The organism is Streptomyces sp. NPDC050287 (genome assembly GCF_044459385.1).
GTDB lineage: Bacteria > Actinomycetota > Actinomycetes > Streptomycetales > Streptomycetaceae > Streptomyces.
Genome location: NZ_JBITIY010000006.1, coordinates 117,637 through 175,307, shown reverse-complemented (window position 1 = coordinate 175,307; position 57,671 = coordinate 117,637). Strand labels below are relative to the sequence as shown.

44 protein-coding genes and 2 tRNA genes (1 of these 46 running past the window's edge) are annotated in these 57,671 nt (G+C 70.3%); 38 read left to right on the top strand and 8 right to left on the bottom strand.

Going from position 1 to position 57,671, the window contains the following annotated elements:
• The 12 genes from ACIBK3_RS22780 to ACIBK3_RS22725 all read left to right on the top strand — a co-directional run.
• Positions 1 to 502 carry the end of a glucose-1-phosphate thymidylyltransferase gene (locus ACIBK3_RS22780; RefSeq protein ID WP_399368103.1) on the top strand. It extends 566 nt beyond the left edge of the window, so the window shows 502 of its 1,068 coding nt (coding positions 567-1,068); its start codon lies beyond the left edge, outside the window; its stop codon occupies positions 500 to 502.
• On the top strand, positions 499 to 1,506 hold the full coding sequence (rfbB, locus tag ACIBK3_RS22775) for a dTDP-glucose 4,6-dehydratase (protein ID WP_399368102.1): 1,008 nt from the start codon (positions 499 to 501) through the stop codon (positions 1,504 to 1,506). Before ACIBK3_RS22780 ends, rfbB begins: the two co-directional genes overlap by 4 nt.
• Before the next feature lie 154 nt (positions 1,507 to 1,660).
• Complete coding sequence (gene rfbD, locus ACIBK3_RS22770) at positions 1,661 to 2,584, top strand: dTDP-4-dehydrorhamnose reductase (protein WP_399368100.1); 924 nt, start codon at positions 1,661 to 1,663, stop codon at positions 2,582 to 2,584.
• Complete coding sequence (locus ACIBK3_RS22765; protein WP_399368098.1) at positions 2,581 to 4,596, top strand: glycosyltransferase family 2 protein; 2,016 nt, start codon at positions 2,581 to 2,583, stop codon at positions 4,594 to 4,596. The genes rfbD and ACIBK3_RS22765 overlap by 4 nt, the downstream gene beginning before the upstream one ends.
• Before the next feature lie 10 nt (positions 4,597 to 4,606).
• Positions 4,607 to 5,215, top strand: a complete 609-nt coding sequence (gene rfbC / locus ACIBK3_RS22760) for a dTDP-4-dehydrorhamnose 3,5-epimerase (RefSeq protein ID WP_399368096.1) — start codon at positions 4,607 to 4,609, stop codon at positions 5,213 to 5,215.
• A gap of 210 nt (positions 5,216 to 5,425) precedes the next feature.
• Positions 5,426 to 5,746 carry a 50S ribosomal protein L21 gene (rplU, locus tag ACIBK3_RS22755; protein ID WP_030601628.1) on the top strand — a complete coding sequence of 107 codons (321 nt, stop codon included), beginning with the start codon at positions 5,426 to 5,428 and terminating at the stop codon, positions 5,744 to 5,746.
• 14 nt (positions 5,747 to 5,760) lie between these two features.
• Positions 5,761 to 6,015 (top strand): 50S ribosomal protein L27, encoded by a 255-nt coding sequence (gene rpmA / locus ACIBK3_RS22750; RefSeq protein WP_030675396.1) that lies wholly within the window; start codon positions 5,761 to 5,763, stop codon positions 6,013 to 6,015.
• Positions 6,016 to 6,119: 104 nt separating this feature from the next.
• Positions 6,120 to 7,556: a GTPase ObgE gene (gene obgE / locus ACIBK3_RS22745; protein ID WP_399368094.1), complete on the top strand. Its 1,437-nt coding sequence runs from the start codon at positions 6,120 to 6,122 to the stop codon at positions 7,554 to 7,556.
• Between the two features lie 322 nt (positions 7,557 to 7,878).
• Positions 7,879 to 9,429, top strand: coding sequence for an alkaline phosphatase D family protein (locus ACIBK3_RS22740; RefSeq protein WP_399368092.1), 1,551 nt, complete (start codon positions 7,879 to 7,881; stop codon positions 9,427 to 9,429).
• A gap of 294 nt (positions 9,430 to 9,723) precedes the next feature.
• Positions 9,724 to 11,223 carry an SDR family NAD(P)-dependent oxidoreductase gene (locus tag ACIBK3_RS22735; protein ID WP_399368090.1) on the top strand — a complete coding sequence of 500 codons (1,500 nt, stop codon included), beginning with the start codon at positions 9,724 to 9,726 and terminating at the stop codon, positions 11,221 to 11,223.
• A 189-nt stretch (positions 11,224 to 11,412) separates the two neighbouring features.
• Complete coding sequence (locus ACIBK3_RS22730) at positions 11,413 to 13,590, top strand: hypothetical protein (RefSeq protein ID WP_399368908.1); 2,178 nt, start codon at positions 11,413 to 11,415, stop codon at positions 13,588 to 13,590.
• A gap of 223 nt (positions 13,591 to 13,813) precedes the next feature.
• Positions 13,814 to 15,037 carry a glycosyltransferase family 2 protein gene (locus tag ACIBK3_RS22725; protein ID WP_399368088.1) on the top strand — a complete coding sequence of 408 codons (1,224 nt, stop codon included), beginning with the start codon at positions 13,814 to 13,816 and terminating at the stop codon, positions 15,035 to 15,037.
• A 56-nt stretch (positions 15,038 to 15,093) separates the two neighbouring features.
• Here ACIBK3_RS22725 and ACIBK3_RS22720 read toward each other — a convergent pair whose 3' ends face one another.
• Complete coding sequence (locus tag ACIBK3_RS22720; RefSeq protein WP_399368906.1) at positions 15,094 to 17,076, bottom strand: hypothetical protein; 1,983 nt, start codon at positions 17,074 to 17,076, stop codon at positions 15,094 to 15,096.
• 378 nt (positions 17,077 to 17,454) lie between these two features.
• On the opposite strand from ACIBK3_RS22720, the gene proB reads away from it, so the two are divergent.
• The 5 genes from proB (at position 17,455) to ACIBK3_RS22695 (ending at position 22,668) form a co-directional block, all read left to right on the top strand.
• The gene (gene proB, locus ACIBK3_RS22715; RefSeq protein WP_399368086.1) at positions 17,455 to 18,561 is read left to right on the top strand and encodes a glutamate 5-kinase; all 1,107 of its coding nucleotides are present in this window, start codon (positions 17,455 to 17,457) and stop codon (positions 18,559 to 18,561) included.
• Between the two features lie 331 nt (positions 18,562 to 18,892).
• Positions 18,893 to 19,372, top strand: coding sequence for a hypothetical protein (locus ACIBK3_RS22710; protein ID WP_399368905.1), 480 nt, complete (start codon positions 18,893 to 18,895; stop codon positions 19,370 to 19,372).
• 119 nt (positions 19,373 to 19,491) lie between these two features.
• The gene (locus ACIBK3_RS22705) at positions 19,492 to 20,778 is read left to right on the top strand and encodes a glutamate-5-semialdehyde dehydrogenase (RefSeq protein ID WP_399368084.1); all 1,287 of its coding nucleotides are present in this window, start codon (positions 19,492 to 19,494) and stop codon (positions 20,776 to 20,778) included.
• 116 nt (positions 20,779 to 20,894) lie between these two features.
• Complete coding sequence (locus ACIBK3_RS22700) at positions 20,895 to 21,497, top strand: hypothetical protein (RefSeq protein ID WP_399368083.1); 603 nt, start codon at positions 20,895 to 20,897, stop codon at positions 21,495 to 21,497.
• 100 nt (positions 21,498 to 21,597) lie between these two features.
• Positions 21,598 to 22,668, top strand: a complete 1,071-nt coding sequence (locus ACIBK3_RS22695; RefSeq protein WP_399368081.1) for a hypothetical protein — start codon at positions 21,598 to 21,600, stop codon at positions 22,666 to 22,668.
• 138 nt (positions 22,669 to 22,806) lie between these two features.
• Here the strand turns inward: ACIBK3_RS22695 and ACIBK3_RS22690 are convergent, their stop codons facing one another.
• Positions 22,807 to 23,928 (bottom strand): M48 family metallopeptidase, encoded by a 1,122-nt coding sequence (locus ACIBK3_RS22690; RefSeq protein ID WP_399368079.1) that lies wholly within the window; start codon positions 23,926 to 23,928, stop codon positions 22,807 to 22,809.
• 114 nt (positions 23,929 to 24,042) lie between these two features.
• On the opposite strand from ACIBK3_RS22690, the gene ACIBK3_RS22685 reads away from it, so the two are divergent.
• The 7 genes from ACIBK3_RS22685 to ACIBK3_RS22655 all read left to right on the top strand — a co-directional run bounded on the left by ACIBK3_RS22685 (position 24,043) and on the right by ACIBK3_RS22655 (position 28,828).
• Positions 24,043 to 24,204: a hypothetical protein gene (locus ACIBK3_RS22685; RefSeq protein WP_399368077.1), complete on the top strand. Its 162-nt coding sequence runs from the start codon at positions 24,043 to 24,045 to the stop codon at positions 24,202 to 24,204.
• Between the two features lie 317 nt (positions 24,205 to 24,521).
• Positions 24,522 to 24,686 (top strand): hypothetical protein, encoded by a 165-nt coding sequence (locus ACIBK3_RS22680; protein ID WP_399368075.1) that lies wholly within the window; start codon positions 24,522 to 24,524, stop codon positions 24,684 to 24,686.
• Positions 24,687 to 25,032: 346 nt separating this feature from the next.
• Positions 25,033 to 25,599, top strand: coding sequence for a nicotinate-nucleotide adenylyltransferase (nadD, locus tag ACIBK3_RS22675; RefSeq protein WP_399368903.1), 567 nt, complete (start codon positions 25,033 to 25,035; stop codon positions 25,597 to 25,599).
• Positions 25,600 to 25,615: 16 nt separating this feature from the next.
• Positions 25,616 to 27,397 (top strand): LytR C-terminal domain-containing protein, encoded by a 1,782-nt coding sequence (locus ACIBK3_RS22670; protein WP_399368073.1) that lies wholly within the window; start codon positions 25,616 to 25,618, stop codon positions 27,395 to 27,397.
• A 131-nt stretch (positions 27,398 to 27,528) separates the two neighbouring features.
• Positions 27,529 to 27,972 (top strand): ribosome silencing factor, encoded by a 444-nt coding sequence (gene rsfS / locus ACIBK3_RS22665; protein ID WP_399368071.1) that lies wholly within the window; start codon positions 27,529 to 27,531, stop codon positions 27,970 to 27,972.
• On the top strand, positions 27,969 to 28,637 hold the full coding sequence (locus ACIBK3_RS22660; RefSeq protein WP_399368069.1) for a histidine phosphatase family protein: 669 nt from the start codon (positions 27,969 to 27,971) through the stop codon (positions 28,635 to 28,637). Before rsfS ends, ACIBK3_RS22660 begins: the two co-directional genes overlap by 4 nt.
• Before the next feature lie 118 nt (positions 28,638 to 28,755).
• Positions 28,756 to 28,828, top strand: a tRNA-Ala gene (locus ACIBK3_RS22655).
• A gap of 60 nt (positions 28,829 to 28,888) precedes the next feature.
• Here ACIBK3_RS22655 and ACIBK3_RS22650 read toward each other — a convergent pair.
• Positions 28,889 to 29,743, bottom strand: a complete 855-nt coding sequence (locus ACIBK3_RS22650) for a helix-turn-helix transcriptional regulator (protein WP_399368067.1) — start codon at positions 29,741 to 29,743, stop codon at positions 28,889 to 28,891.
• A 214-nt stretch (positions 29,744 to 29,957) separates the two neighbouring features.
• Between ACIBK3_RS22650 and ACIBK3_RS22645 the strand changes: the two genes are divergently transcribed.
• The 3 genes from ACIBK3_RS22645 to ACIBK3_RS22635 all read left to right on the top strand — a co-directional run bounded on the left by ACIBK3_RS22645 (position 29,958) and on the right by ACIBK3_RS22635 (position 32,009).
• Entirely contained in the window at positions 29,958 to 31,325 is a 1,368-nt protein-coding gene (locus ACIBK3_RS22645; RefSeq protein WP_399368902.1) for an MFS transporter, read from the top strand.
• 246 nt (positions 31,326 to 31,571) lie between these two features.
• Positions 31,572 to 31,805, top strand: a complete 234-nt coding sequence (locus tag ACIBK3_RS22640; protein WP_003976229.1) for a hypothetical protein — start codon at positions 31,572 to 31,574, stop codon at positions 31,803 to 31,805.
• 131 nt (positions 31,806 to 31,936) lie between these two features.
• Positions 31,937 to 32,009: transfer RNA gene (locus ACIBK3_RS22635), tRNA-Ala, on the top strand.
• A 158-nt stretch (positions 32,010 to 32,167) separates the two neighbouring features.
• On the opposite strand, the gene ACIBK3_RS22630 is transcribed toward ACIBK3_RS22635, so the two are convergent.
• Both ACIBK3_RS22630 and ACIBK3_RS22625 read right to left on the bottom strand, forming a co-directional pair.
• Positions 32,168 to 33,778 carry an NADH-ubiquinone oxidoreductase-F iron-sulfur binding region domain-containing protein gene (locus tag ACIBK3_RS22630; protein WP_399368065.1) on the bottom strand — a complete coding sequence of 537 codons (1,611 nt, stop codon included), beginning with the start codon at positions 33,776 to 33,778 and terminating at the stop codon, positions 32,168 to 32,170.
• The gene (locus ACIBK3_RS22625) at positions 33,775 to 35,073 is read right to left on the bottom strand and encodes a cytochrome b/b6 domain-containing protein (protein WP_399368063.1); all 1,299 of its coding nucleotides are present in this window, start codon (positions 35,071 to 35,073) and stop codon (positions 33,775 to 33,777) included. Before ACIBK3_RS22625 ends, ACIBK3_RS22630 begins: the two co-directional genes overlap by 4 nt.
• Before the next feature lie 448 nt (positions 35,074 to 35,521).
• On the opposite strand from ACIBK3_RS22625, the gene leuS reads away from it, so the two are divergent.
• From leuS to holA, 9 genes are all read left to right on the top strand, one after another.
• A complete protein-coding gene (gene leuS / locus ACIBK3_RS22620; RefSeq protein ID WP_399368061.1) occupies positions 35,522 to 38,404 on the top strand; it encodes a leucine--tRNA ligase in 2,883 nt (960 codons plus the stop codon).
• Between the two features lie 218 nt (positions 38,405 to 38,622).
• The gene (locus tag ACIBK3_RS22615) at positions 38,623 to 39,357 is read left to right on the top strand and encodes a hypothetical protein (protein WP_399368059.1); all 735 of its coding nucleotides are present in this window, start codon (positions 38,623 to 38,625) and stop codon (positions 39,355 to 39,357) included.
• A 71-nt stretch (positions 39,358 to 39,428) separates the two neighbouring features.
• Positions 39,429 to 40,274: a DegV family protein gene (locus tag ACIBK3_RS22610; protein WP_399368057.1), complete on the top strand. Its 846-nt coding sequence runs from the start codon at positions 39,429 to 39,431 to the stop codon at positions 40,272 to 40,274.
• Between the two features lie 114 nt (positions 40,275 to 40,388).
• Positions 40,389 to 41,672 (top strand): helix-hairpin-helix domain-containing protein, encoded by a 1,284-nt coding sequence (locus ACIBK3_RS22605; protein ID WP_399368055.1) that lies wholly within the window; start codon positions 40,389 to 40,391, stop codon positions 41,670 to 41,672.
• Positions 41,669 to 44,482, top strand: a complete 2,814-nt coding sequence (locus tag ACIBK3_RS22600) for a ComEC/Rec2 family competence protein (RefSeq protein WP_399368053.1) — start codon at positions 41,669 to 41,671, stop codon at positions 44,480 to 44,482. The genes ACIBK3_RS22605 and ACIBK3_RS22600 overlap by 4 nt, the downstream gene beginning before the upstream one ends.
• 4 nt (positions 44,483 to 44,486) lie before the next feature.
• Positions 44,487 to 45,299, top strand: coding sequence for an arylamine N-acetyltransferase (locus ACIBK3_RS22595; RefSeq protein WP_399368051.1), 813 nt, complete (start codon positions 44,487 to 44,489; stop codon positions 45,297 to 45,299).
• A gap of 114 nt (positions 45,300 to 45,413) precedes the next feature.
• Complete coding sequence (locus tag ACIBK3_RS22590; protein WP_399368049.1) at positions 45,414 to 46,295, top strand: YceI family protein; 882 nt, start codon at positions 45,414 to 45,416, stop codon at positions 46,293 to 46,295.
• Between the two features lie 44 nt (positions 46,296 to 46,339).
• The gene (locus ACIBK3_RS22585; protein ID WP_399368047.1) at positions 46,340 to 46,585 is read left to right on the top strand and encodes a hypothetical protein; all 246 of its coding nucleotides are present in this window, start codon (positions 46,340 to 46,342) and stop codon (positions 46,583 to 46,585) included.
• Between the two features lie 224 nt (positions 46,586 to 46,809).
• The gene (gene holA, locus ACIBK3_RS22580; protein WP_399368045.1) at positions 46,810 to 47,799 is read left to right on the top strand and encodes a DNA polymerase III subunit delta; all 990 of its coding nucleotides are present in this window, start codon (positions 46,810 to 46,812) and stop codon (positions 47,797 to 47,799) included.
• 195 nt (positions 47,800 to 47,994) lie between these two features.
• On the opposite strand, the gene rpsT is transcribed toward holA, so the two are convergent.
• Positions 47,995 to 48,261, bottom strand: a complete 267-nt coding sequence (gene rpsT, locus ACIBK3_RS22575; protein ID WP_015660447.1) for a 30S ribosomal protein S20 — start codon at positions 48,259 to 48,261, stop codon at positions 47,995 to 47,997.
• A 231-nt stretch (positions 48,262 to 48,492) separates the two neighbouring features.
• On the opposite strand from rpsT, the gene lepA reads away from it, so the two are divergent.
• On the top strand, positions 48,493 to 50,361 hold the full coding sequence (gene lepA, locus ACIBK3_RS22570; protein ID WP_399368043.1) for a translation elongation factor 4: 1,869 nt from the start codon (positions 48,493 to 48,495) through the stop codon (positions 50,359 to 50,361).
• A gap of 259 nt (positions 50,362 to 50,620) precedes the next feature.
• Positions 50,621 to 52,495, top strand: coding sequence for an AMP-dependent synthetase/ligase (locus ACIBK3_RS22565; RefSeq protein ID WP_399368041.1), 1,875 nt, complete (start codon positions 50,621 to 50,623; stop codon positions 52,493 to 52,495).
• A 27-nt stretch (positions 52,496 to 52,522) separates the two neighbouring features.
• Here the strand turns inward: ACIBK3_RS22565 and ACIBK3_RS22560 are convergent, their stop codons facing one another.
• Both ACIBK3_RS22560 and ACIBK3_RS22555 read right to left on the bottom strand, forming a co-directional pair.
• Positions 52,523 to 53,092 carry a two-component system response regulator gene (locus ACIBK3_RS22560; RefSeq protein WP_399368039.1) on the bottom strand — a complete coding sequence of 190 codons (570 nt, stop codon included), beginning with the start codon at positions 53,090 to 53,092 and terminating at the stop codon, positions 52,523 to 52,525.
• A 14-nt stretch (positions 53,093 to 53,106) separates the two neighbouring features.
• Complete coding sequence (locus ACIBK3_RS22555) at positions 53,107 to 57,273, bottom strand: HAMP domain-containing protein (protein ID WP_399368037.1); 4,167 nt, start codon at positions 57,271 to 57,273, stop codon at positions 53,107 to 53,109.
• Positions 57,274 to 57,671 lie beyond the last annotated feature (398 nt).

The window sequence follows — 57,671 nt, the reverse complement described above, 5'->3', positions numbered from 1 at the left end:
GCGCGGCGAGCTGGAGATCACGCACGCCATCCAGTGGCTGATCGACCAGCAGCGCGACGTCCGCTCCACCACCATCTCCGGCTACTGGAAGGACACCGGCAACGTCACCGACATGCTGGAGGTCAACCGGTCCGTCCTGGAGACCGTTGAGCCGCTGAACGCGGGCACGGTGGACGAGGACAGCGAGATCATCGGCAGGGTGCGCATCGAGGAGGGTGCCCGCGTCAGCGGCAGCCGGATCGTCGGACCCGCGATCATCGGCGCCGGTTCGGTGGTCAACGACGCGTACATCGGTCCCTTCACCTCCGTCTCGGAGGACTGCCGGATCGAGGACAGCGAAATCGAGTACTCCATCGTGCTGCGCGGTTCGTCCGTGACCGGCGTGCGCCGGGTGGAGGCCTCGCTCATCGGGCGTGATGTCGAGGTGACGCCCGCTCCCCGTAACCCGAAGGCCCACCGGCTCGTGCTCGGTGATCACAGCAAGGTTCAGATCTCTTCATGACGGCGCCCTCTTCTCCCCCCACCCGCATCCTCGTGACCGGCGGTGCCGGTTTCATCGGCTCGCACTACGTCCGTACGCTGCTCGGCCCCGAGGGTCCCGGTGATGTCGCGATCACCGTCCTGGACAAGCTGACGTACGCGGGCAACCCGGCCAACCTCGACGAGGTGCGCGCGCACCCCGGGTTCGCCTTCGTGCAGGGCGACATCTGCGACCCCGAGCTGGTCGGCAAGCTGATGGCCGAGCACGACCAAGTGGTGCACTTCGCCGCCGAGTCGCACGTCGACCGCTCCATCGACGGCGGCGCGGAGTTCGTCCGCACCAACGTGGTCGGCACCCACACGCTCATCGACGCGGCGCACCGGGCCGGCATCAAGACCTTCGTGCACATCTCCACCGACGAGGTCTACGGCTCGATCGACGAGGGCTCCTGGCCCGAGACGCACCCGCTGGAGCCCAACTCGCCGTATTCCTCGGCGAAGGCGTCCAGTGACCTGATCGCGCTGTCGTACCACCGCACCCACGGCCTGGACGTCCGCGTCACCCGCTGCTCCAACAACTACGGGCACCACCACTTCCCCGAGAAGGTCATCCCGCTCTTCGTGACCAACCTCCTCGACGGCAAGAAGGTCCCGCTGTACGGCGACGGCGGCAACGTCCGCGACTGGCTGCACATCGACGACCACGTCCAGGGCATCGAACTGGTCCGCACCAAGGGCCGCGCGGGCGAGGTCTACAACATCGGCGGCGGCACCGAGCTCTCCAACAAGGAGCTCACCGGGCTGCTGTTGAAGGCCTGCGGCGCCGACTGGGAGACCAGCGTCGAGTACGTCGAGGACCGCAAGGGCCACGACCGCCGCTACTCCGTCGACTGCACGAAGATCCGCGAGGAACTCGGCTACGAGCCCCGCAAGAGCTTCGAGCAGGGCCTCGCGGAGACCGTCCAGTGGTACCGCGACAACCGCGCCTGGTGGGAACCGCTGAAGGAACGGGCGGCCCTCAGCTGACGCGCCGCCGGCCGTCGCTCCGGGCCCGGGTCCACCCCGGGCCCGTTGCCGCGTCCCGGGCCCGCCCGGGACACCCACGCAGGCCCGTACCGTCCCGCACACCCGGGCCGTCCCGTACCCCCGCGCCACTCCCCACAGAGGACGAAGAAAAGGCATGAATCCGACCCAAGGACGGGCAAGCGCTCCGGCCGGCTGGCTGGTCACCGGAGCGGGCGGCATGCTCGGCCAGGACGTGCTGGCCAGGCTGGCCGCCGAGGGCGAGCAGTCCGTCTCGCTGGACCGCGCCGCGCTGGACCTCACCGACCCCGCGGCCGTCCAGCGGGCGCTGGAGCGCCACCGCCCCGCCGTGGTCGTCAACTGCGCGGCCTGGACGGCCGTCGACGACGCCGAGACCCAGGAGGCCGAGGCGCTGCGCATCAACGGCGACGGCCCCGCCCACCTCGCCGCCGCCTGCGCCGCGACCGGTGCGGTCCTGCTGCACGTCTCCACCGACTACGTCTTCGCCGGCGACGCCACCACCCCGTACGCCGAGGACGCCCCCACCGACCCGCGCAGCGCGTACGGCCGCACCAAGCTCGCCGGTGAGCAGGCCGTCCTGAAGGCCCTCCCGGAGCGCGGCTACGTGGTCCGCACCGCCTGGCTGTACGGCGCGGGCGGCCCCAACTTCGTCCGCACCATGATCCGGCTGGCGGGCCAGCGCGAGACCCTGGACGTCGTGGACGACCAGCGCGGCCAGCCCACCTGGAGCGCCGACCTGGCCGGTCTGCTGCTCGACCTGGGCCGCGGAGCCCTGGCCGGTACCGCACCGGCCGGGATCTACCACGGCACCAGCTCCGGCGAGACCACCTGGTACGGCTTCACCCGGGAGATCTTCCGCCTGCTCGGCACCGACCCGGACCGGGTTCGCCCCACCACCAGCGCGGCGTTCACCCGCCCCGCTCCCCGCCCGGCCTACAGCGTGCTCGGCCACGAGCGCTTCGGGCCGGCCGGTATCGAGCCGCTGCGCGACTGGCGCGCGGCCCTCACCGAGGCGTTCCCGGAGATCCACCGGGTCCACGAGAAGGAGAACCCGGCGTGACACTCAAGGTCAGCGTCGTCATCGCGGTCTACAACCCCGGCAAGTACGTCGAGGACTGCGTCTCGTCCCTGCTGCGGCAGAGCCTCACCCCCGACGAGTTCGAGGTCTTCTTCGTCGACGACGGCTCCACCGACGAAACGCCCGCCCGGCTGGACCGGTTGGCGGCCGAGCACCCCCACTTCCACGTCATCCACCAGGAGTCCTCCGGCTGGTCCGGCCGCCCCCGCAACACCGGCATCGACGCCGCCCGCGGCGAGTACGTGATGTTCGTCGACCACGACGACTGGCTCGGCGACGAGGCCCTGGAGCGGATGTACGACTACGGCAAGGCGAACGACGCCGACGTGGTCGTGGGCAAGATGGCGGGCATCGGCCGCCCGGTCCCGCAGGAGCTGTTCCGGGTCAACCGGCCGCGCGCCACGGTGGAGAACGCGCCGCTGATCGACAGCCTCACCCCGCACAAGATGTTCCGCCGGGAGTTCCTGAACGAGCACTCCATGCGCTTCAAGGAGGGCCGCCGGCGGCTGGAGGACCACGTCTTCGTCGCCGAGGCGTACCTGCGGGCGAAGAGCGTCGCCGTCCTGGGCGACTACCTGTGCTACTACCACATCACCCGGGACGACGGCTCCAACGCCGGCTTCCAGCGCTTCGACCCGGTCGGCTACTTCACCAACCTCCGCGAGGCTCTCGACGTGGTCGAGTCGCTGACCGAGCCCGGCCCGCTGCGCGACAAGCTCTACAGCCGCTGGCTGCGCAACGAGATGGTCGAACGGCTGCGCGGCGCCCGGCTGCTGAAGCTCCCCGAGGACTACGCCGAGGAGCTGTACCGCGAGATCCGCGGTGTGGTCACCGAACGCTTCGGGCCGGGCGTGTTCGCCAGGGTCGCCCCCACCCAGCGGGTGGTGGCCGGACTGATCGCCGCCGACCTCTACCAGGACATCCGGGAACTCGCCCGCTGGGAGGCCGGCATCAAGCCCACCGGCAGCCTGTCCTGTCTGGCCTGGGAGTCAGGCGTGCTGTCCATCGGCTTCGACGCCGAGTACGAGGTCGACGGCGCCCCGATGACCTTCCGCCGGGACGGCGACCGCGACCTTCTCGGCCTGCCGCTCTCAGACAAGGCGCTGGAGGCGCTGACCGGCCAGAACATCAGCCTGGAGGCCCCGGTCGGCAAGAGCGACGTGGACCTGGTGGTCCGCCACCGCGAGGACGCCACCCAGTACTACCTCCCGGTCACCTGCGACCTGCACCGCCTGGAGGCGGGCGAGGGCTCCTTCCGGCAGCGGATCAGCGCACGCGCCGTGCTCGACCCGGAGACCGCGGCCGCGGGCGCGCCCCTGGCCAAGGGCATCTGGGACCTGCACCTGCGCATAAAGTCCTGCGGCTGGAGCAAGGAGACCCGGCTCGGCGCGGTGCGCGGCGAGGACGTGGAGGCCCAGCGGGTGGCCGCGCTCACCGGCGAGCCGCGGCGGCTGGTGCTGCCGTACTGGACCGACGGGCCGGGCAATCTCTCCCTCGACGTCGACCAGCACACCGGCAAGCTGGAACGCGAGGCGGTGGCGCTGATGGACCCGGCCGCGGCCGTGGTCGACGGCTCCACCGTCCGGCTCCCGCTGCCGCTGCACCTCGCGGCGGACGACGGTGACCCGGTGCGGCTCCGTTTCGAGCGCAAGAACGTCGGCAAGTTCCCCGCCGACGCCGTGGCGGACGGCCGTACCGTGAGTGCCCCGCTCCCGCTGGAGCAGCTCACCGGGCGCCGTTGGGCGGTCCGGATCGGTGTGCCGTCGGCCGCCCGCGGTGAGGCACGCTGGACCCGGCTCCCGGTCGACGTGGTGGTGGACGCCGCCGGCGCCGCCCGGGTGATCGACCGGCACACCCCGCCGGCCACGTCCGCGAAGAAGTCCGCCGGGCAGCAGAAGTCCGCCGGGCAGCAGAAGCCCGCCCCGCGTCCGCTGTGGCGGCGGGCCGCCGGGCGCCTCAAGCGCGCCCTGACGAACCAGCACAAGAAGAGCTGAGGACCCTGCGATGCGACCCCTTTCCCTTTCCGGCGCCTGGGTGCACGAGCCGAAGGTCTTCCCCGACGGCCGGGGCAGCTTCCACGAGTGGTTCAAGGCACCCGTCTTCACCGAGGCGGCCGGTCACTCGTTCACCCTGGCCCAGGCCAACATGTCCGTCTCCAGCCGGGGCACCCTGCGCGGCATCCACTTCGCGGACGTGCCGCCCGGCCAGGCCAAGTACGTCAAGTGCGTACGCGGCGCGGTCCTCGACGTGATCGTGGACATCCGGACCGGCTCGCCCACCTTCGGCCAGTGGGAGGCGGTCCGCCTCGACGACCAGGACCACCACGCGGTCTACCTCTCCGAGGGCCTCGGCCACGGCTTCATGGCGCTCACCGAGGACGCCACCGTGGTCTACCTCTGCTCCGAGGGCTACGCCCCCGAGCGTGAGCACGGCATCCACCCGCTCGACCCGGCCCTGGGCATCGAGTGGCCCGCGGACGTCGCCCCGCTGCTCTCCGCCAAGGACGAGCAGGCGCCCACCCTGGCCGAGGCCCGCGAGCAGGGACTGCTGCCGTCCTACGAGGAGTGCGTGGCCTACCGGGAGAGCCTCGCCGCCGGAACAGCCCCGAGCTGACCGGGCCGTGGGTCCGGTGCGGCCCGGCCGCAGCCCCGGTTTGACCCGTTCGGCCGCGGCCCCGTAACCTGGACCGTCGGCGTGTCCACAGACGCGTCACATCCCCGTAAACCTCTTCCTCCAGGGCACTGGGTGCTCAGGAGAGGCTGCTCGTGTGTCGTGCGGCTGGACTGCGGGGGTGCCGTTCCCGAGCGAGAGAGTGAGATCCGCGTGTACGCCATCGTGCGCAGCGGTGGTCGCCAGCACAAGGTTGCTGTCGGCGACATCGTTGAGGTTGACAAGATTTCCACTGCCAAGGTTGGCGACACGGTCGAGCTCTCGACCCTGCTCGTTGTCGACGGCGAAGCTGTGACCAGCGACCCGTGGGTCCTGGCCGGCATCAAGGTGCAGGCCGAGGTCGTGGACCACCACAAGGGTGTGAAGATCGACATCCTTCGCTACAAGAACAAGACCGGCTACCGCCGTCGTCAGGGCCACCGCCAGCAGTACACGGCGATCAAGGTCACTGAGATCCCCGCGGCTGCGAAGTAAGGGACTGAGGAGAGATGGCACACAAGAAGGGCGCATCGTCCACCCGTAACGGTCGTGACTCCAACGCTCAGCGCCTCGGCGTGAAGCGTTTCGGCGGTCAGGTCGTCAACGCGGGCGAGATCCTGGTCCGCCAGCGCGGCACCCACTTCCACCCGGGCGCGGGCGTCGGCCGTGGCGGCGACGACACGCTGTTCGCTCTGCTGCCGGGCGCGGTGGAGTTCGGCACCAGCCGTGGCCGCAAGGTCGTGAACATCGTGCCGGTCGCCTGATCGGAAGCTTTCGCGAGGCGGACCTCACTTCCCTCACGGGAAGCGGGTCCGCCTTTCGCGTGTTGATCGAAGAACAATCCCGTACGTAACTGGAGGCACATCCCATGACCACCTTCGTGGACCGCGTCGAGCTGCATGTCGCCGCGGGTAGCGGAGGCCACGGCTGTGCCTCCGTCCACCGTGAGAAGTTCAAGCCGCTCGGCGGGCCCGACGGCGGCAACGGCGGACGCGGCGGTGACGTCGTCCTCACCGTCGACCAGTCCGTCACCACCCTCCTCGAGTACCACCACTCCCCGCACCGCAAGGCCACCAGCGGCAAGCCCGGCGAGGGCGGCAACCGCTCCGGCAAGGACGGCCAGGACCTGGTGCTGCCGGTGCCGGACGGCACGGTCGTCCTCGACAAGGCGGGCAACGTGCTCGCCGACCTGGTCGGGCACGGGACGTCGTACGTCGCCGCGCAGGGCGGCCGGGGCGGCCTCGGCAACGCGGCGCTGGCCTCCGCCCGCCGCAAGGCGCCCGGGTTCGCGCTGCTCGGTGAGCCGGGGGACCTGCAGGACATCGTCCTGGAGCTGAAGACGGTCGCCGACGTGGCGCTGGTCGGGTACCCGAGCGCCGGCAAGTCCTCGCTGATCTCGGTGCTGAGCGCGGCGAAGCCGAAGATCGCGGACTATCCCTTCACGACCCTGGTGCCGAACCTGGGTGTGGTGACCGCGGGCGAGACCGTGTACACCATCGCCGACGTCCCGGGGCTCATCCCCGGCGCCAGCCAGGGCAAGGGCCTCGGCCTGGAGTTCCTGCGGCACGTCGAGCGGTGCAGTGTGCTGGTGCACGTGCTGGACACGGCCACCCTGGAGTCCGACCGCGACCCGGTCACCGACCTCGACATCATCGAGGCGGAGCTCAAGGAGTACGGCGGCCTCGGCAACCGTCCCCGCATCGTCGTCCTGAACAAGATCGACGTACCGGACGGCAAGGACCTCGCCGAGATGGTGCGGCCGGACCTGGAGGCCCGCGGCTACCGCGTCTTCGAGGTGTCGGCGGTGGCGCACATGGGGCTGAAGGAGCTGTCGTTCGCGCTGGCCGAGCTGGTGGGCAACGCGCGGGCCGCCCGGCCCAAGGAGGAGGCGACCCGGATCGTCATCCGTCCCAAGGCCGTGGACGACGCCGGCTTCACCGTCACCCAGGAGGAGGACGGCCTGTTCCGGGTGCGCGGCGAGAAGCCCGAACGCTGGGTGCGGCAGACCGACTTCTCCAACGACGAGGCCGTCGGCTACCTCGCCGACCGCCTCAACCGCCTCGGCGTGGAAACGGAGTTGATGAAGGCGGGCGCCCGGGCCGGCGACGGTGTCGCGATCGGCCCCGAGGACAACGCGGTCGTGTTCGACTGGGAGCCTTCCATGATGACCGGCGCCGAGATGCTCGGCCGCCGAGGCGAGGACCACCGCTTCGAGGCACCCCGGCCGGCCGCGCAGCGCCGCCGCGACAAGCAGGCGGAACGGGACGAGGCAGCACAGGAGTTCGACGACTTCGAGCCGTTCTAGGCGTCTGGTGCTTCTGGCCGTACTGGCGCTTTCCGTCGTAGCGGCTCTTCCCGCTGTGCTGGTACTTCTGCCCGTACCGGCCCGTCTGTACGGAGAACGGGTGTAACCGCTGGCCTGAACAGCCCTGTTCAGCACGTCAACTGACGACCCGTGAGACCCGTTGTGATCAACTCACGTTCATGGTGTGGTTGCCGTATCGCAACGGGTCCACTGTTGTCTGCCCATCTGTCATGCACGCGATGGCTTGTGTTCAGCGGGCGGACCGACCGGCGGGCGAGCTTCCAAAGGTCCAAGAGACGTGCGAGGCAGGGGAGTTCGCCCGATGACCGGAGCAGTATCGTCCGACCGACGCCGATTCCTGGCCGCGGGTGCCGCCGTACTCGGCGCCGCGTCCTCCGCCCAGCTGTGGCTGCCGGGCACCGCCCGAGCGGCCGCGACCGCACTGCCTGACGGTGTGTTCAGCCTCGGCGTGGCCTCCGGTGACCCGCTGCCGGACGGTGTGGTGATCTGGACGCGACTGGCTCCCGATCCGCTGGCCGGCGGCGGCATGCCGGACGCCACGGTGCCCGTGCAGTGGGAGGTCGCCGAGGACGAGCGGTTCAGAAAGGTCGCCCGCCGGGGCACCGCCCTCGCCCGGCCCATGTACGGGCACAGCGTTCACGTCGATGTACGGGGGCTGCGTGCGGGCCGTACGTACTGGTACCGCTTCCGCACCGCCGGTCAGCTCTCGCGCACCGGCCGCACCCGCACCGCCCCGGCGAGGACCAGCTCCGGCAACGGCCTGCGGGTGGCGCTCGCCTCCTGCCAGAACTGGCAGCAGGGCTACTTCACGCCGTACGCCGACATGCTGGCCCAGGATCCGGACGTGGTCGTGTTCGTCGGCGACTACATCTACGAGTCGGCGCCCTCGGCGACGGCCGTACGGCGGCACGAGGGGACCGGTGAGCCGTACAGCCTCACCCAGTACCGCAACCGGTACGCCCAGTACCGCAGCGACCCCGACCTCGCGGAGATGCACGCGAGCGCCCCCTTCGTGGTCACCTTCGACGACCACGAGGTCGACAACGACTTCGCCGGCGAGATCCCGCAGGACCCGGACAAGCAGCCGCACGACCCGTTCGTGGACCGGCTGACCGCGGCCTACCAGGCGTACTACGAGCACATGCCGGTGCGCGCGACGGCCGTGCCGAACGGGCCGCACATGCAGATGTACCGCCGCCTCGCGTTCGGCCGTCTGGTCCGGCTGAACGTGCTGGACACCCGGCAGTTCCGAAGCGACCAGGCGACCAGCCAGGCCGGTGCCCAGGACCCGGGTCTGACCATGCTCGGTGCCTGGCAGAAGCGGTGGCTCCTCGACGGGCTGCACCGTTCGTCCGCCCGCTGGAACCTGATCGCCTCTCAGATAATGATGGCCGAGACCGACCTGCAGATCGGCGAGGGCAAGCTCTGGTTCTACGACGCCTGGGACGGCTACCAGGCCGAACGCAACGCGCTGCTCGAGGAGTTCAAGAGCGTCCGCAACCCGGTCGTGCTGTCCGGCGACCGTCATCTGACGATGATCAGCGACCTCAAGGAGGACTACGCGAAGCCGGACTCCGCGGTCGTCGGCGCCGAGTTCGTCGGCACCTCCATCTCCAGCAACGGCGACCAGGACCACGCGGCCTTCCACAAGGAGTGGGACCCGCGGATGCCGGACAACCCGCACTGGAAGCTGATCGACGCGCACCGCGGCTACCACCTCTTCGACGTCCACCGTGACCGCATCGACGCGCAGGTCCGGGTCGTCGACTCGGTGCTCAAGCCGACGTCCACGCCCAGCACGCTGGCCAGGCTGCGGGTGGACGCGGGCAGGCCGGGCGTGCGGCTCGTCTGACGCAGCCGAGGCAGACGAGGCCGACAGGGCAGGAAAGCAGGCAGGGCAGGCAGGGCAGGGGACTCCGCCATCGCCGGGCGTCACGCTCAGCGATGGCGGGCGCCTGTGGAGTTACTCACAGCGACGGGTGAGGTGTAGGCTTCCCGGGGCGGTCCGTTCCACCGCTGCCACCAGCGGTGGAAGGTGAATGACAGGTTGCGCGCACATATGCAGTGAACGGCGCTCACCTTGCACTGCGGTAACCAGGAGTGGGACCATTTCCCCGTTCCCTGTCGCCCCAAGGTAGGTCAACCTGTGTCACAGCGCATAGACAAGCCCCGTACCACCGCAGTGATCCTGGCGGGTGGCACCGGCCAGCGCGTGGGTCTGTCGATCCCCAAGCAGCTGCTGAAGATCGCCGGCAAGGCGGTCATCGAGCACACCCTGACCACCTTCGAGCAGGCCGACTCGATCGACGACATCATCGTGCTGATGGCGCCGGGCTATGTGCCCGACATCGAGAAGATCGTCGCCAAGGCCGGGTTCCAGAAGGTCAAGAAGATCATCGAGGGTGGCTCCACCCGGAACGAGACCACCGAGCGCGCCATCGCGGCCCTGGGCGAGGGGCTGGCCGAAGGCGAGGACGTCAACGTCCTGTTCCACGACGCCGTACGCCCCCTGCTGTCGCGGCGCGTCATCGACGACTGCGTCATCGCGCTGGAGCGCTACCAGGCCGTCGACGTCGCCATCCCGTCCGCGGACACCATCATCGTCACGCGCAAGCACGGCGACGACGGCGAGTTCATCACCGAGATCCCGGACCGCTCCCGGCTGCGCCGCGGCCAGACGCCCCAGGCGTTCAAGCTGTCCACGATCCGCCGGGCCTACGAGGTCGCCGCCGGCGACCCCAACTTCCAGGCCACGGACGACTGCTCCGTCGTACTCAAGTACCTGCCGGACGTGCCGATCCACGTCGTGGCGGGCGACGAGTACAACATGAAGGTCACCCAGCCGGTCGACGTCTTCATCGCCGACAAGCTGTTCCAGCTGGCCTCGACGGCCGCGCCGGAGCAGAACGGCGAGGAGGCCTACCGTCAGCTGCTGACCGGCAAAACGGTCGTCGTCTTCGGCGGTTCGTACGGCATCGGCAAGGACATCTCCGAACTCGCCGAGTCCTACGGCGCCAAGGTGTACGCGCTGGGCCGCTCCACCACCGGCACCCACGTCGAGAACCCGGAGGAGGTCGACGACGCCCTGTCCAAGGCGTACGCCGAGACCGGGCGCATCGACTACGTGGTCAACACCGCCGGTGTGCTGCGCATCGGCAAGCTCGCCGAGACCGACAACGCGACCATCGAGGAAGCGCTGAAGGTCAACTACCTCGCCCCGGTGCAGATCGCCCGGTCGTCGTACAAGTACCTGTCCGAGACCAAGGGCCAGCTGCTGCTGTACACCTCCAGCAGCTACACCCGCGGCCGGGCCGAGTACAGCCTCTACTCCTCGACCAAGGCCGCCATGGTGAACCTCACCCAGGCCCTGTCCGACGAGTGGGCCGCTGACGGCATCCGGGTGAACTGCATCAACCCGGAGCGCACCGCCACGCCCATGCGCACCAAGGCCTTCGGGCAGGAGCCCGCGGGCAGCCTGCTGTCCTCCGAGGCGGTGGCCCGCACCTCGCTCGACGTGCTGTTGTCCGAGCTGACCGGGCACGTCATCGACGTCCGCCAGCAGGACCCGACGGCGTCGGCCGGCCAGGCGTCCGGTTTCGACGCGGCCCTGGCCAGTGTCCTGGACCGCCAGGACGGCGTGGCATAATCGCGAGCAAATATTTCTCTGTTCTTCAGGCCTCTGTGGGTGCCCGTTTCCGGTGCATTCACAGGGGCCTGAGTCCGTAAAATTCCAGGAGTCCTCACCATCCGCTTTCCGGACTTTTTCGGTATTCACACCAGGCACCCCTCCCAGAGCAGGTTCTCCGTGATAACCACCGCTATTCGCGTCGCCCGGGTGGGCAGCGCGGCCGAGCTGGCCGCGGCGGTCCTCATGATGCTGGGCTATCCCTGCCTCATGCTGGCCGCGCTCGTCCCGAGCGTTCCCGCCTTCGCGGCCGCGACCGCCGTGACGTACCTGGCGGACCACTATCTGCACCGCAAGGGCAGCTATCTGATCAACCGCCTCAGCAAGGTGCGCGCAGGCCTGTCGATCCGTTTCCTGATCAGACAGCTCCTGCTGATCCTGCTGCTGGCCCGCCTCGCCCTCTCGGACAGCCTGGTCTTCTACGGTGCGACCGCCTGCTTCATCGCGTTCTACGGCCTCCAGGCCCCGCACGGCGCTCTGGTGACCCTGATCCGCAACCGTCGCCGGATGCCGGTCGCCACCCGCAACGTCGACCTGGCCTCCCGCATCCGCATCCCGGACGCCCCGCCGCAGGGACTGCTCAACCGGTCGGCGGAGAAGATGCTCCACATCGACCTCGCGGCCGTGGTCGGCATACTCGTCTCCGCGGAGCTGGACTCCGCCGTGGCCGGCTTCGTCGGTATCGGCGTCACGCTGGTCCTCGGCTCCCTGTACGTCCTCGCGCTGGTGCCGTACGTGCGCGGTGCGAAGATCCCGCCGAACGCCGCGAATGTCCTGACCGCGGTCGACGGCTGGCTGGGCGAGTACAAGCCGGAGACGGTGCTGTACTTCTCCGGGTCCAAGGACTCCGCCTACCAGGTCAACATGTGGCTGGAGACCATGGAGCAGCTGGACTCCAGGCCGCTGGTCATCCTGCGTGAGCGGGTCATACTGCAGAACCTGGCGCCCACCACGGTCCCCGTCATCTGCGTGCCCGGAGGGGTGCACCTGATGAACATGGACCTGTCCACCGTGCGCGTGACGCTGTACGCGGCGAACGTCGGCAAGAACATCCACATGCTGCGCGTGCCGACCATGAAGCACGTCTTCATCGGCCACGGCGACAGCGACAAGCTGGCCAGCGTCAACCCGTTCAGCAAGGTGTACGACGAGGTGTGGACCGCCGGCCGCGCCGGCCGCGACCGCTACGCCATCGCCGACGTCGGTGTCCGCGACGAGGACATCGTCGAGGTCGGCCGCCCGCAGCTGGCGCCCATCCAGACCTGGCAGGGCGTGCCTGAAAAGCACGAGGGTCCCCGCGGCGCAGCCGCTGACGGACGCTGCCCCACGGTGCTGTACGCGCCCACCTGGGAGGGCTGGGACGACAACCCGGGCAACACCTCGATCGTGCTGGCCGGCGAGAACATCGTGAAGAAGCTGGTGAAGGCCGACCCGCCGGTCCGCGTCCTGTACAAGCCGCACCCCTTCACCGGCACCGTCAGCGCCCAGGCCTCCGCCGCTCACCGGCGGATCACCGCCCTGGTGGAGAAGGCCGCCGCCCAGCGTGCCGCCGACCCGCGCTTCACGACCGACGCGGCCGCCCATGAGCAGGCCAAGGCGGACCTGGCCCGGATCGATGCCCGGATCGCCGAGCTGGTCGGCAAGGGCGGCGACAAGGGCGACGAGGCCGAGGCCACCCGGGACGGCGTGGTCGACGTCAAGAAGCACGAGGAGATCGCCCGGCTGCGCGCCGAGTGGAACGACACGTACTGGCGGTCCTTCCCCGCCTGGGAGCACCGGGTCATCACGGGCGCCGAGCCGCGCCTGTACGACTGCTTCAACGTGTCCGACGCGATGGTCTCCGACATCTCCAGCGTGGTCTCCGACTTCATCGCCAGCGGCAAGCCGTACGCGGTCACCGACTCCGCCGAGGTCGGCGCGGAGGAGTTCAAGCGGCAGAACACGGCCGTACGCGCGGCGGTGATCCTCTCCAACAGCGCGGCCGAGCTGGGCGCGCTGCTGGACGCGGTCCGTGATCCGGCGGCCGACCCGCTCGCCGAGGACCGCAAGGAGCTGAAGCAGTACCTGCTGGGCCCGGACGAGCCGCCCTCCATCGAGCAGTTCAACACCGCGGTGGCGAACCTCGCGATCAAGGCCGAGATGCGCAACGCCGGCCAGGAGTCCCGGACGGCGGCCGGAGCACCGGTGGACGCCGGAGAGGTGGACGCCGGAGCGGCCGAGGCGGCCACCGAGGCCGCTGAGGCCCAGGCCGAGCTGATGAACGCGGTGCCCGCGCCGGGCTCGTCGTCGTCGGCGGCGGGCGAGGCGGACGGTGTGACGGCGGGCTGACCCGGCGTTTTCCCCTCAGGGCCCGGTTTTCGAGGAGTGATCCTCGAAAACCGGGCCCTGGTGCGTATGTAGGGGCGTCTGTTCCTACCCGCAACCTGTCGATTCACCATGTGAAGTGGATCACGAGCGCATGGTGAAGAGGCAACCGCTTCCCCTGGCCGGCCGTCTATCAGCTTGCCGAAGAGGCGATACGGGGGAAATTTTTCGTGACAAGGGGAGAAGAGTGACCGTTGCGCAGCCTGATGTGACCGTGATCATCGGGGCGTACGAAGCGATGCCATATCTGGTCGACTGCCTGGCATCCGTCGAGGCACAGACCGTCGACCGCACGCGCATCGAGGTCATCGCCGTCGACGACGGGTCGACGGACGGCACCGGCGAGTACCTCGAGGAGTTCGCGGCCCGCGCCCCCATGCCGGTCACCGTGATCCGCCAGGCCAACTCCGGCGGCCCCAGCGGCCCCCGCAACGTCGGCCTCGGCAAGGCGAGGGGGCGGTACGTCTTCTTCCTCGACGCCGACGACCGGCTCGGCCCCGAGGCACTGCAGCGCATGATCGCCATGGCCGACGAGAACGGCACGGACGTCGTGCTGGGCAAGGTCGAGGGCGTCAACCGCAGCGCGCCGAAGTCGATGTGGGACAAGACGCTGAAACGTACCGACGTCTTCTCCTCCAACATCAAGTTCACCCTGAGCGCGCAGAAACTGTTCCGCCGTGAACTCATCGAGCGGCACGGCATGCGCTTCGACGAGTCCCTGTGGACCGGCGAGGACGCGCTGTTCACGATGGAGGCGTATCTGCGGGCCGACGGCGTGTCCGTGCTCGCCGACCACACCTGCTACTACCTGGTGGGCCGCGAGGACGGCAAGCACGTGACGAGGAGCGGGAGTTACACCTTGCGCTTCGACTCCGCGCGCGCCCTGATGACCCTGATCGCGGACCTGCTTCCGCCGGGCCCGAAGCGGGACGTGCTGATGGTGCGCCCCTTCCTGGTGACGCTGCTCCCGCAGTTCGGGCCGAAGTTCCTCACGGACAGCGAGGAGATCCGCCGGAACAAGTTCGCGCTGGCGAAGCCGCTGATGGAGGCCTACTGGAACGAGGACGTCGCCCGCCGCCTCAAGGTCCACGAGCGGTTGCGGCTGCACCTCGTGGCGGCCGAGCGGCCCGACCTCCTCACGGACGTGGTGGCGTTCGTCAAGTCCAAGAAGGAGGCGCCCGCCGTCCTGGAGAAGAAGGGCCGCCGCCTCTACCTGGCCTATCCCCACTTCCGCGACCGCGCGGCGGACATTCCCGACTCGGTCTACCTCGCCGACGCCCGCGAGGCCCGCGCCTTCCCCGGCTACCGCGAGGACCCCCTCGACGCGTTCCTCCGCGGCGCGGCCCGCAAGGTCCGCCGCACGCTGTTCCCCCGCCCGAACCCGTCGAGTGAACGGACCGCGGCGGCGTAGGACCCTGTCCGTAGGCTGTCTCAGCGCGAAAGGCTGTCTCAGCGCGAAAGGCTGTCTCAGCGCGAAGGGGTGGCGGATTCGGGCGCGGCGACGGATTCCGGCGCGTCCGCGACCTCGTGACGCTGACCGGGAAGCTCCGCCGCCAGTCGCTCCGCCAAGCGGGCCCGGTGCTGCCGGGCCGCCGAACACAGGGCCTGTACGGCGTGTTCGAAGCGGGTCTGGGCGGCCGGCTCGTCCGGGCCCAGCAGGCGTCGCTTCAACTCGGCGCGCTCGACAGCGAGTTCGTCCCGCTCGGGATGCCGTACCGCGTCCAGCAGCTGGGGCACCCCGGCCGCGTCCGGAGTCAGTACCGTCGCCGCGCCGGCGGTCGGGAAGGCCTTGCGGAACGCGTCCGGGGCCAGGCCGCTGGTGTTGGCCACCGCATACGGCTTGCCGCTCGCCAGGAAGTCGCCGACCACGCTCGACACGTCGCTGACCAGCAGGTCGGCGTGGTCGAAACAGGAGTACAGCGCGGGCCGGGCGTCTGTGACGATCTGGTGCTCCCCTTCTGGCAGCGAGGCCCAGTACGCCTCCTCCCAGGCCGCCGTCGCCCGCGCCACCGCCTCCGCACGTCCCGGCACGGGCGTGGACTGCGCCAGCATCCGCTCGACCGTGTCGGCCCCGGCCCGGCAGGACGTCATGGTGAGCCGGTCCAACTCGCGTGCCAGCCGCGCGAGTTCGTCACCCCTCGACGGCCGCTTGCCCGACCGCTCCCGGTTCGCCGCCCGGATCAGCTCCCGGATCCTGAGGTCTGCCGCCCCCGCACGGGGATCCACGGATCCCGTCAGCGGATGCGGCTTGTACAGCAGTCGTACGCCCGGATCCGCCAGCAGTGCCCGGACGAGGTTCTCGCCGGCCTCGATCACCGACGTGTTGCCCGGATTGCCGTCCCAGCCCTCCCAGGTGGGCGCGTACAGAACGGTCGTGTACGGCCCCGTCGGAGGCCCCGCGTACGGTCGTACCGCATCCAGTTGGGGGCGTCCGATCTCCACCACGTCCTTGTCCTCGACGCCCACCTCGGCCCGTGCGTACCGCTCCCGCGCCGCCGGACCGGCCACCCACACCTCGTCGTACGCCTTCGCGTACGGGTTGCAGGACGACAGCTTGTCGCTCTCGCCGTGGTTGACGAAGGCGTGCTTGAGCCTGGGGATGCGCAGGACCTGCGAGGTCTTCCCGGAGTTGGAGGGATGGAGGAGGACCCGGAGCGTGGACTGCTCCAGCCGCAGCAGCGTCGACACCTTCGGCAGACAGACGATCGGCACGTCCGTCGCCGCGATCTTCTGCACCATGAACCGCTCGCGCAGCACGATCAGCGGGCGGCCGTCGAGTTTCGCGAGCGGCTCCAGCCACATGTTCGCCTGGTACGCCGAGGACGCTCCGCCGGAGAAGTACAGGCCCACGGTCGGCCGGTACCTTGCCAGCCACGCGTCGAACCAGTCGAGGACCTCCTGCTCCCCGGCCGGACGGCGGCTCGGCAGCAGCCGTACGAGAAGGTCGTACAGGCCCTTCAGCGCGAGCCCGAGGGACACCGCGACGCCGAAGCCCGCGCAGCCGGGTGCGCCGGTCGCCACCGCGGCCAGCAGACCGGCGGTCGACGGGAGGCCGTAGGCCAGCAGCCGGGGTCCGGCGCGGCGCAGCAGCACGGGCGGGGCGGGGGACAGGCGCAGCGCGGAGGCGTCGATGTTCCGGGTGACCACCGGCAGTGTGCGGGTGCGGCGGACCAGTACGGACACCGCCTGGATCGCGCAGTGCAGCCCGTAGAACAGGAGCAGTCCGGCCACCAGCGGGGCGTACGCCGTCTCCCGGTCCTGCTCGCCGATCCGCAGCAGGCCGACGACGAGCAGCAGATCCCGCAGCACGTGCCGCAGGGTGAGGTCCGCGTGCGACTTGGCGAACAGCGACAGCATGTCCCGCTGCCACCGGTACAGGACGCCCTCCGTGGCCAGCGAGACGGCCGTCGCGGCGAGCAGCAGCGGGACGTACGGACGCAGGGCCGCCATGGCCTGGGCGGCGAACGCGGCCGCCAGAACGGCCGCGACCAGCACTCGGGCCGTGGTCCGGCGCTCGGGCAGCCGTAGGGCCGGCCGCCGGAGGGTCGTCGCCGGGAGCCGTCGACGGGGGAGACGTGTGAGCACTGCGGTCACTCCAAAGTCGTCGCATGACGGACGACCGGGTTAACGCACACCGACCACGGGACGACACGCGCGTGACCGCAAGCCGACGGGGACGGCCGCCGCCGGCCCCGGCGAGGCCCCTCTCACGTGCTGTCCGGGGACTGGAACCGGCGCGCGTGAGCGGGTCCCTTCGCGTACATTGCGGGCGGGGCACCCGGAGTGACGCGAGGGGACGGACAGCACGTGGCAGGGGCAAGGCAGGCCGTGAGCGAAGCCCGCAGGATCGTCGTCAAGGTGGGCTCCTCGTCGCTGACCACCGCGGCCGGCGGCCTGGACGCCGACCGGGTCGACGCGCTCGTGGACGTCCTCGCCAAGAGCCGCAGTGGAGGCGAGCGGGAGGTCGTGCTGGTCTCCTCGGGTGCCATCGCCGCCGGGCTCGCCCCGCTGGGCCTGCGCCGCCGGCCCAAGGACCTCGCCCGCCAGCAGGCCGCCGCCAGCGTCGGCCAGGGCCTGCTCGTGGCCCGTTACACCGCCTCCTTCGCCCGCTACGGCGTGCGCGTCGGCCAGGTGCTGCTGACCAGCGACGACATGAGCCGTCGCGCCCACCACCGCAACGCCTCCCGCACCCTCGACAAACTGCTGGCGATGGGCGCGCTCCCGGTCGTCAACGAGAACGACACCGTCGCCACCGACGAGATCCGCTTCGGCGACAACGACCGCCTCGCCGCTCTCGTCGCCCACCTCGTCCACGCCGACCTCCTGGTCCTGCTCTCCGACGTGGACGGCGTGTACGACGGCGACCCGAGCAAGCCGGGCACCTCGCGGATAGCGGAGGTGCGGGCCCCGTCCGACCTGGCCGGGGTGGACATCGGCAGCGCCGGGAAGGCGGGCGTCGGCACCGGCGGCATGGTCACCAAGGTCGAGGCGGCCCGGATCGCGGCCGCCGCCGGTATTCCCGTGGTGCTCACCAGCGCGGTCCACGCGGCCGACGCGCTGTCCGGCGGCGACACCGGCACCTACTTCCACCCCGCCGGCAAGCGCTCCGCCGACCGGATGCTCTGGCTGCAGCACGCGTCCACCCCGCAGGGCTCGCTGACGCTGGACGACGGCGCGGTGAAGGCGGTCGTGGACCGGCGCAAGTCGCTGCTGCCGGCCGGGATCGCCTCCGTCGAGGGCGAGTTCGTCGCGGGCGACCCCGTCGAACTGCGCGCCGCCGACGGGCACGCGGTGGCCCGCGGGCTGGTCAACTTCGACGCCAAGGAGATCCCCCGGCTGATCGGCCGCTCCACCCGGGAACTCGCCCGCGAACTGGGCCCGGCGTACGAGCGTGAGGTCGTCCACCGGGACGATCTGGTGCTACTGGAGCCGTAGTCGGCGTAGTCGGCGTAGTCGGGTTCGCGGAGGGGGATCGGTGCCTCTGGGGCCGTAGTCCGGATCGCGGAGCGCTGCTTCTGGAGCCGTAGTCGGGTTCGCTGAGCCGTGATCGGTGCTCCCGCAGCCGTGATCGGCGATCCTGCGGCCGTCACCACGGCACTCGACACCCGAAAACGGGGTGAACGACCCGGCAAGGTCGTCGCCCTGAGGTGGACGTTCCGCAAAACCGCCCCACGAGCCCGTGCGGCCTGCTCAACTTTGTCCCAGGGACACATTCCGACCGACCCCCGGGGTCGTTCCGTGCGTGAAGGAGGCCGTCGTGAGACGAGTGCGCCCTGGGACAGGGGTAGCGACGTCCCGCGGTGGCGGCGGTGGCGCCGCAGGGGCTTCCCGGAGCCCGGTCGGCGAGGAGCGTGCCCTGACGAGCGTCGCGGCCGGCGCCCGCTACGAGGGCGAGCCCGAGGACCTGCCCCGCCTGTGGCACGTCACCCTGAGCGTCTCCGGCGAGGAGGCCCCGCTCAAGGAGGTCCGGCGCGCCCTCGAACAGCTCGCCCACGACCACCCCTTCCTCCTGACCAGCAGATACGCAAACGACCATGCCGAGATCCGGTACTGGGAGGAGGCCCGCGACCTGCACGACGCGGCCGCCGTCGCTCTGCGCCTGTGGGGCGAGCACCGGCAGACCGCGGGGCTGCCGCCGTGGGAGATCGTCGGCCTGGAGGTCATCGACCGCCAGACCTACCATCAGCGCATCTCCGAGGGATATGGTCCGGCGCCCGCGACCCCGGTGGGCGTACACCCCTTTTGAGCGTCTGGTTCCGGGCCGTGCACGCGGTCTCGTCGAGCGGTCCGCGCGCTCCGCGAGGGCTTGTCTCGGGCTGTGGGATGCCCGCTGGACGGACCCGCGAGGCGCACTAGGCTTCCCTCATGACCACGCTCTCGCCGTACGACTCCATGTCCCCGGTCACCCGGGCCGCCTACCGTGCCAAGGCCGCCGCCGCCGACCTCGCCCCGCTCCCGCGGGCCGAGAAGGACGACGCGCTGCTCGCCATCGCGGACGCGCTGGAGGTCCGTACGAGCGAAATCGTCGAGGCCAACGCCAAGGACATCGCCAAGGCCCGTGAGGCCGGCACCAGCGAGGCCATCATCGACCGGCTGACCCTGACCCCGGAGCGGGTCCGGGCCATCGCCTCCGACGTACGGGACGTCGTCGCACTGCCCGACCCGGTCGGCGAGGTCGTCCGCGGCTCGACCCTGCCCAACGGCATCGACCTGCGCCAGGTCCGAGTCCCGCTCGGTGTCGTCGGGATCATCTACGAGGCCCGCCCGAACGTGACGGTGGACGCGGCGGCGCTGTGCCTGAAGTCCGGCAACGCGGTCCTGCTGCGCGGCTCGGCCTCCGCGTACGAGTCGAACAGCGCGCTCGTGCGGGTGCTCCGGGACGCCGTGGGCGGCGCCGGGCTGCCCGCCGACTCCGTGCAGCTGGTGCCCGGCGAGAGCCGTGAGAGCGTGCGTGAGCTGATGCGCGCCCGCGGCCTGGTCGACGTACTCATCCCGCGCGGCGGCGCCTCCCTCATCCAGACCGTCGTCACCGAGTCGATCGTCCCGGTCATCGAGACCGGCACCGGCAACTGCCACGTCTACGTCGACGCGAACGCCGACCTCGACATGGCGATCGACATCCTGATCAACTCCAAGGCCCACCGCGTCAGCGTCTGCAACGCCGCCGAGACGCTCCTGGTCCACCAGGACATCGCCCCCCAGTTCCTGCCGCGCGCCCTGGACGCGCTCGCGGAAGCGGGCGTGACCGTGCACGCCGACGAGCGGGTGCTGGCGTACGCCAAGGATTCCAAGGCGACGGTGGTGGAGGCCACCCCGGAGGACTGGGAGACGGAGTACCTGTCCTACGACATCGCCGCCGCCGTGGTGGACTCCCTGGACCGGGCCGTCGAGCACATCCGGCTGTGGACCTCCGGCCACACCGAGGCGATCGTCACCACCTCCCAGCAGGCCGCCCGCCGCTTCACCCAACTCGTCGACTCCACCACGGTCGCCGTCAACGCCTCCACCCGGTTCACCGACGGAGGCCAGTTCGGCTTCGGCGCGGAGATCGGCATCTCCACGCAGAAGCTGCACGCCCGCGGTCCGATGGGTCTGCCGGAGCTGACCAGCACGAAGTACATCGTCACGGGGGACGGCCACGTACGGCGCTGAGGCGTGCGCCAGGGCGCCGACCTCGCATATGCGCCCGACACGCGCGCGGGGCTCCGGTCCGCGCCGCAGGAACGGTGTCTCACCCACCGGATGAATTTCCCTACCGTCTGCCCAAAATGACCCCCCAGGTCTACTCTGGATCCGTGCCGGAGGACGTGGGGGGCACGCCGTTCCCTGACGGCTGGGAGCCCGACGACGACCACGACCGCGGGGTGTCGGACGAAGAGTTCGCCTCCGTGGTCTTCGACGAGGCCTTCGTACGGGCGGCCGTGGTGCACGAGCCGACCGCCGTCGAGCGTCTCCTGGCCGCCGCGCAGGCGAGAGCGGAGGCCTCCGAGGCCGAGGCCCGCCGCGCCCACGGCAGAGGCGAGCGCTACGAGGACGGGTTCGTCTCCGACGACCCCAGCGGTTTCGGCCATGATCCGGACTTCGACGACCTGGGCGACCCCGACGTCCTCGAAAGCCGCTACGGCACGTCCGGGACGTACGGCAAACAGGTCCGCTGGCACCGCCCGGTCGCCTGGCTGCTCGCCGTGGTGATGGGGATCGGCATGGTCGCGCTGGCCTTCGCCGCGGTCTACCGGAGCGCCTCCTCCGGCGAACGGGACCAGCCTCCGCCGCCCGCCTCCACCGGTCTGGAGCAGGGCACCGCGGCGGCGCCGTCAGCGTCCGCCGACTACTCCCGGCCGGCCGTGTCGGCGGTCCCGCGCACGCCCTGAGAGGCTCTCCGCAGGTCATCGGCGTTCCTGGTGAGAACCTGTCAGAACTTGTGGAGTACCACAGCGTTTACCCGAGCTCCTGGCGACCTACCCTGAAGATATGGGAGGGCCTGGAGAACCACCTGAGGGGGCACCCGAGGGCGGCCCCGGAGGTGGCGAGGACGAGTACCGATCCGTCGTCTTCGACGAGTCGTTCGTCCGTGCTGCCCGCCTCCAGGAGTTCTCCGCCCGCGAACGCATGGCCGACCACGCGCCCGCCGTACGCCGCAGGCCGCCGCTGCGCCGTGGGTTCTCCCGGCAGGCGCTGATACTGGTCCTGCTGATCGCCGTCGCCTTCGGCACCGCGATCTACATGGGCGTACGTCACCCCTACCAGACCCCCGTCGCCCGGCAGCCCGCCGAGCCCTTGCGCACGACCGTGATCCCGCTGGCCCCGCAGCGCAAGGTGCCCGGCCACCCCGACCCCGAGTACCTGTACGCGCACAGCCCGGCCGCCCAGTACCGCGTCGGCGCCGAGGGGATACCGCTGCCGGCCTCCCGGAGCACGGCGCACTTCTCGGACAGCCAGGTGGTCGCCGCCCTGCTCACCGCCAAGGACTACCTCGTCCGCTCCTCGCTCGACCCGGACGTCCTCACCGGCGAGCAGGTCCGCCCCGTGCGCGTCCTCCTCGACACCGACCAGCTCGACCAGTTCGACCAGAGCTTCGCCCAGCCGGCCGCCGACGGACGGCACGCTCCCACCGGATGGCTGGTTCGCTTCGACACGTCCGCCGCCCGGCTGGCCGACCGGAAGATCCGAGTCCAGGGCACCCTGCAGGCCGCCGAGACCGACTCCGCCACGCTGGAGGTGACCGCGGACCACACCTTCGTCTACGCCCTGCGGCCCGTCGGCGCCTCCGCCAAGGCGCAGACCTCCCTGTTCACTGTCCGGCGCGAGCTGCAGTTCCGCTTCGACCGCGACGACCTGCGGCTGCACACCGCCCAGCTCGTCGTCTCCTACGTCCAGGCCGGGCCGCTGTCCTGCGCCGAGGACTCCACCGACCATCTGCATCCGCTGCTCGCCGGCCAGACCGCCAGGGCGGGCGGCCCGGCCGGCACGGACCCGTACGCGACAGGCAGCGCGACCGCCCTGTGCGGGTCGCTGGCGACGAGCGCGCAGCCGAAGGTGTGACGGGTCGGACCGGTTGTCCGGAGCGGATCCGTCGTTTCGGGCGGATCCGTCGTCTCGGGCGGACCCGTCGTCTCGGGCTGACCAGTTGTCTCGGGCTGATCGGCCGTCTCGGGCCGGAGCTGATCGGCCCGGAGTCGATCAGGCCTCGTCGCTCGGGGAGGTGCCGTTCGGCGGCTGGTCCCTGGGCGGCTGGTCCTCCGCCGACGGCGAACTCGTGAAGCCGCCGAAGCCGCGCCGGACCCGGCCGCCCAGGTCCCCGGCCCCGCCGGCGATGTCACTGACCAGCTTCATCAGCGGGTCCTTGGAGGTCTTGACGTTGCCGGCATAGCTCGCCGCCGACTCGCGGAACGAGTCCGTGACCGAGGTGTCCTTGTCCTCGCTGCGCCGCGGGTAGTGGCCGTCCATGATCCGCTGGTAGTCCCGGGACTCGGACCACTTCTTCAGCTCCGCGGCCCGCACGGTGGTGAAGGGGTGGGAGCGCGGCAGCACGTTCAGGATCTTCAGCACGGAGTCGCGCAGGTCGCCCCCGGCCTCGTACTCCTCCGCCTGCTTCAGGAACGAGTCCACGTTCATCTCGTGCAGGTGGTTGCCGCCGGCGAGCTTCATCAGGCCGCGCATGGACGCCGTGAGGTCCTGGCCGACCAGCAGGCCCGCGCGGTCCGCGGACAGCTCCGACTTGCGGAACCACTCGCGCAGCGCGGTCACGATCGCCATGATCGCGATGTTGCCCAGCGGGATCCAGGCCACCCTCAGGGCGAGGCTGGTCAGGAAGAGCAGGATGGTCCGGTAGACCGAGTGGCCGGAGAGCGCGTGACCCACCTCATGGCCGACGACCGCCCGCATCTCCTCCTCGTCGAGCAGTTCGACGAGTCCCGTGGTGACGACGATGATCGGCTCGTCCAGGCCGATGCACATAGCGTTCGGCTGGGGGTCCTGGTTGACGTACATCGGCGGGACCTTCTCCAGGTCCAGGATGTAACAGGCGTCCCGCAGCATGTCGTTGAGGTGGGCGAACTGCTGGTCGGAGACGCGCACCGAGTCGGACAGGAACAGCAGCCTCAGGCTGCGCTCGGGCAGCAGACCGCTGAGCGCCTTGAAGACCGTGTCGAACCCGCTCAGCTTGCGCAGCGCCACCAGGGCGGAGCGGTCGGCCGGGTGCTCGTACGCACGTGAGGAGATCCCCGGGAAGCGCCTGCGCTGCCTGCTCGGCACGTTCTCGCGCCCGTTCTGCTGGTGGCCGTCGGACATGTCTTCCCCCATGTGCGTGTGAGTGGCCCTTTGCGGACCTTTGTGCGGCCCTTTGCGCCCCCGAAGCAGAGCCCAGCCTAGGCGGAGATACCTTGGGCGGGCACTACAGCGAAGGAGTTCCGCGCCATGGAGCACACCCCCCCGGCCGCCTGGCTCACCGAGGCCGCGAGCGTCGCCGTGCAACAAGGGACCGGGAACCTGCTCCGGATCGTCCTGGTCGTGATGGTGCTGGGCTGTGCCCTTACCGCGTGGTTCCTGCTGCGGGGCTACAGGCGGAAAGACGACTGAGACGACGCGAAGGTTCCTTCGACGGCCGACACGGGACGGATGCCGGAGGGCGGTCCGGACGGCGCCGAAGGCCGTGCGGACGACGTCGGGAGGCCCGCTGGGAGGGTGCCGAAGGCGGTGCGGAGGACATCGGGAGGCCCGCTGGGAGGGTGCCGAAGGCCGTCCGGACGACGCCGAAGGTTCGCTCGGAGGGTGCCGAAGGCCGGCGAGAACGCACCTGAAGGCCTCAACGGCGGAGTCGGCGTGATCGCTCTTGCGCGGCCCGCTTACGATGGTCCGACATCTTTATCCCGCCCACCGGATAGGTCCTGCCGAAGATGAGCTTCCACAGCGCCGCTGCCCAGTTGGTCACCCTCGCCGCCGAGGGCGGGGAGCACGGTGGCAACCACGAGAGCCTCAACCCCCTGCTGACGGGCGGCGGTGCCCTCTTCGTCCTGCTGCTTCTGCTGTGGATCACCACCCGTTTCAACCGCGACCGCTGAGCCCGTCAGCCGAGGCCCTCAGGTCGGGCCGGTAGGGTCTGCACGCATGGGAGAGCAGGACATGCCTACCGGTCCGGCGAACGACACGCCGAGCGGCACGGAAGACCGTCCGGTGAACGCCACCGGCATCCGCCCGGAGAACACCGCGGTGAGCGGTACGAGCGGCGCCGGAAACGGGGCGAACGACGCCGGGAACGGCCGGACGAGAGCCGTCGGTGACGGTTCGCCGGACTCCGGAGATTCGGTGAGCGGTGGCGGCGCCGGTTCGGTGAGCGGTGGCGGGAAGCCGCTGCCGGTCGGTCCGGGCAACGCCCCGTCGAACCCCGGCAAGCGGCGGCTCGGTGTCATGGGCGGCACGTTCGACCCCATCCACCACGGGCACCTCGTTGCAGCCAGCGAGGTCGCCGCGCAGTTCCACCTGGACGAGGTGGTGTTCGTCCCGACCGGGCAGCCGTGGCAGAAGACCCATCGCAAGGTCACCCCGGCCGAGGACCGCTATCTGATGACGGTCATCGCGACCGCCGAGAACCCCCAGTTCTCGGTCAGCCGTATCGACATCGACCGCGGCGGCCCGACCTACACCACGGACACCCTGCGCGACCTGAAGGCGCTCAACCCCGACACCGACCTCTTCTTCATCACCGGCGCCGACGCTCTCGGTCAGATCCTGACCTGGCGGGACACGGAGGAGCTGTTTTCCCTCGCGCACTTCATCGGGGTCACCCGGCCGGGCCACGTCCTGTCCGACCCCGGCCTTCCCGAGGGCGGTGTCTCGCTCGTCGAAGTTCCCGCCCTGGCCATCTCCTCCACCGACTGCCGTGCGAGAGTCGCCAAGGGCGACCCCGTCTGGTATCTGGTGCCGGACGGAGTCGTGCGCTACATCGACAAGCGCGAGTTGTACCGCGGCGAGTGAGCCGAGAGGGGCACCGGTGAACGACCGATACGACGCGGGACACGGCGGCCGTCAGGACGACCAGTACGAGATCGTCGGCTACGACGAGTACGGCCGGCCTGTCTACCAGCAGGTCCAGCCCCAGCAGGCTCAGTCCCAACAGGCCGGGACCCAGCAACCTCCGCAGCAGCCGTACGACCCGTACGCCCAGCAGGGCTACGGATACGACCCGTACGCCCAGGGCGGGCAGCAGACCCCGGCGTACGACCCGTACGGCACAGGTCAGCAGGCGCCCGTGCCGCCCTACGACCCGTACGGCACCGGAACCCAGCAGACCGGGGGCCCGGCACCCTCGTACGACCCCTACGGCCGGACCGCCGTCAGCGGGCAGCAGCCCCGGGTCGCCGAGCAGACCCCCTACATCCCGCAGCAGGCCGGCCCGGCCCAGGAACCGGCGGCCCCACGGCGTGACCAGCGTGCCGGAACCGACCCGGAACCCCACGCCCAGCCGGGCGGGGCCCGGGCGGGCGAGGGCGCACGTGACTACCGCACCGAGCAGTTCGCGTTCGTGGAGGAGCCCGACGGCGACTCCGAGGACGTCATCGACTGGCTGAACTTCACCGAGAACCGCACCGAGCGCCGCGAGGAGGCCAAGCGCCGCGCCCGCAGCCGGCTCATCGCCTTCGTCGTGGTGCTGGCGCTGGTCGCGGTCGGCGGGGTCGGCTACCTCTGGTTCGCCGGGAAGCTGCCCGGCCTGTCGTCCTCCGACAAGAAGACCGGCACCACGGCGGCCGTCGGAGCGCAGAACCGCGACGTGATCGTCGTCCACCTGCACAACACCTCGAAGGGCGGCACCTCCACGGCGTTGCTCGTCGACAACACCACCACCAAGCAGGGCACCACAGTTCTGCTGCCCAACTCCCTCGTCGTGACCGACGACGACGGCACCACGACCACCCTCGCCAAGTCCGTCGACGACGACGGCTCCTCCGGCACCCGTGACTCCCTCGACACCGTCCTCGGCACCGACATCGAGGGCACCTGGCGCCTGGACACCCCCTACCTGGAGAACCTCGTCGACCTCGTCGGCAACATCGATGTCGACACCAACGCCGACGTGCCCGATCCGGCCGCCAAGAAGAAGGGGCAGGCGCCCCTGGTGCGCAAGGGGAAGGCGCAGACCCTCAGCGGGAAGACGGCCGTCGCCTACGCCACCTACCGCGCCTCCGGAGAGGCGCAGAACGCGCAGCTGGAGCGGTTCGGGCAGGTCATGCAGGGAGTGCTGCGCAAGCTGTCCTCCGACCCCACGGCCGCCACCACGACCGTGCAGACGCTGGCGCAGATCCTCGAGCCGCCGCTGACCGACAACGTCCTCGGCACCTTCCTCGCCAAGCTCGCCGACCGCGCGAAGGGCGGCGACTACAAAACGGCCCTGTTGCCCGTCCTGAACGACGGCACCCTGAGCGCCGAGGCCAGCGCGAGCGTCGTCAAGGACGTCCTCGGCGGCACCGCGAAGAGCCCCGACAAGGACGCGGCGGTCAGCGTGTCCGTGGAGAACGCCAGCGGCGTCAAGGACAACACCGAGAAGGCCCGTGTCGTCCTCCTCAACGGCGGCTTCACCTTCCTGGACGGCGGTACGGCCACCGCCGCCCGGACCTCCTCCAAGGTCGTCTACGCCGACGCCGCCGACAAGGAGAACGCCACCGAGGTCGCCAAGACCCTGGGCCTGCCGGCCGGCTCCGTCAGCAAGGGAACGGTCTCCTCGGGCGACGTCGCCGTGGTCCTCGGCCAGGACTACAAGCCGGCGTCCACCTCCTAGGCAGGGCCGAAGAGGGCCGGTACCCCGCGTGCGCGAGGGCGGCACCCCACGTGAAGAGACCATCACGTGGGGTGCCCTCGGCGGTCCGTGAGACCCTTGATGCCAAGTGACCGCCGACCGAAAGCCATGTAGTGACCGCGACTGACCGCTCCCTGGAGCTCATCACCACCGCCGCCCAGGCGGCCGCCGACAAGCTGGCCCATGATGTGATCGCCTACGACGTCAGTGACGTCCTGTCGATCACGGACGCCTTCCTCGTGGCCTCCGCCCCCAACGACCGCCAGGTCAAGTCGATCGTCGACGAGATCGAGGAGCGGCTCTCGAAGGAACTCGGCGCCAAGCCGGTACGCCGCGAGGGCGACCGCGAGGCCCGCTGGATCCTGCTCGACTACATCGACATCGTCGTCCACGTCCAGCACAGCGAGGAGCGCGTCTTCTACGCTCTCGAGCGGCTGTGGAAGGACTGCCCCGAGATCGAGCTGCCCGCCGACGCAAGGGCGACCCGCGGCAAGGGCGAGGAGCACGCCAAGCTGCGGGCCGAGGAGGACGCCACCGAGTTCGGGGAGCTGCGGTGAGCGCACCGTCCGGCGCCGGGCGCAGGCCGGGCCGGGGCCGCCGCGTCATCCTGTGGCGGCACGGCCAGACCTTGTGGAACGTGGAGCGTCGCTTCCAGGGCACCACGGACGTGGAGCTCACCGAGACCGGCGTCGGCCAGGCACGCCGCGCCGCCCGGCTGCTCGCCTCCCTGCAGCCCGACGCGATCGTCGCCTCCGACCTCCAGCGGGCAGCGAACACGGCAGCCGAGCTCGCCGCGCTCACCGGCCTGGAGGTGACCCACGACGAGGACCTGCGGGAGACCTACGCGGGCGTCTGGCAGGGTCTGACGCACGAGGAGATCATCGCCCGGCACGGCGACGAGTACGCCGCGTGGAAGCGCGGCGAGCCGGTGCGCCGCGGTGGCGGCGAACTGGAGACCGAGGTCGCCGACCGTGCCGCCCCCGTCGTGCTGCGGCACGCCGAGAAGCTGCCCGACACCGGCACGCTGGTCGTGGTCAGCCACGGCGGCACGATCCGCACCACCATCGGTCGTCTCCTCGGCCTGGAGTCCCAGCACTGGGAGAGCCTCGGCGGACTCTCCAACTGCTGCTGGTCCGTTCTCGGTGAGGGCGCCCGCGGCTGGCGCCTGCTCGAGCACAACGCCGGCACCCTCCCGGAACCGGTGCTCGGCGACGACGACTGAGCGGCCCCGCGGACCCGGGAACCCGGATTTCACTTTCTGGCAGGTCGCAGGCTAAAGTTCTTCTTGTTCGCCCCGCCGAGCGGGGCGAGACACCATGCGGCTCCGCCGCGTGGCACAAGGGGCTATAGCTCAGTTGGTAGAGCGCCTGCATGGCATGCAGGAGGTCAGGAGTTCAATTCTCCTTAGCTCCACAGATCGACACTCTCTTGAGTTGTCAAAGATCGTCCAGGAAGATCCCGTCTCCCGCAGTCTCAGGGGACGGGCTCTTTCATGTTCGCCAACTCCCTCAGCACAGCCGTACGCCGCTCCGTCTCCTCGTCGTCCGGCGTGTAGACCACGATCCGGCACTCGGGCATGCCGTTGACCGACAGCGACAACGACGTCATCCGCAGCTCGCCCACCTCCGCGTGCCGGAAGACCTTCACCCGCCGCCCGGGCTCCGCCACGTCGCCGCTCTCCCACAGCCGCGCGAAGAGGGAACTGGCCGCCGACAGCCTGCGTATGAACCCCTCCCAGGCCGCCTCGCCGGCATGCAGTCCGTAGGCCGCGCGCAGGGTGGCCACCATCACCGGCAGCTCCGTATCCCGGAACACCAGAGGACAGTCCTCCTCCGTGGCCGTGAACAGTAGCCACAGCGCGTTGGGGGTGCCGTCCGCCGGGATCGGGTTCGTGGAGAAAAGGGCCCGGTAGACGCAGTTGGCGGCCAGGATGTCGTACCGCGAGTTGTAGACGACCGCCGGGCGCGGATCGAGTGCGTCGATGATGCCCTGGATCTCCGGGCCGACCCTTTGGACGAGGGCCTCCGGGGCGGGCGCGTACGGGACGTCGGCCAGGTGGTAGAGGTGCTCGCGCTCCGGCGCGTCGAGCCGCAGGGTGCGCGCCACGGCGTCCAGGACCTGCGCGGAGGCGTTGATCGGCCGCCCCTGTTCCAGCCACGTGTACCAGGTGACCCCTACGCCCGAGAGCTGGGCGACCTCCTCCCGGCGCAGTCCGGGTGTACGACGACGGAAGCCTGGCGGCATGCCCACGTCCTGCGGTGTCACACGGGCGCGTCGGCTGCGCAGAAAGGCGGCCAGCTCGGGTCGTCGGCGCTGTGTCGTTCCCATCGTCACATCCCCCATCATCGAAGCCCGGCTTGGCCCCTGCCAGGTGCTGTCAGTACCAGCATCAGCGGGCACTCGGCACCCGTATCCCCGGGCCGTCACGCTCATCGGCATGACGACAACACCCAGGACGGGAGCGGGTCCCACACCCGTTGCAAGTCGTGCCATCAGTAAAGCGCCCGGCACTGACAATCGGCCCCGGCCGCTGCTGGCGCTGGTGCTCGCGGCCCAGTTCATGGCGCTGCTCGACGTGTTCATCGTGAATGTCGCGGCCCCGACCATCGGCACCGACCTCCACGCGTCGGGCGGCGAACTGCAGTTGGTGATCGCCGGATACGCCATCACCTACTCCGTGCTGCTGATCACCGGCGCCCGGCTCGGCGGCCGGTTCGGCCACGGCCGGGTCCACCTCGCCGGGCTCGCGCTGTTCACGGCGGCCTCGCTCGCCTGCGGCCTCGCGCAGGGCTCCACCGAACTGATCGTCTTCCGGCTGGTCCAGGGCGCCGGTTCGGCGGTGATGATCCCGCAGGTGCTCAGCCTGATCCAGCGCCACTTCACCGGCGAGGCCAGGGTCAAGGCGCTCGGCGCCTACTCGGCGGTGCTCGCCGTCGGGGCCGCCGCCGGGCAGGTCGTCGGCGGCATCCTGGTCAGCGCCGACCTGTTCGGCACCGGCTGGCGGCCGGTGTTCCTCGTGAACGTGCCCGTCGGCCTCGCCCTGCTGGCCGTCGGCAGCCGCGTCCTGCCGGCCGGCGACAAGGTGGCGACGCGGGAACCGGCCCGCGGCCTCGACCTGCCCGGCCTCGTGCTGCTGGGAGCGACGGTATCGCTCTTCACGGTGCCGCTGGTGCTCGGGCAGGAGGAGGACTGGCCGCTGTGGTCCTGGCTGTCGCTGGGCGCGAGCGCGCTGCTGTTCGGGCTGTTCTGCGCGTACGAGTCCCGGCTGGCCCGGCGTGGCGGCGCCCCGCTGATAGCACCCCGTGTGCTGAGCCACCCGGGCATGGGGCTCGCCGTGTTCCGGATCATGGCGGTGATGGCCGTCAACGGCGGCTTCCTGTTCGCGCTGACCCTGCACGTCCAGGGCGGCCTCGGCTACAGCGCGCTGCGGGCGGGTCTCACCTTCGCGCCGACCGCGGTCGTCTTCGGCTTGGTCGGCCTGACCTGGCGCAACTGGCCCGCGCCCTGGCAGCGCGCGCTGACCCCGGCGGGGTTCGTGATCACCGCGCTGGTCGTCGCCGGGGTGGGCCTGGACCTGAGGGGCGGTGACGAGGGCGGCGCGCTGCTGTACGTCGCGTACGCCGGCGTGGGCGTCGGGCTCGCGCTCGCCTTCAGCCCGACCCTCACCCGTGCGCTGGCGACGGTGGCGCCCGAGAACGCGGCGGACGCCAGCGGTCTGCTCGCCACCGTCACACAGCTCGGCCAGCTGATCGGAGTCGCGGTGTTCGGCACACTGTTCTTGAACCGGCTTGAGTCACTCGGGGCGTTCGGGGCGTATACCTCTGCGGAGGCGCTGTTGGCGTGCATGTTCGCGCTGGCCGCGACGGCCGCGGTGGGTGCCGTGTCCGGACTGGTACTGAGGCGTCGCTGACCGTATTGGTCCGGCCGTGGCAGAATCAAACGGCCGGAAGGGGGCGCGGCCCGACGGGAGGGAGCAGTGATGCCTGCGAGCATCCTCAAGGAGATCGGCCACCTCCTTGATGCAGCGTCGACACGGGACACGGTTATTCGTCTCAGCTGCCCTTCCTGCGGTTCTGTTCATGTGGCCCAAGTGCTCGGCGACAACGGCGGAGTTTCCTACGTGTGCACGGCCTGCGGCCACAGCTGGAGCTGATCGATGGGTGCACACAGGCGAAAGTGCGACTGGTGCGGCAGCGGTACGCCGATCGTCCGTGACATGGAGCCGGTCAACCCCGACTACCAGTACTGGTGTGAGGAATGCGCGCGGGCGCTGATCATAAAAGGCGACCCGATCGAGACGTACCGTGAACTGGAGGGCGAGCCGATCTACGGGCGGCTGCTCGAAGAGCACTGCACGCTCAAACGGTTCTATTCGTTTGTCACAGCCTGATCGCCCAGGTGGTGTCACGGCACGAATGGATATAAGCGCCCAATTCGGACAGGGCGGAAACGATTTGGTGCTCCCCCCGGTGGCCCGGTAATGTTGGCGTCGCCGCCGGGGGAACCGGGCGGACACCACGAGGGGCTATAGCTCAGTTGGTAGAGCGCCTGCATGGCATGCAGGAGGTCAGGAGTTCAATTCTCCTTAGCTCCACAGTCAGATCCCGCCGGATCATCCCGATCCGGCGGGATCTTCGCGTTCCCGGGGCCAGTTGGCGGACCGGCGCTCCACGGCACAGCAAAACGGAACAGCGAAGGGGTACAGCGAAGGGGCCGCCCGCTCTCTGGCGGCCCCTTGGTGGTGCGTCGGGCTCAGCGACCCAGGGCCCGGCGGCCGCGGCCCTGGGAGAGGACCGGGAGGTTGCGGGAGGGGGCCTGTCCGCGGGTGTCCTCCTCGATGCGCAGGGCCAGCGCGGGGCAACGGCGGACCGCGCGCAGCGCCTTCGCCTCGGCGTAGCGCGGCACTTGGGCCTGCGCCACGGTCGGGAAGCCGTCAGCGCCGAGTTCGAAGACCTCGGGGAGGATGTCGGCGCACAGGCCGTGGCCCCGGCACAGCGTCCAGTCGACGTAGATCTTCTGACGGCTGGGACCGGTCTCGTCGGCCTCTTGGCCGCCCGGGATGCCCGTAGGAACCTTGCCGCCCTCGAAGAGCGGCAGAACGCCCTCCACGGGCCTTCCGCAGCCGTTTCCGAGGACGTGCGCGGCCAGGTCGTCGGTGAACGCCTTGATCGTCGACTCCAGGAACATCGCGGAGCCGTCCGGGTGCGAGCACGCGCCGCGCCGTTTCACGTTCTTGGCGACCTGCTTGAGGGCCTCCAGGGCGGCCGGTCCGCCGCCGTTGATGATGTCCTCCATGCCGCGCGCGGCGGCCGGCAGACCGAGGTAGCAGGGACCGCACTGTCCCGCGCTCTCCTCCGCCAGCCACTGCGCCACCCGCAGCGACTCGCCCAGCGGACAGGTCTCCTGACTGATCGGCAGGATCGCGCCGGCGCCGAGCGCGCCGCCCACCGCGTCCAGGGAGTTGCGGGAGACGATCGCCTCGTTGACGGTCGCCGCGTCGATCCACTTGCCGTGGTAGCCACCGGTCAGCACACCCTGCGGAACGGGCGGGGCGCCGGCGAGTTGCAGGACGTAACGCAACGGCACGCCCGTGGGGACCTCGATCACCATGGGGCGGGCGACCGCGCCGGAGACCGTGAGCATGACGGTGCCCGGTTCGTCGTAGAGGCCGGTGTTGCCGTAGCGCTCCGGGCCGATGCGGGCGGCGATGGCGAGCTGGGCGAACGTCTCGGCGTTCGACAGGAGGGTGGGGGCACCGCCGACGCCGTTCTGCGAGGCGCTGACCTTGCGACCGGGCGGGATCGCCGGGCCGCCGTCGATGGAACGGATCAGCGACGCGGCGGCGCCGGTGACCATGCGCACCGGGTTGCGCTGCACGCTCGCGCGCAGGGCGGACCGGCGGCTGTTGCTCAGGCCGCGTTCGGCGAGCGCGGCCTCCATGGAGCGCTGCGTCGACTCCCGGGTGACCCCGATCACGAGCGTGCGGGCACCGAGGGCCTCGGCGCACAGCAGCGCGCCGTCCAGGATGAGGTGCGGGGCACGGTTGATCAGCACCGTGTCCTTACGGCAGGCCGGCTCGTCCTCGCTGCCGTTGACGACGACGACCGGCCGTACCCCGCGCTTGATCGCCGCTTCGGCGACCGAACGCAGCTTCTTGTGGAAGGGGAAGCCCGCGCCGCCGCGGCCCTTCAGGTTGATGCGTTCGGAGAGCTGCGCGAGCTGCTCTCCGCCCATCGGTTCGAGCGGCCCGTGCACCTTCAGGTGCATGGGCAGATCGAGTCTTTCGACAAGGTCGAAGCCCGACGTGAGCTGGGGAAGACCGACCACGCGGACTTCTGGGACGTCGGGCAGGGCCTCGTTCACCTATAGCCTCCGGAAGGCATGTTCCAAGGTTCGCCCGAACCCGGTGCGTCGAAGTCGTGCGAGGCACCGGGCGCTGGTTCAGTGGCGGGACCGCTGTTGTTGTACGTGTCATCGGGGTAGTACGCGCCGTAGAGGGTGTTCGTCTCAGCGGTGTCGTACACATCACTCGAGCCGTAGCCGGACGCGCCCGCGTTGCCGTAGGCGGGGATGTTGTATCCGGTGTCGTTGAGCGGGTCGTAGGCCGACGGGGGTGCCTCGCCGACCGGCGGCGGGGACGGGATCGGCCAACTGCCGGAGGTGCTGCCGCCGCCGTCCATACGCGGGATCGCCTCCGTGGGCTGCATGTCCATCGGCAGGTCCATGCGCGCGGTCTGGTCGGCCGCGAACGGGTCCTGACGCGCGCGTGGAGGTGTGGAGACGGCGCGGTAGGCGGCCGCGAAGCCGTTCGCGGGCTCCGGGGCCACGGGGGCCGCCGGAGCCTCGTAGGCGGGGTTGGAGCGCGTCTGGGAGCGCGTGCCCCGCTGGTTCTCGTAGCCCGGGAGGGAGCCCGTGGACTCCGCCGCCACCCTGGCCCGGCTGGCGTCCAGCTCATCGCGGCCCGGCCGCTCCGTGGTGCCCATGATCGCGGCGATGCGGTCGGCGACCTTGCGCTTGACCGGGCGCGGGGCCGCGCGCAGGGCGAGGGCGGCGGTGACGCCGAGCACGCACGTGCCGTACATGATCACGAAGATCGGCTTCGCCGTGCGGCCCGCGTACAGGCCGTGCAGCAGTGCCGCGCACCAGGCCGGGTAGGCCAGCATGTGCATGGCGCGCCAGCGGGCGGCCACCGGGGCGGGGGAGGCGAACCTGCTGCGCAGGGCGCCGGTGATGCCCACGAAGATCATGAGCAGGCCGGCCAGGGAGCCGAGACCGATCAGGCCTTCGACGCCGGTCACCCCGAGGGAGAAGGGGATCAGCGCGGCGATCAGCTGGGTGTGGTCGAGGGCGATCTTCGTGGTGATGTGCAGCAGCAGGAACGCGATCGAGGCGACCGCGGTCGTCCGGTGCACCGCCTGTCCGATGATCCGCTGGCGGGTGTTCAGGAAGATCCGGTCCTGGGCGACCAGGCCCCAGATCACCGAGCAGCTGAGCGACACGAGGGACAGGACGCCCGCGCCGAAGTTCAGGAAGTCGCGGAACCGGTCACCTCCGACCAGCACGACCACGGGTATCAGGAGCAGGACGACAGCCGACGCCACCCCATAGGCCGACCGGCCCGGCTGGGGGAGCGAGCTGTTACTACGACGAGGGTTCATGGGGGCAACTCCGAGCAGTTTCGGGAAAGCGGTCCCGCTGCCGCACTTTAAGTGGCGCCATACCGGTGGGTACGTGGTTTGGGTTATTGCGTTGTTATCAAACGACAATGGGGGCGTTGCGATGTCCCTTAGTAGCTGTTACGCGAAGTAACCTTTGGCCTGGATTCGGTTGTTGTCACGTGTGATCAGTGGCGCCCGACAGCATCTGTGAGGGCAGCACCCGGTGCCAAGGAGGCATACGTAAGCGCGTCGCGTTGTGCTCAAGCGCTGCGGTACCCTAACCGCATGCGTGCCGTACGCCTTCTGCTTAGCGGGCCGCGCTGATCAGTCCCGACCGCTGGTGAGAGACAGTGGTCGGCATCGGCGCGGCGTCCCCTCCTGTGCGAGGGGATTTTTCGTTTCCTGAGTCACAGCCGCGGCAGAGACGATCGATGGAGCTTTGAGGATCATGAGCGAGACGAACCCCGCTGTCACCGCCGAGGTGGCCGCGCCGCACCGCTACACGGCCGCCATGGCAGCCGACATCGAGGCACGCTGGCAGGACGTCTGGGACGCCGAGGGTACCTACGCGGCGCCCAACCCCAAGGGTGACCTGGCCGGGGACCCGGAGCTGGTCGCGAAGCCCAAGAAGTTCATCATGGACATGTTCCCGTACCCCTCCGGTGCGGGACTGCACGTCGGTCACCCTCTGGGCTACATCGCCACCGACGTCTTCGCGCGCTTCCAGCGCATGACCGGCCACAACGTCCTGCACACCCTGGGCTTCGACGCCTTCGGCCTGCCCGCCGAGCAGTACGCCGTGCAGACCGGCACGCACCCGCGCGTGTCCACCGAGGCCAACATCGAGAACATGACGTCCCAGCTGCGCCGGCTGGGCCTGGGCCACGACAAGCGCCGGTCGTTCGCCACGATCGACCCCGAGTACTACAAGTGGACCCAGTGGATCTTCTTGCAGATCTTCAACTCCTGGTACGACGACGAGGCGGACAAGGCCCGCCCGATCTCCGAACTGGTCGCCCGGTTCGAGTCCGGTGAACGCCCCGTACCGGGCCACACGCGCGCGTGGAGCGAGCTGAACGCCGTCGAGAAGGCCGACGTCCTGAGCGAGTACCGCCTGGCGTACGCCTCCGACGCGCCCGTCAACTGGTGCCCCGGACTGGGCACGGTGCTGGCCAACGAGGAGGTCACCGCCGACGGCCGCTCCGAGCGGGGCAACTACCCGGTCTTCAAGGCCAAGCTGCGCCAGTGGAACATGCGCATCACCGCCTACGCCGACCGGCTGCTGGACGACCTGGAGGCGCTGGACTGGCCCGAGGCCATCAAGCTGCAGCAGCGCAACTGGATCGGCCGCTCCGAAGGCGCCCGCGTCGACTTCCCGATCGACGGTGAGCGCATCACGGTCTTCACCACCCGCCCCGACACCCTGTTCGGCGCGACCTACATGGTGCTGGCCCCCGAGCACCCGCTGGTCGAGAAGTTCACCCCGGACGCCTGGCCCGAGGGCACCCACGACGTGTGGACCGGCGGCCACGCGACCCCGGCCGAGGCCGTCGCCGCGTACCGCGCGCAGGCCGCCTCGAAGTCCGACGTCGAGCGGCAGGCCGAGGCCAAGGACAAGACCGGCGTCTTCATCGGCGCGTACGCGACCAACCCGGTCAACGGCGAGCAGGTCCCCGTCTTCATCGCCGACTACGTCCTGATGGGCTACGGCACCGGCGCGATCATGGCCGTCCCGGCGGGCGACCAGCGTGACTTCGAGTTCGCGCGCGCCTTCGAACTGCCGATCCGCTGCATCGTCGAACCGACCGACGGCCGGGACACGGACACCTCGACGTGGGAGGACGCCTTCGCGTCGTACGACGCGAAGATCATCAACTCGTCCAACGCCGAGATCTCCCTGGACGGCCTGGGCGTCGCCGAGGCCAAGGCGCGCATCACCGAGTGGCTGGAGTCGTCCGGTGTCGGTGAGGGCACCGTCAACTTCCGGCTGCGGGACTGGCTGTTCAGCCGGCAGCGCTACTGGGGCGAGCCCTTCCCGATCGTCTACGACGAGGACGGCATCGCCCACGCCCTGCCCGAGTCGATGCTGCCGCTGGAACTGCCCGAGGTCGAGGACTACTCGCCGCGCACCTTCGACCCCGACGACGCGAACACGTCCCCGGAGACGCCGCTGTCCCGCAACGAGGACTGGGTCAACGTCACGCTGGACCTGGGCGACGGTGCTGGTCCGCGAAGCTACCGCCGCGAGACCAACACCATGCCCAACTGGGCCGGCTCCTGCTGGTACGAGCTGCGCTACCTGGACCCGCACAACGACCAGAAGCTGGTCGACCCGGAGATCGAGCAGTACTGGATGGGCCCCCGCGAGGGCCAGCCGCACGGCGGCGTCGACCTGTACGTCGGCGGTGCCGAGCACGCCGTACTGCACCTGCTGTACGCCCGCTTCTGGTCCAAGGTCCTGTACGACCTGGGGCACGTGTCGTCTGCCGAGCCGTTCCACAAACTGTTCAACCAGGGCATGATCCAGGCCTACGTCTACCGCGACAGCCGCGGCATCGCCGTACCGGCCGCCGAGGTGGAGGAGCGCGACGGCGCCTACTACTACCAGGGCGAGAAGGTCTCCCGGCTGCTGGGCAAGATGGGCAAATCCCTGAAGAACGCGGTCACTCCGGACGAGATCGCCGCCGAGTACGGCGCCGACACGCTGCGCCTGTACGAGATGGCCATGGGCCCGCTGGACGTGTCCCGGCCGTGGGACACGCGCGCGGTGGTGGGCCAGTTCCGGCTGCTGCAGCGGCTGTGGCGGAACGTCGTCGACGAGACGACCGGTTCCCTGACGGTGGTGGACACCGAGGACGTCGACGAGGACACTCTGCGTGCCCTGCACAAGGCGATCGACGGCGTGCGCCAGGACCTGGAGGGGCTGCGGTTCAACACGGCCATCGCCAAGGTCACCGAGCTGAACAACCACCTGACCAAGGCGGGCGGCCCGGTTCCGCGTTCCGTGGCCGAGCCGCTGGTGCTGCTGGTCGCCCCGCTGGCCCCGCACATCGCCGAGGAACTGTGGCGCAAGCTGGGCCACACCGACTCGGTCGTCCACCAGGACTTCCCGGTCGCCGACCCGGCGTACGTCGTGGACGAGACCGTGACCTGCGTGGTCCAGGTCAAGGGCAAGGTCAAGGCTCGCCTGGAGGTCTCGCCGTCCATCTCCGAGGACGAACTGGAGAAGGTCGCGCTGGCCGACGAGAAGGTCGTGGCGGCGCTGGACGGGGCGGGGATCCGCAAGGTGATCGTGCGGGCGCCGAAGCTGGTGAACATCGTTCCGGCGTAGGTTTCCGGCTCTCGGCGCAGGGTTTCGCGTCCCGGTCGGGTTTCGGCGTGCCGGCCCAGGTCTTCGCGTCCCGGCGCAGGAAGGGCCGGCCGGGTGGGAGCGCATCGGGGTCGTCCCCTACGGGCAGGTTCGGGGTTTTTCTGGAACTCCGGGCCTGCCTGTTGCGTTTACCGTTGAAGAGCGGCGCGGAGCGTGCCGACCCGTCCGAGGAGGAGCTCGTGGAAGCAGTGTTCGCAGTGGTCGCCCTGCTCTTCGTCCTCTTCGTGGCGCTCGGCGCCTATGCCACGGTGAAGGTGGTCGGCGCCGCCAAGCGCGGAGTGGACCGCACCATCACCCAGGCTCGTCGCACGGTCGAGGACCACACCCTGCGGGCCAAGTCCTTCGCCCAGCCCGGACCCGCCGGCGAAATCGCCCAGCTGCGGCTGAAGCTGCGCACCTCGATGCGCGCCACGCAGGACGCGCTGCACGCGGGCGTGACCGAGGACGAGTCCCTCAAGGAGTCCCTCGGCCTCTTCGAGCGACTCAGCGCACACGGACAGGAACTCGACGCCGACCTCAGGCGCCTGGAGTCCGAGCCCGACCGTGCCACACTCACCGAGCGACTGCCCGGGCTGCGCGAGCGCACCGAGCGCATCACCAAGTCGGCGGACTCGCTGCGCTGGGCGGCCCGCGACCGGGCCCGCCGTTTCGCGGACGACGACCTGGACTCGCTGAGCACACAGATCGACGTGGAGGCCGGAGCGCTGCGGCACTGGACCACGTCGGAGCCCACGGCGACCACCCCGTCGTCCCCATGGCCTCAGGCCCCCGCCGCCGACGCAGCCCAGCAGACCTGGCCGCAGACACCTCAGGCGCACACCGCCGACGAGCCGGCGTCGCCCGCGATCACCCCGCCGAGCCCGCGCCCGACCTACCCCTGGCAGAAGAAGCCCCGTCCCGAGAGCACGACTTGATCCGGACACGCACGCCCAGGTGAGAGGAGCCGGACTGCCGCGTGGGCGCTACGCCAGGTAACCTCCAGCTCATGTCCCGCCATGTCGCGATCGTCACCGATTCAACGGCCTACCTGCCGCAACGGACGATGGAGCGCCACGGCATCATCGCGGTACCTCTGACCGTGGTCCTGGGTGACCAGGCGCTGGAAGAGGGCACCGAGATCTCGACCCGCTCCCTGGCCCAGGCCCTCCAGAAGCGACGGCCCGTCACCACCTCGCGCCCCAGCCCACAGGTGTTCGCCGAGACCTATCGCAAGGTCGCCGAGTCCGGCGCGACCGGCATCGTCTCCCTGCACCTGTCCGCCGAACTCTCCGGCACGCACGACGCGGCGGTCGTCGCGGCGCGCGAGGCGCCGGTGCCGGTGCGGGTGGTGGACACCGGGATGGTCGCGATGGCCCTCGGTTTCTGCGCCCTCGCCGCGGCCGAGGCGGCGGAGACGGGTGGCACGGTGGACGAGGCGGTCACAGCGGCGGAGAAGCGGGCCGCGGGCACCTCTGCCTACTTCTACGTCGACACCCTCGACTTTCTGCGCCGCGGTGGCCGGATCGGTGCGGCGCAGGCCCTCTTCGGGTCCGCACTCGCGGTGAAACCGCTGCTCCAGCTGCGGGGCGGCCGGATCGAACCCCTGGAGAAGGTACGGACGGCTTCGAAGGCCATCGCCCGCCTGGAGGAGATCGTGGCCGACCGGGCCGGCGGCGCGCAGGTGGACATCGCCGTCCACCATCTCGCCGCTCCCGACCGGGCGTCGGCTCTCGCCGACCGCTTGCGAGCACGGGTTCCGGGTCTCGCCGATCTGCATGTGAGCGAGGTCGGGGCGGTGATCGGGGCGCATACGGGGCCTGGGCTGCTGGGGGTTGTGGTCTCGCCGCGGTGAGGTCGTGGAGCCCGGTCACTCGTGTGGGTGGCGGAGTTATCCACAACCGGGTGGTTATCCCCTGGAATTGACCAAGATCATCGCGGAAGTGGCGATGTGGTCGATCCTCGGCGCATGGCACTTCGATCACGTTCACGGACGACCAACGCAACCAGTGGGCCAGGACGAGGGCCCGCCTCCGACGGCCGGGCCCGCACCCGTCACCGCCGGCACTCCGCGCGCGGCCGCGCGATCCGGCACCGGCATGCCTCGGCCGAGGAACTCCGCCGCAGGGCGGAGGCCCTGTTCGCCCAACGCGCGGGGGAATGGCGGGAGTCGGGGAAGGGGCCACCGGGTGGGGAGGGGCGGGATGCCGCTGCCGGTGCGGGTGCCGGTTTCGGTGTCGATGTCCATGCCGATGTCCATGCCGGTGTGGATGGCGGCGGCGGGGGTGTGCGCCCCGCTGGGGCTGCTGTGGGCGATTCGGCTCCCCCTGGGCGTGTGGCCGTGGGTGGTGTGGCTTCCCGAGGTCGCGTGGCCGTAGGCGGTGCGGCTTCCCGCGGCGGCATGGTCGAGCAAGGCGTGGCTTCCCCTGACCGGATGATTCTGGGAGGGGCCGCCGCCGCGGATGACAAGGAGGTTGATCTGGGGGACCGGGCCGGGGCCGCCGTGGTGGGGCGGCGGGTGCGGGTCGGGTTGGCTCTGCGGGAGCGGTTGCCGGTGTGGCTGCAGACGCGGTGCGGTCTGGAGCGGCGGGGTGTGCTCGCGCTCACGGTGCTGCTCGTCGTGGTCGCTGCCTTCGCCGTGCAGCACTTCTGGGCCGGTCGGACCGAATCCGTCCGCGCGCCCGAGGTGGTGCGAGCGGCTCAGTCGTACGGCGAGGAGGCGCGGGACGAGGAGGTGCGGGGTGAGGAGTCGGCGCTCGCCGTGCCGGCCGGTGCGCCGAGCGCCGTGGGGACGGCGGCGGAAATCGTCGTGGACGTAAGCGGCAAGGTGCGCGAGCCCGGAATCCATCGGCTTCCGGCCGGTTCACGGGTCGCCGACGCATTGCGCGCGGCCGGTGGAGTGCGCCCCGGCACGAACACCGAGAGTCTCAACCGCGCCCGATTCCTCGTGGACGGGGAACAGGTGATCGTCGGCGGGCCCGCTCTTCCCTCGGTGCCCGGCTCGGGCGGTGGTCCGGCTGTCGGCGGCGCGACCGGTTCCGTGGCGGGAGCGGCACCGGCGGCTCCCGTCCCCCTCAACACGGCCACCGTGGACCAGCTCGACACCCTGCCCGGCGTCGGCCCGGTGCTGGCCCAGCACATCATCGACTACCGCACCCAGCACGGTGGTTTCCGCTCGGTGGACGAGCTGCGTGAGGTCAACGGCATCGGCGACCGCCGCTTCGCCGACCTGCGGAATCTCGTGCGGCCATGAGTACGGGCAGGAGTACGGGCCGGCGGCACGGCCCAGGTGGGCCGTCCCAGCCCGGACCCGGAACCGGTCCCGGGCCCGTGGACGAGGCGTCCGGGCCCCGCCCTGTGGTGCACGCCACCGCCGGGAAACGGCTCGGGGCGGCCCACCCTCGACAGGAAGGGCCGACGGATCTACGGCTCGTCCCGCCCGCACTGGCGGCCTGGGCGACGGCCGCGCTGACGCTGAACGCGTCGCCGGAACGGGTCACCGGCCTGGTGGCCGTGTGTCTCGTCGCGGCCGGCGTCCTCCTCGTGACCGCGAGCATGCGTGGTCGCCCCGGACACGTGACCGGTGCGCGGGTTCGCCCCGCACCCGAGAGCGGTGCGCGGGTTCGACTCGCGCCGGTCACTTGGGCGCGGGTCTCGGTCGCCGCCGTGCTGCTGTGTGTCGCGGCAGCCGCCGTCTCCGCCGGGCTGCACGGGGCCGACCTGAGGCGAGGGCCGGTGCCCGCGCTGGCACGGCAGTACGCCACGGTCACCGCGGAGGTCGTGGTGACCTCGGATCCTCGGCTCACCCGGCCGCGGATCCGGGGAAACCACGCGACTGAGACGTCCGTGCTGATCAACGCCGAAGTGCGACGCGTCGAGGCGGCGGACGGCAGGGCTGTGGTGACACGCACACCGGTGTTGATGTTCGTCGACGCGGGTGTCAAGGGAGCCGGCCGGCCTGCGGCGGAAGGAACGGCGGAGGGCTTGAGCCGCGCCTCCGATCGGGCGGGCTCCGGGACGAATCCCGTGGTCGAGGGGCCGGGGCGTTCGCCGTGGCTGGGGCTGTTGCCGTCCACGCGGGTGAGAGTCACTGCGCGGCTCGCGCCCGCGCTGGTGGGTGGCGATCGGGTCGCGGCCGTGTTGCGGGTGCGGGGGCGGGCGGCGCCGGAGGTGGTGGAGGAAGCGTCGGGGCCGCAGCGGTTCGCGGGTGGGTTGCGGGCCGGGCTGCGGGAGGCCACGGACGGGCTGTCGGCGGACGCGCGGGCGCTGCTGCCGGGGCTGGTCGTCGGCGACACCGCGCGGATCACTCCGGAGCTGGACGAGGCGTTCAAGGAGACCGACCTCGCACACACTCTCGCCGTCTCCGGGAGCAACCTCACGATCATCCTGGCCCTGCTCCTCGGGCCGCCCGGGATGGCCCAGCTCGTCGAGCGGCGCGGGCTGGCGCCCCGCCTCGGGATGTCGCTGCGGACGACCGCGGTGCTCGGCGGAGTGCTCACGCTCGGGTTCGTCGTCGTGTGCCGGCCGGATCCGAGCGTGCTGCGGGCCGCGGCGTGCGGAGCCGTCGCGCTGCTCGCCCTCGCGACCGGGCGCCGCAGATCGCTGATCCCGGCGCTGGCGACGGCCGTACTGCTGCTTGTCCTGTACGACCCCTGGCTGGCCCGGAGTTACGGCTTCCTCCTCTCCGTTCTCGCCACCGGCGCCCTGCTCACGCTCGCGCCCCGCTGGAGCCTCGCGTTGCGCAGGCGTCGGGTGCCGCCGCGACTGGCGGAGGCGCTGGCCGCCGCGGCTGCCGCGCAGGCCCTGTGCGCACCCGTCGTGGCCGTGCTGTCGGCGCGGGTGAGCCTGGTGGCGGTGCCGTGCAACCTCCTCGTGGAGCTCGCGGTCGCGCCGGCCACAGTGCTGGGCTTCGCGGCGCTGGCGACGGCACCGGCGGCGATGCCGGTGGCCAAGGCGCTGGCGTGGTGCGCGAGTTGGCCCGCCGAGTGGATCTCGGAGATCGCCCGCACCGGGGCGGCCCTGCCCGGAGGGGGAGTGGACTGGCCGGACACCTGGGCGGGGGCGGGACTGCTCCTCCTCGTCACGGTGGTCGTCCTGCTCGTCGGACGGCGGCTGCTGGGGCATCCCTGGTTGTGCGGGGCGTGCGGACTGCTGCTGGTGCTGGTGGTGGTGCAGCCGCCCCCGCTGACCAGGGTGGTCACGGGCTGGCCGCCGCCGGGCTGGCGGCTGGCGATGTGCGACGTGGGACAGGGCGACGCGACGGTGCTCGCGGCGGGCGAGGACACAGCGGTGGTGGTGGACGCCGGCCCCGACCCGGCGCTCGTCGACCACTGCCTGCGCGCGCTCGGGATCACCAGGATCCCGCTGGTCGTACTGACCCACTTCCACGCCGACCACGTGGCCGGGCTGCCCGGAGTGCTGCGCGGACGTGCGGTGGGCGCCATCGAGACGACAGGCTATGCGGAGCCCGTGGATCAGGCCGAGTTCGTATGGAGGCAGGCGGCGGCCCGGCGCATTCCGGTGACGCGGGCCGCGGCCGGCGAACGCAGACGCACCGGGGAGCTGTCCTGGGAGGTGCTGTGGCCGCTCCCGGGTCCGGCACCGGAGCCGGAGAGCCCGAACGACGCCAGTGTCACCCTGCTGGTGCGGTCGGCGGGGCTGAGGTTCCTGTTGCTCGGGGACCTCGAACCTCCGGCCCAGGAGGCGCTGTCGCGGTCGCCGGAGGGTGCGGCGCTGGCGCGGGTGGATGTGCTCAAGGTCGCCCATCACGGGTCGGCCTACCAGGACCCGGAGCTCATACGAAGGGTGGCTCCCCGACTGGCCCTCATCTCAGTCGGTGCCGACAACCCGTACGGACATCCGGCCCCGAGTACGGTCGCGGCGTTGCGGGCCGGGGGCGCGTCGGTACTGCGGACCGACCGGGACGGGGCGATCGCGGTAGCGGGCGCGGGCGCCGGAGGAGGTGACGGTACAGATGGCGGCGATGCCGGAGATGGCGGAGACGGCGTATACGGAGACGGCGACGGTACCGGCGGCGGGGAGCTTCGGGTGGCGCGAGACTGAGGTCATGAATTCCGCACAGGTTGATGCCTATCTCCGCCGGCTGGGAGTCGAGCGGTCGGCTTGGCCCGCCGGCGCCCATGTCGACTTGCTGCGCGAGCTGCAGCTGCGCCATCTGCGGACCGTGCCCTTCGAGAACCTGTCGGTCCATCTCGGCGAGGAGATCGTGCTGGAGGAGAAGCGGCTGCTGGACAAGGTGGTCGGCGCCGGGAGGGGAGGGTTCTGTTACGAACTCAACGGTGCCTTCGGGGCGTTGCTCGGCGCCCTCGGTTTCGAGGTCACCTTGCTCGCGGGGCGGGTGCACGGGGAGGCGGGGCGGCTCGGGATCCCGTACGACCATCTCGCGTTGCGGGTGCGGACGGTGGACGGGGACGAGTGGCTGGCCGATGTCGGGTTCGGGGCGCTGAGCCATCGGCCGCTGGCGCTCGGCGAGCGTGGGGAGCAGGAGGATCCCGGAGGCAGGTTCCGGATCGCGGCGGCGGGGCCGGACGGGGTGGATCTGGATGTGGTCATGGGAGACAGGGCGCAGTACCGGCTGGAGACGCGGCCCCGCGTGCTCGGGGACTTCGTGGCCGGGGCCTGGTGGCACAGCACCTCGCCGAATTCGCACTTCACGCAGTCGCTGGTCTGTTCGCGGCTGACGGAGGACGGAGGACGGATCACCCTCAGCGGGCGCACCTTCAAGGTGACGGGCCCCGACGGAGAGCGGGAGGAGTGGGAGATCGACACGGACGAGGAGGTGCTGGCGGCCTACCGGGAACGGTTCGGTGTCGAACTCGACCGTGTGCCGACTGTACGAAATCCCCACCAGAGCGGCTGATTCCGAGCACACGGGCTGGTTTCCCATGATGTGATCCCGCGTTGCCCCGAATGACTCATCAGTGGTCGAATGTGCCTTCGACAACAGTGATGGCAAGTCGCGGGAGTGTCGAAGATGATCGGTCGCTGGCTGGGAAGACCCGTAAACCGGGCGCAACGGACGAGTCCCCTGGCGGGGCTGCGGACCCCGCCGAGCGCCGGGGTGCTCAGCTGCCGGGTGCTCGACCCGGTCAACGAGCCCGTCGTGCATGCCGAATTCGCGGTCAGCGACAGCATGGGGCGCAAGGTGGTCAGCGGGGGGATGGATCCTTTCGGGTCGTTCGTGACGACGGTGCCGGCGGGAGAGTACCGGCTCGCGGTGTCGGCGGAGGGATACACCCCGTACCGGGCGACCGCGACGGTCGGGGAGAACACCCTCGCCTCGCTCGGTGATGTCACCCTTCAGGTCGCCCGGCCGCCGGAGCTGCCGGCGCCGGGGGACTGGGAGATCGAGCCGGCGCACTCCTCGATCGCGTTCACCGCGCGGCACATCGGGCTGGCCCGGATCCACGGGCGGTTCAACTCGTTCGCGGGGGCGATACGGATCGGTGACCGGGTGGAGCAGTCGGCGATGCATGTGCTGATCGACGCGGCGTCCATCGACACGAACGTGCGGATGCGGGACGACCATCTGCGGTCGGCGGACTTCCTGGATGTGCGGCAGTACCCGACGCTGGAGTTCTACAGCGATCGGTTCGTGCACAAGGGCGGCAACCGGTGGGCGGTCACAGGAGCGCTGTCGTTGCACGGAGTGACGCGTACGGTCACGCTCGACACGGAGTACCTCGGGCTCGGCAACGGTATGGAGGGCGAGACGCGGGCGGCGTGCCGGGCCACGACCGAGTTGCGCCGGGACGACTTCACGGTGAGCTGGCAGACGATGCTGGCGCGGGGGATCGCGGTGGTGGGGCCGAGCATTCGGATCGACCTGGACGTGCAGATCGTGCCCAAGGGCTGACGTGGGGGAGTTCGTCCGCGGTGGGAGTGCCGGACAATGGCTGCGTGAGTGATGTGAGACATGTGCTGGTGCTGCCCGACCGGGACTCCGCGGAGGAGGTGGCGGCGGCGCTCGGGGAGCGGTTCTCGGTGGCCGAGGAACCGCGGCTGGTGCGGGACGCGCTGGCCGGTGAGGACGATGCCGAGGACGCGCAGTGGCTGGTCGTCCTGCGGGACGAGGACGGGCGGCTGGATCCCGGCGAGCTGGATGCGTTCGTGGGGGAGTGGGAGGGGTGGCGGGAGGAGCCGTAGCCCTGCCGGGTGACCGGGGGCTACCGGCACCCGGCACCGGCACCCGGCACCGGCACCCGGCACCGGCACCGGCACCCAGCACCGGGTTGCCCAGCCCTCTCCCCTTCACCGGCCCACAGCCCACAGCTGAGAGCCCGCACCCCACAGCCCCCGATACAGCTGCCCATAGCTGAGCCGCTCGGTGGCCGGCTTCGCTGTCAGTGGTGCGTGGGATGCTGTGCGGGATGGCCAACAAGACTGCTCATGACGACCTCCTCGCTCCGGTGACACTGGCCGTGGGCCAGGAGGACCTGCTGCTCGACCGTGCCGTGCGGGACGTGGTGGTTGCCGCTCGGGCCGCCGACGCGGACACGGACGTGCGGGACCTGACCTCGGACCAGTTGCAGCCAGGGACGCTCGCCGAGTTGACGAGCCCGTCGCTCTTCGCGGAGCGGAAGGTCGTCGTCGTACGCAATGCGCAGGATCTCTCGGCCGACACGATCAAGGACGTGAAGGCGTATCTGGGGGCGCCCGCAGAGGAGATCACCCTGGTGCTGCTGCACGCGGGCGGGGCCAAGGGCAAGGGGCTGCTGGATGCCGCGCGCAAGGCGGGGGCGCGGGAGGTGGCGTGCCCGAAGATGACGAAGCCCGCGGATCGGCTGGCCTTTGTGCGGGGGGAGTTCAGGGCGCTCGGACGGTCCGCGACGCCCGAGGCATGCCAGGCGCTGGTCGATTCCATCGGCAGTGATCTGCGGGAGCTGGCGTCCGCCGTGTCGCAGCTGGTCGCGGATGTCGAGGGGACGATCGACGAGGCCGTCGTCGGGCGGTACTACACGGGACGGGCCGAGGCGTCGAGCTTCACCGTCGCCGACCGTGCGGTGGAAGGGCGGGCGGCGGAGGCGCTGGAGGCGCTGCGGTGGTCGCTGGCCACCGGCGTGGCACCCGTGATGATCACGAGTGCGCTGGCGCAGGGCGTACGGGCGATCGGCAAGCTGTCGTCGGCGCGGGGCGGGCGACCGGCAGATCTCGCGAGGGAGCTGGGCATGCCGCCGTGGAAGATCGACCGGGTCCGGCAGCAGATGCGGGGCTGGACACCGGACGGTGTCGCCGTCGCGCTGCGCGCCGTCGCCGAGGCGGACGCGGGGGTGAAAGGCGGCGGGGACGACCCGGAGTACGCCCTGGAGAAGGCCGTGGTGGCCATCGCGAGGGCGGCTCGCTCCAGGGGCCGGTCCTGACGGCGGCCGGCCAGGCATGCCGAAGGCCCCGGCCCCCGCCCTGGGGAAGGGCGAGGCGTCGGGGCCTTCATGCCGAGCTGATGGGTCGCGCCCGCGTGGCGAACGCAGGCCGCGCGCGACCCGAGGGGTGCCGGACGGGAGCGGATGAGAGAGGGCCCGCTCGAGTCCCTCCGGCGGTCAGATCAAGGAAGGAGTTCAGCCCTTGAGGGACGCGACCTTCGACGCCAGCGCCGACTTCTTGTTGGCGGCCTGGTTCTTGTGGATGACGCCCTTGGAGACGGCCTTGTCGAGCTGACGCGCGGCAGCGCGCTGGTACTCGGTGGCCTTCTCGACGTCACCGGCGGCAGCGGCCTCACGGGCCTTGCGGATCGCGGTCTTCAGGGAGGACTTGACGGCCTTGTTGCGCAGCCGGGCCTTCTCGTTGGTCTTGATCCGCTTGATCTGGGACTTGATGTTCGCCACGAATGAGCCTCTACAGGTTCTGGCACGGGGCCGCACGGGTCCCGTACCGATGATTTTTCAGAAGGTGTGCCTCGCGCTGAGAGGGCATGAGACACAGCCACCCACAGTACCAGCGGGCCTCCGAGTGGCCCAAACCGGTCGCACCGGCCCGCGCGTGGGACCATGGAGGCTACGTATCGATCCGACCCGAGACCGCAGACACTGCGGACGCCTCAAGAATCAGGACCCTGCGTGCCCGCGATCCCTAGCCATGTGCCCGAGCCGAGCCGTACCGACCCGACGCTGCTCCGCAACTTCTGCATCATCGCGCACATCGACCACGGCAAGTCCACGCTCGCCGACCGGATGCTCCAGCTGACCGGTGTGGTCGAGCAGCGGCAGATGCGCGCCCAGTACCTCGACCGGATGGACATCGAGCGCGAGCGCGGTATCACGATCAAGTCGCAGGCCGTGCGGCTGCCGTGGGCTCCCACCCATGACAAGAGCAACACGCACATCCTCAACATGATCGACACCCCGGGGCACGTCGACTTCACGTACGAGGTCTCGCGGTCGCTCGCCGCCTGCGAGGGGACGATCCTCCTCGTCGACGCCGCCCAGGGCATCGAGGCCCAGACCCTCGCCAACCTCTACCTGGCGATGGAGAACGACCTCACCATCGTCCCGGTGCTGAACAAGATCGACCTGCCGGCCGCGCAGCCCGAGAAGTTCTCCGAGGAGCTCGCCAACCTCATCGGCTGCCAGCCGGAGGACGTTCTCAAGGTCTCCGCCAAGACCGGCATGGGCGTCGAGGCGCTGCTGGACCGCGTGGTGCGGGACGTCCCGGCGCCGGTCGGCGTCAAGGACGCCCCCGCCCGCGCGATGATCTTCGACTCGGTCTACGACTCGTACCGCGGCGTCGTGACGTACGTCCGTGTCATCGACGGGCAGCTCAACAAGCGTGAGCGGATCCGGATGATGTCCACGAACGCCACGCACGAGCTGCTGGAGATCGGCACCAACTCGCCCGAGATGCTCCCGGCGGACGGCCTCGGCGTCGGCGAGGTGGGCTATCTCATCACCGGTGTGAAGGACGTCCGCCAGTCCAAGGTCGGTGACACCATCACCACCCTGAACAAGGGCGCCACCGAGGCCCTGGGCGGGTACAAGGACCCCAAGCCCATGGTCTTCTCCGGGCTGTATCCGCTGGACGGCTCCGACTACCCCGAGCTGCGCGACGCCCTCGACAAACTCCAGCTCAACGACGCCGCGCTCGTCTACGAGCCGGAGACCTCCGCCGCCCTCGGCTTCGGCTTCCGCGTCGGCTTCCTGGGCCTGCTGCACCTCGACGTGATCCGCGAGCGGCTGGAGCGCGAGTTCGGACTGGACCTGATCGCCACCGCGCCGAACGTGGTGTACCGCGTGGTCATGGAGGACGGCTCCGAGCACGTCGTCACCAACCCGAGCGAGTTCCCCGAGGGCAAGATCGGTGAGGTGTACGAGCCCATGGTGCGCGCCACCATCCTGGCGCCCAGCGAGTTCATCGGCTCGATCATGGAGCTGTGCCAGACCCGGCGCGGCACCCTCCTCGGCATGGACTACCTCTCCGAGGACCGGGTCGAGATCCGCTACACCCTTCCGCTCGCCGAGATCGTCTTCGACTTCTTCGACCAGCTGAAGTCGAAGACGCGCGGGTACGCGTCGCTGGACTACGAGCCCACCGGCGAGCAGACCTCCAGCCTGGTCAAGGTCGACATCCTGCTGCACGGCGACAAGGTCGACGCCTTCTCGGCGATCACGCACAAGGACGCGGCCTACGCCTATGGTGTGCGGCTCGTCGCCAAGCTGCGCGAGCTCATCCCGCGGCAGGCGTTCGAGGTGCCCATCCAGGCCGCCATCGGCTCCCGGGTGATCGCCCGCGAGACCATCCGCGCCATCCGCAAGGACGTCCTCGCCAAGTGTTACGGCGGTGACATCTCCCGTAAGCGGAAGCTGCTGGAGAAGCAGAAGGAAGGCAAGAAGCGGATGAAGATGGTGGGTTCCGTGGAGGTTCCGCAGGAGGCCTTCATCGCCGTCCTGAGCAGTGACGAGAACGCGGGTTCCGGCAAGGGCAAGAAGTAGCCGCGGTCGTCCCGGCAAGCAGGCGCGAACAGGGGCCCGTCGTGAAAGTGCGGCGGGCCCTCAGCCTGCGAGCAGCGGTCCTGTCCCGCTCGGAGGTGAAGAATCCGGGGATTCGCCAGATCGCTGAGCGCGGGCTCTTACGCGGGGACCGGTCGCGCCTTACCCTGATCCCTGCTAGTTACTCGCGAGTTAAACAGCCCCTTGCGGGTAGAAACCAGCCGCACCGAGCCAGCCGCAGCGCGGGCCCCCGGAGGATGTCGTGAGCGACACACAGACCCTGATCGAGAACCGTCCGCCGAGCGTGGCAACCCTCTTCCTGGAGCGCGTGGCGGCAACGCCGGACGCGGAGGCATACCGCTATCCCGTGCCGCCGGCCTCCGGTCAGGGCCCGGACGACTGGAAGTCGCTGAGCTGGGCGCAGGCCGCCGAGCGGGTCTACGCCGTCGCGGCCGGCCTGATCGAGCTGGGCGTGCAGCCCGAGCAGCGCGTCGCGCTCGCCTCCTCCACCCGGCTGGACTGGATCCTGGCCGACCTCGGCATCATGTGTGCCGGCGCCGCCACCACCACGGTCTACCCGCAGACCAACGCCGAGGAGTCGGCCTTCATCCTCTCCGACTCCGAGAGCCGGGTCCTGATCGCCGAGGACGCGGCCCAGCTGGCCAAGGCGGTCGAGAAGAAGGCCGAGCTGCCCGACCTCACCCATGTGGTCGTGATCGACCCGGCCGGGGTGGAGACCGCCGACTGGATCCTCACCCTCGACGAGCTGGAGAAGCGCGGCGCCGCCCGGCTGGAGAAGGAGCCCGACCTGATCAAGGAGCGGGTCGGGGCGATCACCAAGGACCAGCTCGCCACCCTCATCTACACCTCCGGCACGACCGGCCGCCCCAAGGGCGTGCGCCTGCCGCACGACAACTGGGCGTACATGGCGAAGGCGACCGCCGCGACCGGGCTGATCAGCGCCGAGGACGTGCAGTACCTGTGGCTGCCGCTCGCGCACGTCTTCGGCAAGGTGCTGACCTCCGGCCAGATCGAGGTGGGTCACGTCACCGCCGTCGACGGGCGCGTCGACAAGATCATCGAGAATCTGCCGGTCGTCGAGCCGACGTACATGGCGGCCGTGCCGCGCATCTTCGAGAAGGTCTACAACGGGGTCGCCGCGAAGGCCCGTGCGGGCGGCGGCGCCAAGTACAAGATCTTCCAGTGGGCCGCGGAGGTCGCCCGCGAGTACGCCAAGGTCGCCCAGGACAACTTCCGGCGCACCGGCACGGCGTCCGTCCCCTTCGGGCTCGGAGCCAAGCACACGGTCGCGGACGCACTGGTGTACGCGAAGATCCGTGAGGCGTTCGGCGGCAACCTGCGCGCCTGTGTCTCCGGTTCGGCGGCCCTCGCGCCCGAGATCGGCTACTTCTTCTCCGGCGCCGGCATCCACATCCTGGAGGGCTACGGCCTCACGGAGTCCTCGGCGGCCTCCTTCGTGAACCCGGGCGAGGCCTACCGCACCGGCACGGTCGGCAAGCCGCTGCCCGGCACGGAGGTGCGGATCGCCGACGACGGCGAGATCCTGCTGCGCGGGCCCGGCATCATGCAGGGCTACCACAAGCTGCCCGAGAAGACCGCCGAGGTGCTGGAGCCGGACGGCTGGTTCCACACCGGGGACATCGGCGAGCTGTCGCCCGACGGGTACCTGCGGATCACCGACCGCAAGAAGGACCTCATCAAGACGTCCGGCGGCAAGTACATCGCGCCCGCCGAGGTCGAGGGACAGTTCAAGGCGGTGTGCCCGTACGTGTCCAACATCCTGGTGCACGGGGCCGACCGGAACTTCTGCACGGCGCTCATCGCGTTGGACGAGGTCGCGATTGTGGAGTGGGCCAAGGAGAACGGGCTGGAGGGGAAGTCGTACGCGGAGGTGGTCGCGGCGCCGGCGACCGTCTCCATGGTCGAGGGGTACGTGAAGCAGCTCAACGAGGGGCTGCAGCGGTGGCAGACGATCAAGAAGTTCCGGCTGCTTCCCCGGGATCTCGATGTGGAACACGGGGAGATCACGCCGAGTCTGAAGCTGAAGCGGCCGGTCGTGGAGCGGGAGTACAAGCACCTCATCGACGAGATGTACGCGGGGGCGCGGGAGGCGTAGCGCCTCAGCACAGCCCCGCCCGGGACGTCAGATTCCGCGCCCTCTGCTCACCAGGTGCCGTAGCTCCTGGACCTGTTTGCGGAGGGCGGGGACGTCCGGAGTGTCCGTCAGCTGTTCCTCGAGAACCGCCAGCCGGCCGCTCAACTCCCCGGCGTCGGATTTCTCCTGCGTCAGCAACCGTTCCAGTTGCACGTTCTTGCGATGCAGGTCCAGGAACACGCTCACCTTCGCCCGTAGCACCCACGGATCGAACGGCTTGGTCAGGTAGTCCGCCGCTCCTGTCGCGTAGCCGCGGAACGCGTAGCCGGAGTCGTCGTCAGCGCCGGTGAGGAATATGATCGGGACGTCCTTGGTCTGGTCGAGGCGTTTGATGTTGGCGGCGGTTTCGAAGCCGTCCATGCCCGGCATCCGGACGTCCAGCAGGACCAGGGCGAACGGGCGGCGCAGCAGTGCCTTCATCGCCTCCTCGCCCGAACGGGCGCGGGTGATCGGTTCGTTGAGGGACCCCAGGGCGGCCTCCAGCGCGATCAGGTTGTCCTCCATGTCGTCGACGAGGAGTATCCCGGCACCGCCGTCGGTCGTTGCCTCAGTGTTCATGTGACTGGCCTCATTCAGTCGTCCGTGGGCGGGACCGCGGGCTCCTCGACATCGGCGTGCCGGGCGTCGTCCGCGCTCTCGGGGTCCAGGAGGGCGCAGACGACGGTCAGCAGCTGGTCGACGTCCACGGGCTTCGGTACGTAGTCGTTGGCGCCCCGCGCGATGGACTTCTCGCGGTCTCCCGGCATCGCCTTCGCGGTGAGCGCGACGATGGGCAGGCCCGTCCAGCGGGGGGCGCGGCGGATGGCGGCGATGGTCTCGTAGCCGTCCATCTCCGGCATCATGATGTCCATCAGGACGAGTTCGACGTCCGGGTTGCGCTCCAGTGTCTCGATGCCCTCGCGGCCGTTCTCCGCGTAGAGAACCGGCATGCCGACGCGGCCCAGGACGTGGGTGAGGGCGAAGACGTTGCGGATGTCGTCGTCCACGATCAGTACCTGGCGCCCGGGCAGCACCTGGCCCGCCCGGCCCGCCTTCCACGCCTCCAGCTTGGTGGGCGCCGGCCAGGAGTCGTCCACCTCGGGGGCGGCGGGGTAGGGATCGGCCGACAGTTCCTCCGGCGCCGGCCCAGGCCGGTCCTCGGAGGTCGGGCCGGTCGCCGAGTGGCCGGGGCTGACCACGGGGACGTACAGCGTGAAGGTGGACCCCTTGCCGGGTTCGCTCTCGGCGACGATACGGCCGCCCAGCAGGCCCGCGATCTCGCGGCTGATGGACAGTCCCAGCCCCGTGCCGCCGTACTTGCGGTTGGTCGTGCCGTCGGCCTGCTGGAACGCCTCGAAGATCACCGGGAGTTTCTCGGCGGCGATGCCGATGCCGGTGTCGGACACCGCGAAGGCGATCACCTGGTCGCTGCCCTGGACTCCCCCACTCTCGGCTTCGCTCGAGCGGGGGGACCCCCATTGGTGCTCGGGGTCCTGCAGCCGGTTCACCCGCAGTTCGACCCGGCCCGACGCGGTGAACTTGATCGCGTTGGAGAGCAGGTTGCGCAGGATCTGCTGGAGTCGCTGCTCGTCGGAGTACATCTCGCGCGGTACGTCCTCACCGACCGCCACCTCGAAGGCGAGCCCCCGGTCGATGGTGAGCGGGCGGAACGTGGCGTGGACGTAGTCGAGCAGTTTGATCAGGGGGAGCCTCTTGGGGCGTACGTCCATCCGGCCCGCCTCGATCTTCGAGAGGTCCAGGATGTCGTTGATCAGCTGGAGCAGGTCGGAGCCCGAGCGGTGGATCGTCGTGGCGAACTGGACCTCCTGGTCGGAGAGGCGGCCGTCCGGGTTGTCCGAGAGGAGGCGGGCCAGGATCAGCAGGGAGTTCAGGGGCGTGCGCAGCTCGTGCGACATGTTCGCCAGGAACTCCGACTTGTACTGGGAGGACGTGGCCAGCAGGGCCGCCTTCTCCTCCAGCTCGGCGTTCGAGCGCTGCAACTCCGCCTGCTGTTTCTGGAGTTCGTCCGAGCGTTCCTGGAGCTGCATGGCCAGACGCTGGGACTCGCCGAGCAGGGACTCGGTACGGGAGTTGGCGATGATCGTGTTGATGGCGACGCCGATGGTGTTCACGAACTGGTCGAAGAAGGCCAGGTGGACGTCGGAGAAGCGGGAGAAGGAGGCGAGTTCGATGACGCCGAGGAGCTTGTCCTCGAAGAGGATCGGGATGATGACCACGCTCGTCGGGGCCGCTTCCCCCAGCCCGCTGTTGATCTTGATGTAGTCCGGAGGGGCCTCCTCCACCAGGATCCGCTTCTTCTCACGGGCGGCCTGGCGTACGAGGCCGTGCACCGGCATGGCTCCCGTGTCGACGGTCGCGCTCTGCGCCGAGCCGTATCCGGCGATGAACGCGAGCCCCTTCGCGGGAACGGCCGTGTGCAGCGAGGTGCCGTCCTCGTCCGGGTCGGCCAGGAAGAACGCGCCGTACTGGGCGTTCACCAGCGGGGTCAGCTCCCGCAGGATCAGGTCGGCGACCTCCATCAGGTCGCGGTGGCCCTGCATCAGCGCGGCGAGGCGGGCCAGATTGGACTCCAGCCAGTCCTTCGCGCGGGTCGTCTCGCGGAGGTTGGCCACCATCAGGTTGATGTTGTCCTTCAGCTCCGTGACCTCGCCCTGCGTCTCCACCGTGATGGAGCGGGACATGTCGCCCTGGGCCACCGCGGAGGCCACCTCGGCGATCGCGCGGACCTGGGTGGTGAGGTTCAGGGCGAGTTCGTTCACGTTCGTCGTCAGGCGTTTCCAGGTGCCGTAGACGCCCTCGACCCGCGCCTGGCCGCCGAGTTGGCCCTCGGAGCCGACCTCGCGGGCGACCCGCGTGACCTCGGAGGAGAAGGAGGACAGGGTGTCGACCATCGTGTTGATGGTGGTCTTCAGCTCCAGGATCTCGCCGCGGGCGTCCACGTCGATCTTCTTCGACAGGTCGCCCTGTGCCACGGCGGTCGCGACCTGGGCGATGTTGCGGACCTGCGAAGTGAGGTTGTCCGCCATGTAGTTGACGTTGTCGGTCAGGTCCCGCCAGACGCCAGAGACGCCCAGCACCTGGGCGCGCCCGCCGAGCCGGCCGTCGGTGCCGACCTCGCGGGCCACCCGGGTCACCTCGTCGGCGAACGCCCGCAGTTGCTCCACCATCGTGTTGACGGTGTCCTTCAGTTCGAGGATCTCGCCGCGGGCGTCGACCGTGATCTTCTTGGACAGGTCGCCGTTGGCGACGGCGGTGGTGACCTGGGCGATGTTGCGGACCTGGGAGGTCAGGTTCAGGGCCATGAAGTTGACGTTGTCGGTGAGGTCCTTCCAGACGCCCGACACGCCCCGCACCTGAGCCTGACCGCCGAGGTTGCCCTCGGTGCCGACCTCGCGGGCGACGCGGGTGACCTCGTCGGCGAAGGCGGAGAGCTGGTCGACCATCGTGTTGATCGTGGACTTCAGTTCAAGGATCTCGCCCTTCGCCTCCACCGTGATCTTCTTGCCGAGGTCGCCCTGTGCCACGGCGGTGGAGACGAGGGCGATGTTGCGGACCTGCGAGGTCAGGTTGTCCGCCATGAAGTTGACGTTGTCGGTGAGGTCCTTCCAGACACCGGACACGCCCCGCACCTGCGCCCGGCCGCCGAGGTTGCCCTCGGTGCCGACCTCGCGGGCGACGCGGGTGACCTCGTCGGCGAAGGCGGAGAGCTGGTCGACCATCGTGTTGATGGTGGACTTCAGCTCCAGGATCTCGCCCTTCGCGTCCACCGTGATCTTCTGGCTCAGGTCGCCGTTGGCGACGGCCGTCGTCACCTGGGCGATGTTGCGGACCTGCGAGGTCAGGTTCGAGGCCATGAAGTTGACGTTGTCGGTGAGGTCCTTCCAGACGCCCGACACTCCCCGCACCTGGGCCCGGCCGCCCAGCTGGCCCTCGGTGCCGACCTCGCGGGCCACCCGCGTGACCTCGTCGGCGAAGGCGGAGAGCTGGTCCACCATGGTGTTGACCGTCAGCTTCAGTTCGAGCAGTTCACCGGTCGCCTCGACGGTCACCGTGCGGGTCAGGTCGCCGCGGGCCACCGCCGTGGTCACCAGGGCGATGTCACGCACCTGGGCCGTCAGCCGGGACGCCATCGTGTTGACCGCCTCGGTCACGTCCCGCCAACTCCCCGACAGGCCCGTCGCCTTGGCCCGGCCGCCGAGCCGTCCCTCGGTGCCGACCTCCCTGGCGACCCGGGTCACCTCGCCGGTGAACAGGGACAGCTGGTCCACCATCTTGTTCACGGCCCGGCCCAGCCGCCGCAGGTCACCGCGCAACTGCCTGCTGCCGTCGTGCAGATCGACCCGCTGGGTCAGGTCGCCGCCGGCCACCGCGTCCAGGACCCGGGTCGCGTTCGCCGCCGGGGCCACGAGGGCGTCGAGAACCTGGTTCACGTCGTTGACCCGGGAGGTCCAGGCGCCCTGGCCGGGGCTGGCGGAGAGACGTTCGTCGAGTCGGCCGTGCCGGACCAACTCCCTCTTCACGCGCTGCACTTCGGTGTTGAAGTGGGTGCTGCGGTCCATGATCTGGTTGAAGACGGCGGTCAGTTCGGCCGTCAGACCGTGCCCCGACTCCGGCACCTTGGAGAAGTCACCGTCGCGGGCCGCGGTCATCGCGGCGAGCAGGGGGCGCAGATCGGATGCTCGAATCTGGCCATCTTTGTGTCCGTCTTCGAGCACATGTGCAGCACTGTTCTCACTCATGGCGGCCCACTTCGGTAACTCGGCGCTTATGGGCGGGGCCAGTCTGTCACTCTGTCGGCATCGACTGAGGCGTATTCGTCCGAACCGCTCGGGGAGCTGTCCATGGGGGCCATTCCGACGCAACGGGAGACCGTTTCCCGTGCCTCCGGCACGGCTGCGCCCGCGCCTGGGCCGGCGTCCGGGCCGACGCCCGAGCCGGGGGGCGCGCGACCAGGCGCCGAGGAACACCCGCACGCCGACTCGCCCTCGTGTACGGAGGCACTTCCGGCCACTGCCGCGTCCCCGTGCGCCGAGGTACCGCCGACCGCCACCGCGCCCTCTCTCGCCGACGCACATCCGGCCACCGCGGCGCCTCCGCCCGCCGACGCACATCCGGCCACCGCGGCGCCTCCGCCCGC

Coding starts and splice junctions, on each gene's coding strand:
- nadD (WP_399368903.1), top strand. CDS start 25,033: ATGGGCGGCACGTTCGACCCCATCCACCACGGGCACCTCGTTGCAGCC.
- rfbB (WP_399368102.1), top strand. CDS start 499: ATGACGGCGCCCTCTTCTCCCCCCACCCGCATCCTCGTGACCGGCGGT.
- ACIBK3_RS22720 (WP_399368906.1), bottom strand. CDS start 17,076: ATGGCGGCCCTGCGTCCGTACGTCCCGCTGCTGCTCGCCGCGACGGCC.
- ACIBK3_RS22560 (WP_399368039.1), bottom strand. CDS start 53,092: ATGAACACTGAGGCAACGACCGACGGCGGTGCCGGGATACTCCTCGTC.
- ACIBK3_RS22700 (WP_399368083.1), top strand. CDS start 20,895: ATGACCCCCCAGGTCTACTCTGGATCCGTGCCGGAGGACGTGGGGGGC.
- ACIBK3_RS22610 (WP_399368057.1), top strand. CDS start 39,429: ATGTCCCGCCATGTCGCGATCGTCACCGATTCAACGGCCTACCTGCCG.
- ACIBK3_RS22590 (WP_399368049.1), top strand. CDS start 45,414: ATGATCGGTCGCTGGCTGGGAAGACCCGTAAACCGGGCGCAACGGACG.
- ACIBK3_RS22625 (WP_399368063.1), bottom strand. CDS start 35,073: ATGAACCCTCGTCGTAGTAACAGCTCGCTCCCCCAGCCGGGCCGGTCG.
- ACIBK3_RS22555 (WP_399368037.1), bottom strand. CDS start 57,273: ATGAGTGAGAACAGTGCTGCACATGTGCTCGAAGACGGACACAAAGAT.
- ACIBK3_RS22705 (WP_399368084.1), top strand. CDS start 19,492: ATGACCACGCTCTCGCCGTACGACTCCATGTCCCCGGTCACCCGGGCC.
- ACIBK3_RS22690 (WP_399368079.1), bottom strand. CDS start 23,928: ATGGGGGAAGACATGTCCGACGGCCACCAGCAGAACGGGCGCGAGAAC.
- rfbC (WP_399368096.1), top strand. CDS start 4,607: ATGCGACCCCTTTCCCTTTCCGGCGCCTGGGTGCACGAGCCGAAGGTC.
- ACIBK3_RS22680 (WP_399368075.1), top strand. CDS start 24,522: ATGAGCTTCCACAGCGCCGCTGCCCAGTTGGTCACCCTCGCCGCCGAG.
- ACIBK3_RS22640 (WP_003976229.1), top strand. CDS start 31,572: ATGGGTGCACACAGGCGAAAGTGCGACTGGTGCGGCAGCGGTACGCCG.
- holA (WP_399368045.1), top strand. CDS start 46,810: ATGGCCAACAAGACTGCTCATGACGACCTCCTCGCTCCGGTGACACTG.
- rpmA (WP_030675396.1), top strand. CDS start 5,761: ATGGCACACAAGAAGGGCGCATCGTCCACCCGTAACGGTCGTGACTCC.
- ACIBK3_RS22595 (WP_399368051.1), top strand. CDS start 44,487: ATGAATTCCGCACAGGTTGATGCCTATCTCCGCCGGCTGGGAGTCGAG.
- ACIBK3_RS22650 (WP_399368067.1), bottom strand. CDS start 29,743: ATGGGAACGACACAGCGCCGACGACCCGAGCTGGCCGCCTTTCTGCGC.
- ACIBK3_RS22685 (WP_399368077.1), top strand. CDS start 24,043: ATGGAGCACACCCCCCCGGCCGCCTGGCTCACCGAGGCCGCGAGCGTC.
- leuS (WP_399368061.1), top strand. CDS start 35,522: ATGAGCGAGACGAACCCCGCTGTCACCGCCGAGGTGGCCGCGCCGCAC.
- ACIBK3_RS22600 (WP_399368053.1), top strand. CDS start 41,669: ATGAGTACGGGCAGGAGTACGGGCCGGCGGCACGGCCCAGGTGGGCCG.
- ACIBK3_RS22605 (WP_399368055.1), top strand. CDS start 40,389: ATGGCACTTCGATCACGTTCACGGACGACCAACGCAACCAGTGGGCCA.
- rfbD (WP_399368100.1), top strand. CDS start 1,661: ATGAATCCGACCCAAGGACGGGCAAGCGCTCCGGCCGGCTGGCTGGTC.
- ACIBK3_RS22695 (WP_399368081.1), top strand. CDS start 21,598: ATGGGAGGGCCTGGAGAACCACCTGAGGGGGCACCCGAGGGCGGCCCC.
- ACIBK3_RS22740 (WP_399368092.1), top strand. CDS start 7,879: ATGACCGGAGCAGTATCGTCCGACCGACGCCGATTCCTGGCCGCGGGT.
- obgE (WP_399368094.1), top strand. CDS start 6,120: ATGACCACCTTCGTGGACCGCGTCGAGCTGCATGTCGCCGCGGGTAGC.